Source organism: Lysinibacillus sp. NPDC097868, assembly GCF_044761135.1.
Lineage (GTDB): Bacteria > Bacillota > Bacilli > Bacillales_A > Planococcaceae > Lysinibacillus.
The window spans coordinates 1,277,755-1,334,258 of the sequence record NZ_JBIWBS010000001.1 but is presented as its reverse complement, the minus strand read 5'-3'; the positions used below and the strand labels follow the sequence as shown (position 1 = coordinate 1,334,258).

The following is a 56,504-nucleotide window of genomic DNA, read 5'->3' as shown; positions in this document are numbered from 1 at the left end:
GGTACAAAGTATGTCAATCGTAATGGGTATTGGACTTTTATTAATGTTAGGTTACTTAACTTCTTTATGCTTCACGGACTAATTCATATTTTTTTAAAAATCCGCGAACTTTATTAGGGCTCGCGGATTTTTCATTTTCTTATCGCCAATCTCCTTGCTTGTAATCCCAATTTTCAAAAAATTCATTCTCTACTATTACTTCCTCATAAATTGGCATTAACAATTGATGAACAAGTTTTTGAACTTTATCAAATGGTAACGTCTGTTGATTAACTAATTGTTGCCATCTCATGTTGTTAGTAGCGTCTAAATAAAGTTGTTTAGAGAACATTGATGGATATTTTTCTAGTGTTGTTTTATGTCGGTCAAATGTATCTGAAATAGCTTCTTGTAGAACACGACCTTCAAAATCCTGTGTACTTGCTAATAAATATACATCATAATATTCTTTCATTGCTTGTTCGAATGCTGGGTGTTGATATATTAAGTTAAATTTATGTGCAATCATAAGCTCTATTGGATAAGCTAATAACTCAATTGGTGAATAATCTAATATTGTCTGAACCGCTATCGTTTTTGGAGCCATTGCAATTCTATTAATAAGGTTAATCGTTATTTCTATGTATGTTGTTATGTGTCCTAATTGTGCAGGAATTCTAATATGAATTTGATCTTCATCACTAGTTGTAATTTCTAATTCATCGCTAACAAACTCAATACCATCCTCTGGTACATTTACTGAACAAACTTCTTTGAAAGCATGCTTGATGATGCTATCTTTGTTGGCCATTTTTTTGGCACACAATGTAATTCCTGTAGAAGATTTTTCATAATCATTTGTTAATGTACCGATTAAACGATCTCCATACAGCCAATACTGATCCTCGAAGGAAGAAGCCGCTAATCGAACTAATAATCTTTCCTGGGAATAGAGCGTTACAAATACCTCAAGGCTTTTCTGTTGTTGCTGAGCTACATCTGTTAATTGGTCCAATACAGGTATTGATACCTCATTTACTTGTTTCATATGCCACCCTCACTTCAATCATTTTTCAGAATTTTTCAATCAAAATAGCATATATTTGATTTTTTAAAAAACTCTGTACTTCATTATTACTTATTTTCCCACAATAGTAAACGGTAATATAATCCAGAGATTGTTTGTCGTTTTTTGTCGTTATTTAGGAAAATAAAACGAAAAATGCACCTAACTTTTCTAAAAAAGCAGGCGCCAAATGACAGATGTTTATTATTTTTGTTAATATTATCTAAAAAATTGGACAAGGGGTAGCTCCGCGTTTGCGAAGCTACCCCTTTAGTATTTAATAGGTAACATTTCTGTAAATTGTAAAGTCTCAACCCAATCATCTGGGGAATATTATTTCGAAACGTTTCGTTTCATCACCGCGGTAAAATTCCACTGTGTGCCCTCTAACTTAAGCAACGCAAACCCAACCTTCTTTTGCGTCCTTGCAGCCCCAAAGCATGCGCCAGTGTGAATAAGTATCCTAAAAAACAAAAAGCAGAATGCCAGATTACTGAATGTTGCTACCCAAAATAGCACGATTCTTATTATAGCATATAGTATTTAAAAAGTAAAACACTGTATCGCTTCTCAAACTTAGTCTACCCAACTTACATTTCAAAATAAATAGGATAATGATTTGCACAACGAGCATTAAAAGCCTTCTTGCATTGCGGACATGATGATGACTGCATATAGTCATGAATCGTCAATTCATGTTTACAATGTCCACAAAGTATTGCCCTTGTATGAAATTGTGCTTGCTGCCAGCGTTTTATGGCATGCTGGGCATGTTCCTCATGGCACTTATAGCACGGATAATAGCGCTCGCAACATGCAAACTTTATCGCGATAATATCTTTTTCTGTATGATAATGTATACATCTCGTTTCATCATCAATTACTGGACCGAAAATCTCCATTTTAAATTCCTCTCCATTTAATAATAATTAATACAAATACGAACAACACTGTTACAAGCATTGCTACCATATCTTTTATCTCATAATGTAATTCCATATAACTCGTACGATTTTTACCATCGCCATATCCTCTAGCATCTATGGCATCACTTAATTGATCTGCCCGTTGTATAGTTGTAAACAGCAGCGGTATAACAATTGGAATATACGCAAAAACACGCTTCATAAAAGGTAATGATTTAATGTCAAACCCTCTAGATTTTTGCGCTAATACAATTCGATTCAACTCCTCTAAAATAGTCGGAATGAATCGAATGGCAATAACAATCATTAATGAAAATTGTTCAATCGGAACACGGAGCTTCGATAACGGTTTTAGCAATCTTTCTAAACCTTTAGCTAAAATAAGTGGCTTCGTTGTAAGGGTTAATAATGAAGCTAATAAAACAAGGAGCAAAATACGCCAGACAAACCGTATGCCCGCTTCAATACCTTCAATTGTAAATGTAATGAATCCCATGGACAATATTACATGTCCTTTAGTAAAAAGCAGATGGTAAAGAAACGTAAAGGATAAGATAAAGAATAATGGCTTCATGCCTTTTAAAATCACAACAAAAGGAACTTTAGAAACAATTATTAGAGTAAACACAAATAAAGTGGCGACAACATAGCTCATCGCTGTATCTAATAATATGAAGCTTAACATCAGCATAAAAATACTGATAATTTTAATTCGAGGGTCTAATCGATGAAAAATGGACTGCTTGTCGACATACTGTCCAATGATAATAGAACTACGCATCGAGCTTCCCCCTAAACTGTAAATACGGCTTAACAGCGTTGAAGATGGTTTGCTCCTTACAGTTTGCTACTGCAATTTTCTCCCCAAGTAATTGTTCCACAACTTTTAATAGTTGAAGTTGTTCCGGCATTGTTTGTCCCGCTCTTGTTACTAGATGAGCCTGCTGTAAAAACAACTGATTGGTACTTAAGTGTGCTTGTATTTCTCCTTCTTGTAGAACAATGACTTCATCAGCGTACTCAGCAACATCTTGCATTTGATGGGTAACAAACAGAACGGTATGATTCGTTTCTAATTGCCATTTCTTCAAAAGGTCTAGTAACGTTGACTTACTAAGTGGGTCAAGTCCAGCCGTAGGTTCATCCAAAATAAGTAACTTTGGCTGCATTAATAATATAGAGGCAATCGCTATACGTCGCTTTTGTCCTCCACTCAATTGAAAAGGAGCAAGCGTCAAAATGGTTTCATCTAAACCTACTTGCGTAAGAATTGCTGAAATACTAGCTCGTATTTCTTTTTCAGATTGTCCCATTTGTTTTAATCCAAATGCTAGCTCTTTATAAACTGTCGTTTCAAAAAACTGGTGCTCTGGATATTGGAAGACATAGCCAATTTCATGTAATTTTTTTTTTTGCCCTTTTCTACTTAGCGTAATAAGGTTATTATGTAGTCTATATTCCCCTTTAAAATCTACTAATCCCTTAAGTAATTGAACAAAGGTTGACTTACCTGCTCCAGTTTTTCCAATGACCGCAATCCATTTACCATCTGATAAGGAACACGAAATATTTTTTAAAGCTTTTCGATTCTCATATTCAACTGTTACGTTTTTGAGCTCGTATCCCATAGTAAACGAATCGCTCCTTCCCAGTCCGCTGTTAATGACCATGCTTCATTTGCCAATTGATGAATTCTAACAGCAAAAGGCTCCACTAAGGAAAAATCTCTTACATTGATTGTTTTAAATAGAGTTTTCGGACGTCCATCGAAGCAAATTTGACCGTTATCAAGTAAAAGTACTCGATCTGTTTGCATTACTTCATCCATATGGTGTGTGATGTAGATAACCGTTAAACCCGATTGATGCAGTGATTGCATGAGGGCTAATACTTGTTCCCTCCCTATCGGATCTAACATCGACGTTGCCTCATCAAAAATAATGCATTGTGGACGCATTGCTAAAATTGCCGCAATCGCAACCCGTTGCTTTTGCCCACCGGATAATTCATGTGGCATGCAATCTAAATAGGTTCCCATGTCAACTGCTTTGCTAGCCCAGTGAACACGCTGATCCATTTCTTCCTTTGGTAAGCGAATATTTTCAAGCCCAAAAATGATTTCATCTCGAACGCTCGTTGTAATAAATTGATCTTCAGGATTTTGGAAAATAAATCCTATTCGTTGTCGAATTTCTTTTAAATCTAAAGCATTACTTGTCTCCAAATGATGAAAACGTACAATCCCGTTTTTCGGAAGCAATAAGCCATTCATTAATTTTGCAAGTGTTGATTTGCCACATCCATTTTTGCCGACAATTGATACAAATTCACCATCTTGAATGGTAAAATGAATATCTTTTAAAATCGGTGCATTCTTTTTATGATAAAAATCGACATGCTCAAATACTAGCATTTAACCACTTCCCTTTTGCTCAGCATACATCGCGAAAAAACGCTCTGGACTACTGGCAGAAATACTTTGCTGTGGGCTCGTCCATTTCGTAACCGTTGTACCATTTACCCCAAATATTTCTCCCGTTAGATCTGTATCTTGCTGTGCTAGTAATGTACCGATAAAGTGGGCAATATCCTCAGGAGTACCCACCTTCCAATAATCAGGAAACGGTTCATTGCGTTGGGCATATTTTTTCGATATAAAATCAATCACAGGCTTCGTCATATCCGTTAATGCAGCAGGCGAAATGGCATTTACACGAATATTAAATGGCTTCAACTCTTCCGCTAATGTCCAAGTCATCCCAAGAATGCCCGCTTTCGCCGCACTATAATTGAGTTGTCCTTTGGAGCCTAATAGTCCCGCAGTTGACGTCATCAATAAAATATCGCCTCCTCTTTCGAGTAAATGAGGCAGTACGCACGAAATACTGTAAAAAGCTCCATTTAAATGGACATTGATGACATCTTGCCATTGCTCCTTTGTCATTTGCATACATTTTTCATCTCGTAAATTGCCGGCATTATGAATGAAAACATCTATTTGGCCAAACTCTACCATCACAGCTTCAATCATCCTAGACACCGCTTCAACATCAGCAATATCTGCACAGTATCCAACTGCCCTATTTCCATCAGCACGGATTTGTTGGACGACTTCATTAATTAAATGCTGTTTCGTGCCATTTACAACGACACTGTATTGATTATTAGCCAGATGAATAGCCGTACTGCGACCAATCCCTCTTGTTGCCCCTGTAATAAGTGCGACCTTCTTCATTATCTCAACTCCTTCACATCAAAAAATCCTAAAGCGATTAAGTCGTTGTTGTTGGTCAATAAGGATACTTCTATCGTATTGTGCTTTTCAATAAATCGAAACGTAACTTCTTCATCTATTAGTAGTGGTTTCTGGAACCGCATATCATAGCGAACAACCCATTTTAACGGATGTTCTTTAATATACAAAGATTGAGCAAGCCCCATTAAATACATTCCGTGCACAATCGGGCGTTCGAAGCCCGCTTGCTTCGCTGCCTCAGCATGAATATGGATTGCTGCATCATCTTTCGATACTTGTGCATAATATTGGACCTGTTTTGCAGTAACTGTTTTTTTCATATGTCAGCACCTACGTGGATCAATACTGTTTTTAATTGCACAATTTCTGTCCCTTGTTCGAAACAGTTTAAAGTATAAGTATAAAAAGTCATTGGTCCTTGTTTTCCTTGTTTATGCTCTTTATGACTTAACGCTAATTCACAATGTAGTACCATTCCTTCTTGAATTGGCAAATGATAAAAAAATTGCTGCGACCCATGGAGAACTGGCTTTTGGTTAAGAATCGCTCGATCAAATAGTTGCCAAAATACAATTGGCATGGTCGCAGGGGCAATGAGCTTGCCATGAAGATATTGCAATGGTGATTCTATACTTTTAGCATAACGCTGTATCCACTCAGCAGTTACAGTTATTTTCTTAGTTAATCTCATCGAACTGCCTCCACAAGCGTTGCAAGCCCCATTCCACCACCAATCCCTAATGTTGCAAGCCCTCTTTTATAAGGTTGATATTTCATTTCGTAAAATAATCGCGTGATTAAAATAGCCCCTGATGCTCCATACGGATGACCAATGGCAATTGCGCCACCAGCTCGATTTACCTTATCCTCAGGAATTTGTAATGTTTGTATTGAAGCGAGTACCTGTGAAGCAAAGGCTTCATTAAATTCAACAATATCAATATCTTGTACGTTCAGTTGTTGCCTGTTCAATAGTTTTTGTACAGCTGGAACTGGACCGATCCCTAAATAATTTGGATCGACACCTGCAGCCTGTGTATCGACAATGCGAAGTATCGGCTGTAATTGTAATTGACGGCATTTTTCTAAAGACATGACTAATACCAGTGCTGCACCATCATTTAACGGGCATGCATTTCCTGCAGTGACAGTACCATTTTCTAAAAATACAGGTCTTAATGATTGAAGCTTGTCGAAACTTGTATTTTCTCTTGGACATTCATCTGTAGTTACCCATCCATCATTTATACGTAGAGGCACTATTTCATCGGCAAAACGATTCGATTTCCTTGCTTGAATCGCTTTTTGATGGCTTTTGTATGCATAATGATCTTGTGCTTGTCTTGAAATCAAAAATTTCATCGCTACATTTTCAGCTGCAATACCCATGTCAGGATCGCCATAACGCTGTGGGGTAAACGGCGCACGTGAATAAACTTGGGGCATAGCCATTAATGTACGCGGCTTTTTCATTTTCCAAGGCGCTCGACTTGTACTTTCTACCCCACCAGCTAAATAAACTTCTCCTGCTCCACTTTGAACAAATCTGGCAGCCATATTAATTGCTTCTAGCCCTGAGCCACATTGACGATCAATGGTAACCCCTGGAATTGAAAAAGGTAAATCTGCTTCTAAAGCAGCCAGTCTAGCCAAATTCCCTCCTGGCCCAACAACATTTCCTAAAATAACATCATCAATACAATCGCATGGCAATGCCGTTTCTTTTAATATTTCTCTTATTAATGGGGCTACAAGATGCTCTGGTTCTAATGTGGCAAGCTGACCACCCATTTTGCCAATCGCTGTTCGTTTTGCCATCACGATTACTGCGTCTCTCATGACAATTCCTCCATTAACCAATCTTTCATGGCTTTACGTGCTATTTTTCCGCTACTTGTAAAGATGAACTTCTGCACAGTCATTAATTGTTTCGGTAGCTTATAACTTGCTAAAAACTGAGCGCCAAATTGCTGAATTTCCCCTAGTGAAAGCGTTCGATCATCTTGCCATTTAATACAGGCAACAAGCCGTTCCCCCCAGTAATCATCTGGCACACCTACTATTATCATGTCATCAATTGCACCATGTCGTTTTAGCACCGTTTCCACTTCCTCTGGATACACATTTAAGCCACCCGTAATCAGCATGTTTTTGGCACGACCAATTAAATGCAATGCACCCGAGTCATCTTGCATCATATAGTCTCCTGTTTTTAACCAGCCTTCATGAAATACTGCATTGGTTTCTTCAGGTAATTGAAAATAACGAGTAAACATCATTTCACTACGAACATAGAGTAATCCAACTTCGCCATTTGCCACTTCACGTTGTGCGTTATCTCGAATGGAAATCTCTACACCACGAAAAGGTTTTCCAACTATATGTTCTTGCATCGTTTGGTGCACATCTAAATAACTAATATAACTCGCTTCAGACGAGCCATAAAATTCAAATAATTTTGTTGTGCCAAAGAGCTTTTTCGCACTTGCTTTCGATTGTTCTGACCATTTAGCTCCGGAAGAAATGATTGCTTGTGCATTCATTTCTTCCAAAGTTTCTAACCTAAGTAATTTTTCGATCATTGTTGGCACAAGAAATAAAATCATATTAGGCACTTCCCAGCAATACTTAACTACCTTTTTCTCCTCAAAAGCGGTCATAATATAAAACGTCCCACCAAAATATAAGCTTTGCATTAGCGCAAATAATGACAGTGACTGCACGAATGGACCTGGTGCTAGGAAATGTTCTAAAGTATTTAACTGGAATGCTTCTTTTGTCGCAATAAAACTTTTCAGCCAAGAATTGTGTGTTCGTTCGTAACCCTTTGGCATGCCAGTTGTACCTGAGGTAAAGCCGATAAATAACGGGTCTTTCGCTTTATTAACTGTAGCTTCTTCTGTTAAAGTAGAAAACCATTCATCGTAAGAAGCTAATTGCTTGTCCGAAAATACATACGTGTCCATTTGTTCGAAAATATGCAAACTTTCTACATGTATGCACTCAAGAAAAATCATCCTCGGCTGGGCTTGGTTCAGAACCAATTCAATTTCATGTAAACTCCACTTTGGATCAAGTAAAATCGGCACACAACCTGCATACATAATCCCTAAAAAAACTTCCACAAATTCAATTCGATTGCTAGATAATATCGCAATTTTTTCTTGCTCAAGTCCACTACATTGAATGCCCTTCGCAATTTTTTTCATAGCACTTACTAATTGTTCGTATGTATAAGACCGTTCCTCATGAATTAGCGCAATTCCCGTTGGCTGACGAACTGCATGTTCGATAATGGGTTCGATGATGTTCATTTCTTCACACACCTTTAAAAATATCTTATTCTACTTCACTATTTAGCTTTTGTTCTATTGGACTAACTGACCTTACTTGCAAGACAATAATTGCCGCGATAATTGCCTTTATACAATCACCTGGTAAAAACACTAACGCTCCTACTAAACCAGCCCAAATAGACGTTTGTGTAATCAATGCCATCACTGGTGCTCCAATTAAACTAACTAGTAATACACCAAATACAAAATTAATAATCAATAATTTCCAAGTTTTAATAGAAGACCATATTTTTTCAGTTACATAGCCAATTAGAAATGCTGCAATCGGCCAGCTAAGAATATATCCTGCTGATGGACCAACTAATACCGAAAAGCCACCTCGTCCACCAGATAATAAAGGTAAACCTAAAGCCACTAAAACAATAAACAGTACGAGACTAATTGCCCCAGTTTTCTTTCCTAAAAAACCTCCTGCTAACATTACACCTAGAGTTTGAGCTGTTATCGGTACAGGAATAAAGCCCACTGAAATTGGAGGAATCAATCCTAGTGCCGCTATTAATGCTGCAAAAAGTGCCGCATATACCATTTCTTTAGTTGTCATATAAAAAACCTCACCTTATGAAAAAATTTATGCAAAAAACCGGTTTCTTTGTATGTGAATTATAATAGCGCTAAAATCCATTTGTGTAAACTTATTTTTCGTATATAGTTAACTCAAATATTATTATAATATTTTCAAGTGATTGTTTTTCTATTGTAAAGTTGTGATTTTTGACAAAAAAAAGAACAGACATTAAGATCAGTCTGTTCCTGAAAGTATAACTTAAGTGGATTATGGACTTATTGCTTCAAAATAACGCCATAATGAAATTTTGAAGTTAAACGTGTCAATCTTGAAAAATGATATTTTTCAAACCATGAAGACCGAAAGTGAGCCTTTAAAACGACTCGCTTTTTTGCAACTCGTACCGCTTCTGTTACCCATTCATCGGTTAATGTTATATGTGCTCCAGCAGTTCGAAGTGCTTGAAAATTATTCGATTCCTCTATAATTTCATCGAACATCGGATCCATATAGACGACGTCAAATGCATTGTCGGGCTGTAATTTTAAATATGCTATAGCTTCTGCCTGCACAACTTCAATTTGTCGCATACATGCAGTTAAAGGAAGCTCCGATGTATCATATGTGTCCATTCCGTGTGCCACAATAAACGCCACATTAGGATCTGCCTCTAGCCCAACCACTCGCCCAGATTCCCCAACAATGAAAGCAGCTAACATCGCATCTGCACCTAAGCCTAGCGTGCAATCCAATACCTTATCATTTTTTTTCAACTGTACGGCCTCTAAAAATGGTTCAATTTCTCCGCGCGCCACTCGCTTTAAACGAAATGACGCTGAATTTGGATGAAAGAAAAACGGGTCTTCTGCGCCAATTGCATAATATTCATAACGATTTTTTCCTGCAACTATAACATTTGCCTGCATTTCCTCCGAAATTTTACGAATGGAACGCTTATTACGAGCCACAAACGGGACATGTAACGTGTCACACACAAAATCAGCGAGCACCATCGACAAGTCGTCTGGTCTGCCCGCTGTAGTCACAATCGTTTTTATTTCTCGCATGTTTGCTCTAAAACGCCTGTTAAATGCGCTGTAATTTGCTCCACTGGAAAACCTTCAATTTGTTCACGTGGAATAAAATAAGCCAATTCCCCATCTTTTAAAATAGCCATTGATGGTGAGCTTGCTGGCACATCCTCAAAGAAACCACGCATAGCAGCAGTAGCTTCAGGATCTTGCCCTGCAAATACTGTTACAAGATTATCAGGTTTTACCGTAGCTACCGCTTCACGTGCTGCTGGACGAGCCAACCCAGCCGCACATCCACATACTGAGTTGATAACAACTAAAGAAGTTCCCTTTGCCTCCGCCATAAATTCATTTACAGCATCAGCCGTTGTCAATTCACTAAATCCAGCCTCCACCAACTCTTCACGCATTGGCTTCACTACTTGTTTCATATATTCGTCGTAAGCATTCATGCTTTTACCCTCTTTCATATGTAATCACAAAGCCCATTATAGCAAGGTTTCTTACACTTGTATAATGTTTCGATTTCACCGATATTCACCTGCATTCAGATTTTTGGTTGCTTTTTTGTTGCTTTGGTTGCTTTTTTTAGGTGTGAAAATATGACTGTATCGAGTAATATTCATGCTTATGTATTTATATTTATTCAAATCAAAACATATTAGAAGTGTAGACGTTTAATAATAATATATATTTGATTTAGTAAAAAATAGTGGTATCTGTTTTAACCCTATACCTCCACTTTTCGTGTACACTGGGGAACAAAAAAATATAAAATTAAATAACACTGATCAGCTGCAAAATATAAAAAATCACTCATGATATTTGAATGAGTTACTTTTTTTTCGCCCTAAAATTAATTCTTCTAGTTGCTATTTCAATGGTTGCTGCGAGTACATCAAAATCTACCAACGATTTGCAATAGACGTCCCAGGAGGAATTTAATTTATGCTTTGAAACCGTATATTATCATGGTTTATATCTTGTGAATATTTGTGTAACGAAATTAAAAAGTGTAATTGTCTAAATTAACTTATCTATTAGACAACCTATAATGAAGTGGTCGTATTTGTTTAATACTTGCAGTCACTTAACTTTCTTCATTCAAACAAACTTCTATAAATTCATATAAATTTTTTGCTTCAATTGAACGATTGCCATAATCATGGTAAAAATATAGCACTTGTCCAAATATTCCAGCCTCAGTTGGATCGGTGTCAAGACAAAGATAATCTCCTCCTCCATTTTCAGCAATTGGAATCCACTTTTTATTCCAAAGAAATGGTTTAACCTCAGCACCATAATAAATATCCGGCATTTTGTCATCAGGATCAAATTCTTCCTGCAGAAACTCCCAATTTTTAATAATTTCCGAAATTGGAGAGAGTGTTAAATTTCTAACAAAAGGCTCTACTCCTAAATCCCAAACTTGTCCATTATAAACACTATAAAAACTTTTCATTTCTTCTGGGAGATAAACTCCTATAGTGCTTTCAATTAGTTGGAACTCTTCAACTGTTGCACTTGGTTGAAGGTTTAGTGCTTCTTTAAAATTAATCTCTTGATTTGAGCCTCTTTCAATTATACGTTCCCAAAGTAATTCAGCTTGTTTTATCATGCTCAAACTCCTTCTGTTAATCGATTTGAATTTCTATTTATCTCTCTACTTTAATAATACCTTATACCAACTTCAGTTGGCTAAATATTTCCATTTATTATTCTAACTAATTATTTAGCGTTGGTTCACCTTGTACTATTTATTGTGGATGGCTATTACGTTCGTTCAACCAAAATAAGATATCAAAAAACCCCACTCATTTTTGAGCAGGGCTAAAATTTATTACTTTATTTTACGTCTTTGCTGAATCGTAATATACAATCCGATTAACTGATCCGTAGTCGTCACGCCATTTTGTATATCTTTCAAATATGAAGCTTGAATTAACGTTATATATATTTTTTATACTTTCTAAATCCTTTTGAACTAACGTGCTTAATTCCTGAACATTAGTACTACATAATAGTTAATTATTCGCTATTTATGATTTAAACTTTCTATAAACTTTTCAGATTCCTTAGCTATTTGCTCATAGTCAATACTATGAACATAGTGCGATGAATCTAACTCAATTAATTTACCATTATTAATCATACTTATGAAGTTTTTTTGAATTCCATTCCATGTTTTATTATCAAAACCAGTTCCCTCACCATTCGATGTAAACAAAAGTATCGGAATGTTTGGTATTCCAACTTTTTTAACAGTTTGTGCATTTGGTTTTATATTATTTATTTCGTTAATCATATCTTTAGTTAACGTTCTTCGATAAAAAATTGCTTTATACAACTTTTTATCTTTATCTGATAAATTACCATATTTTATTGCGTCACTTTGCGATAAATTCGGAATCCATCTGGTTAAACCAGTGTTTGCAGCTAAAGCACCTAATTGAACGAGGAACATATTGATATCTAACTCTTCATATGTAGCTGGAACAGCCATATCTAATCCAATAATAGCTTTTATCTCATCAGGGTAGTCTTGCGCCCATTTCAAGGCTTCAATACCAGACATAGAATGTGGAAATAAAATATATGGTCCTTCAACACCAGATTTAATAAGAGCTTCTTTTGTTTCAGCTAGAATTGTATCAATGTCTCGATCAATATCTGTGATTTCGCTAAATCCATATCCTGCCTTTTCAACAACAACGATTTTATATTTACCACTTAGCAAGGAATACAGTGATTTAAAATCTAATGCAGGTGAGCTCGTGCCACCACCAGACATAAAAACAAGAGTATCTTCTCCTTTTCCTTCTGTATAAACGTGCATTTGATGACCATTAACTTCTACAAGTTGCCCAATCGGAACAAATAGTTCTTCTTCTTTGGACAACTGTATTTTATGATTTATAAAACTCACAGAAAGAATCAACACAAAAAACGAAATAATTACTACAAATATTATAAACATAATACGTTTAATCCTCATTTCATGTTCGACACCCATATTCTTAATTCTGTTAACAATTTTCCATTAACTTATTCTACATAAGATTATTTTACACAAGTCATATTTCTGACGAAATCCCATTATAAAGTATACTTTAAATACCTAAATATACCAACATAGTTTTATAATTGAAAAACTTGAGCCCCCAAAAATGAAGCTGCGCTTTACTGTTTATTTAGTTGTTCGTCGTTGATGTATTGTAATGCATAATCCAATTAAGCGATCCGTAGTCATCACACCACTTTGTAAATCCTTTAAGTGTGAAGCTTGAATAATACCATCCTTCACAGCCTGTGCTATGAAGTTTTCTGTTTCAGTTTCCATAGCGGGTGAACCCGGATTCCAATTTGTATTAACCACTGTAATCTCCTCCTTCTTGTCTTCCACAATTAATTGGACTTTCAATTTACTGTTGCTTGGTACGATTACTTGTCCTTCTAATTTGTATCCTCTTGGTATCTTCCGATTGCGTTTCACTTCAAAATGCGGACGATCGATTCTGCGTGTCCAATCACCACCCCACGTAATCCCTAACTTACGAGCGATAGCCCCGACTTTTGTTAATGTATCAACATCATATAAGGGTTTAGGGGGAGCTACGGCAATGTCCCAAGCTAATCGTGAAGTGTGATTGCTTGTGAGTGTCCACGTTACAATTTTCCCTGGTCTTGTTCTACCTTGTGCATATAGATAATTTTGGTGTGCTTGCGATCGGTAAGTTTCCGTGACAAGGATATTATCAATACCTGACTTATAGCACTGCTGAAACAGCAATCTGCTGGCTGTTTGCGCCACTGGTAGTAATTCGGCTAAATCTCTGCATGTTGAAGTTACACTAGTCATATTATCCACCAACCTTTTTGGACGCTTTCAATAAATCAAATGTGCCTGAAGCTGTTAGCCCTGCAACAAAACCTGCAATTAACATGACATATATGGGATACTCCGATAACGGCCAACAAACTAGACCAACAAAAATACCAATCACAACGGAAGTGATTGGCATGTATTGTGTATTAATTTTGAATGATTTTTTCAGTACCTCTGAAACTGCTAAAACGATTGCGACCATTATCGCTGCAAGTGTAAAAATGTTCGTTAAATCCATTATTCGTCTTCCTTTTCTGTGTTTTTATTTTTGAGCGTATGCTTTTCAATTCGATCCACACGACCTTCCAAAGCATTCAGCGACCGATTTATTCCATCTAGTGCAATTGCGGTTCTTTCTTGCGATTCATTAGATCGTTCTAAGTGATCCATTAATTTGTTTTCACGTTCTTCTGCTCGGTTCATCAACTTATCGTTTTTACTAATTAAATAACGAAACGCGCCAAGCGCAATCATTAAACATGCTATTGCCCATACGGCTTGGCTTGAAGCAATTTCATTTACTGCAGCTACATCCATACCAATACCACCACCTTTATTTAAATAATATAAAAACGCTGAAAAACTTTGTGATACATAACAGTAACTTGATACTGTTGCATAACTCGATTGTTTTTCAGCGCATACTATTATGCATTCATCAATCTAAATGATACTAGCTTTCATCAAGGTTCAAATACTTTCCAAACCATATCATCTTCTTCAACAGATCCATACGATAAAAGTTCTACTATTCTACCACTTGGATAACCTTCATAAAATGATAAAAAATTAGTAACTTCATCAGCAAGGAAATATTTTTCCCTAATAAACGCTAGAAAGAACTTCGTTGCCTCTGAATTAAACTGATTAGTGAATACTAATATTTTTTCAACATCATTGATAAAATGTTTTTCTGAAACATTCGATCCTTTATACTTCATTTCTACAATTGCTATTATTTCCTCTACACAATTACCTAAATAATCATTTTTTGCTTTATCTACATCTATTTTCACTACTACTAAATCAATTTTTTGATTCGTTTCAATATAATATTCTGTAAAAATCGCTAAGTTGTTGTCTTTTATGAATGTATCACCTAATCGATTTCGAATATGATGATACATTGCATTTTTCAATGTATCTTCTTTCAATAAAAAATGATGATTGTAATCACTTTTTATATCATAACGCCAAACATCCATAATTGTTTGGTGTACTTTTGTATATATAGACTTCACTAACTAATCCTCCTAATAACATATATAGTTATTATTTAATAATTAGTCAGGTTAGTCAGTAATAACTTTTTGATTATTTATTCCGCTACCGCAACCTGAAAAGCATGTTTAAAAATTAACATTCCGTCATTTAACTAAAGACTTTTGTAAGTTGTGTAGTAGTCGAGCTGACCAAATTGTTGGAATAAAGTTTTTAATCGTCATATCGATATTTCCTCCTTATCTGTAAACGGTTATAGTAAATTGTTTTTCACGATTTCATCCCAATTCGCATTGATTTCATCCGTTGTCATGTTCAGTACAGCTTCTTTCGTCAATGTTGTTGAGCCCCCTCCTTTTTGTGGTGGTGTGGCGTTCCACCATCTTTAAAGCGTTTATCCACTTCTGCCTGAACCGCTTCGTTAAATTCCGCTTCAAATACACCTAAATTAGCTGTTGTCTTTTCAGCATCTTCACCGACAAAGAACGCTACTAACTTACTTGGTAAACGCTTTTCAGTTGAAATAGATAACGCCTGATTAATTAACTTTTCACGTGCAGCTTCTTTTTGTGATTGCTCAAATTGCGCCTTTAACTCACGTAATTGTTTCGCTTCCTCCGTTTCAAGTATCGTTGTAGCCCCTTGTCCGTTTACGCCATTTCCTTGTGGTGGATGATTCTCTAAATGATTTCCTTCATCACCATCTGCAAACATTTGAATAGCTAAAGGTAAAAAGATTTTTAAATAAAATGGATTGTTTTTCATCATATCCTCTTTGCCCAATTTAGTTATTCGATGGAATCCCTAAACTGTTCGATAGTGTATTTTCCCGTTCTTTATAGCGTCTGCGAGAGGAAAGACAAAATAAAAAGCCACTCACAATGAATGGCTTCTGTAGATTTGTAATTATGAGAGCTAATCAAAAGAGTATGTTTAGAAAAAGATTATCCTAAAAATGTTCTAATAAATAGAAGGTGAAACCCTTTTTGACTATAGTGCCCTTTAACTGAAGAACAATTACTTTGAAAAGACGGTAATTGTACAGTTTTTCACCATATGTTTCCTTTTATTGGTATACTCACTTTCGAAAGCATTAGTGTCTGAATTAAAATAACTACACCCTTGTTGAATTTCCCTGTTTTTTTCTCTCTGAATGTATACATATTTTTCTTCTGGTTCATCTTTAAAAATAACATGGACTCTTGTTCTTTTTATTCCTGCATCTTTCTTCATTGAATAGAATGCTTTAACTTCTAACAATTCATCGGAACTATATCCTAGCTTAAGAAGGTGATTTTTTGTTGCATTTTCCATTAATAAGGAGCGAACAGGATTTCCATTAAATACATCATAAACGAGAAAAGGCGCTCCTATAATTACTCCGATTAATAATGAAAGAAATAAACGTTTAGTTACTTTCAGAATTACGCCCCCATTTTTCAACAGTCTGGCCCTTTTGTTGAACACAATTTAAACAACAATTCAAAATCAATTCAATTTTAATATAAATAACCAAAAAATAAAATATCCACCATACAAAAAACTAACGAGGTGATTTTTATCAAGCTTCATTTTGAAAACTTATTTTTGAAAAATTAATTAGATATGCTCATATAAACTACACCCACCTTTCACTGTTAAATTTCTTTTTCCACTCTCCATAGCTTAAGAATGGTACTGTTACACTTGCCGGCTTAACTTCTTTGTAGGATTTATTAAACGCCTGTTTATACGTTAACCCCATATCTTCCATGTATGCTTCAATACGGGCGGCAAGTTTCTTTTGGTACGTATCATCCATGTAGTCTTTACCGCGTCTGTATTCAGGTAATTTACCATTTACCAAGTAAATCGAATGACATCGACACTGAATATCCATGGATGCAACGCCCCATAGCCTTGGCGCTTTTGATTTCCACTTTCCATAGTGAAAATAGCCGTCTTTATCAGCCTTCTGTCCATCTAGCTTTCTATGTGATTTCCGTACTCTCGTATCAAGGGCGGACATCCAAACCTTTGTTAGCTGAACGGTTTTACTAGCCTGTTCTTCTACAGCTAAATCTGCTTGCGATCGTACTCGGCCACCTTCTGTACGAGCAACAAGGATGGCTTTCTTCTTGGTCCACCCCATAGCGTTCTCAATCCTGTTCGCCATTTCAGTATAGCTTTCGCCGGCTTGAAGACTTTGCGCTATCTCGATGTTTAACCGTCTGATTATGTCGTTCCTGTGAGCTTCAAATATCTTTGGTAGCGTCAGAAATTCCACTAGATTGTCGATTGCTGCTTGAATCACTTCAAAAGATGGTATTTGAAAGCCCATTTCTTCGCCTGTAGATTGTTCTAACAGGTAAGCCATCATTAAGTATCTCTCAATGTAAAGTCGTTCCTCTGACGCTCTTATTAGCTTAATAATCGCTTTGTAATCCGCATTAAGCTCTTGAGCAATTAGCTTCATTTCCTGAGTAAAACGATTGTATTTATTGACGTCCGTCCAAGTCGCTTCACCCTTCTGACCAAACTTACGATGCATCTGCAGCATTTGGTCGAGGATAGCTTTTAAACGCTTGTTAAAGATCACTTCAATGTCTTTTTCAGCCTTCTTCTCTAGTTCATCTAACACTTTATTAATCTCTTGCTGATTCATTGTTTATCAACTTCTTAAGGATCGTCATCCAAGTCCTCTAGGTCTTTTCCATACACCTTAGCGTCCTTCTCCATCTCTTTTAGCTCATATGAAATTAACTTTTCAAGTAATAGAGGCGTAACACCTTTTTCATCGATGTATTGAATATATTCGTTCACTCTACTACCTCCTTATCGATTTTTCCCTTTTAAAATTGCTTTTTGATAATGTGTGTAGATACCATAACGAATCATGTCTAGTACGTCATTCCGTAATCTAATTGGTTCACCAGTTGTACCATTCCATACATATTGATATATTTCATCTTTGAATCTTTTTACTTTATCTTCAACAATAAAAAGCCGCCCTATTTTAAACATTTTGGCGACTTCTTCAATCCCAGATATTACATTCTTTTTGGCATTGAATGCTCTTAAGCCTTCACGTCAAAAACGTTTTAAGTGCTCAGGTCGTGCCGAATCACAATAAAAATTAATATTACCATAGCGTTTGCTAATATCCTTCGCAACTTCTACCCAGTAGTCAATTTCTTCATATTGTTTAGCATGTTCTTCACATAAATAAACGTTCCTTTTTTCATCTTCTGCAAATACACCCATCGCCCCAAAGTGATCGTATCCCCAGTCTACCGCAGCAAAGTATTTAACGATGTTGAGTTTATTGAACTCTTCACTGGAAATATAATGACGATCTTCATTAAAGTCTTTGTAGACAATGCCCTCGGCTGCTACCCATAAACCATAAATGTCGCGATCAGTAAACATGCCTGAAGGTGTAGAAGCAATAATGGACTCTTCGTATTCAGGATCAAGAAAGATATTGTCAAACAAAGTAAAATGAAATGCTCTGATATTTAAACGGCCGTTATCTAACATCTGAACATCTTTATCAATGTAATCCGTTTTAATACTATGTGCTGGATTCTCAGTATTGGTATCAATTAATATACGAGCCCCTTGATATGAGCATCGTGAAATAACTTCTTTGACGAATAAATCATGAAGTGCTGTTCCTTCATAAGTAGAGCTCCTGTCAAGGTAAAACCGCGCACTTTTTTCCACGTATCAGAATTAGCTCCATCAAAACAATATATCTTGTTGCCAAAAACAGAAACTGCATTTGATTTATTAAGCTTTAACTCTTTACCTAGAATGACTTCCATATCATTTAATATGTTACGTCTAATACTTGCTTGCGTAGCTCCACCTATAATAAAAGACAATCCTTGCCCCTCATATTTAGCAATATGCATTAAAAAAAGCAGAATAAACACGAACGTTTTCCCTGCACGTTTTGCACCACTGGCGAGTAGTATTTTAGGATTTTCTAGAATAAATGAATCCATGACCTCTTTTTGACTTGGAGTAAGTTCAGTCATTATTCATAACCTGCTATCTTACGCAACATCTTAGCAATTTCACTTTCCTGTGTTGTAGTGTCTCCAGACTGGATTTTATCGATTTCAAGTTTCGTCTTATCAAGATTCAACTGCATTTGCTCTAACTTCAATCGTCGTTCATCATCCATATCTGCCATCTCCACAAACTGACGAATAGAAGAACGCAACTCCCCGATTGCCCTTGATTGAGCATTGAGTAGTTGCGCCTGACGCTCCCATGCAAATTGAAAGTTGTATTCCGTTTCGTGAGAAGGATTTTTACCCCCTTGCACCTTCTATCGTTTGGGCTCTTTTATGATTTCGTTTTTTGATTCAACATGCATAATACGTTGAGCTCGAATGATCGCAGCATACTGGATTTGTATTTGATCCCAGTTTAGGTCGGCTGGAGAACGTTCGTTCATTGCCTCCATGATTTCGAATGTTTCTTCTGGTAGGAACTTTTGAAAGAAGCCATGTTTTAGTGCATTTGTGTTTCGTTTCGGAGGTGAAGCGTTTGCATTGCCTTTATTTCCTTTTGCATTGTTGTTTCCTATTGGTGCACCGCGGTTTCTACTTTCTGTCTCTATCTCGTTGTCGGTTGCATCCTCACTAAAAATAGTTGCAACCTTAGCTGTTTTGGTTGCATCCCTCAACCATTTCTCACGACTCATACGGCTCTTTAATGTACCAAGTTTTATTTCATAGTAAGTTTGACTGAATTATGGAAAGTGGACGAAGTTCACATGATAACCACTCCTTATTCCGATTTTTAGGCCTTTATATTAATTAAGATACCTAATCTTTTTTAATATATGGGCCGGCCATGTATGTCTTGCCTCGAACCAATTTATGAGGCGCAGGTCGGTCGTGGGTCTATCTTTCCCTAATATTTAGTATTTCATAAATACCAAATGAGGAAACATTTACCGCACCGAACCTTCCCCCGAGTTTACAATACAAATTTTCAAACACAAACTATCGTACATGTTTTACATTGGTTCTTTTTGTTACATCTGTTCCATTTGTTCCATTTGTTCATTTTGTTCCACAATTGCGTTCATTTCTTAAAGATCATATATTGAAATAAACAGATTTAATCTTCAAAAATTCGCTTTCCCTGTAGAACGTTTACAACAAAAGAATATTTATTACATTGTAGGTGGTAGGTATATATTTAAGAAAGTTAGAACACTCAAATTCCCTATATCTACAATTAAATGAGATAAAATAACAAAACGTAAACTTTTGGTTTTTAGATATGTAATTGACCACACGATACCTGCTACTGATAAATAGATATACAAATGATAAGACTTATTTGCATAAGAAAATACTCCCCACAATAATGGATGGCTAATAACAAACAGTATAGTTGTATATAGTATCGCAAACCATTTAGGGAATTTAGTTAATAAGCCATCGAATAGGACACCTCGCCAATAGTATTCCTCAAACCAAGGATTAATTAGTGCAAATAGGAGCCAATAGAAAATCAACCAAATTGAATTAAACATATGATAATTCATTATAAGAATTGTTAATGGAAACATACCGAATAGCATTGTTATTGTTACCCAAAAAGGAGCCTTCTTTGACTTTTGAAACCAATCACCTAAATTTTTGTTGCCTTTAAAAGTCCAAATAGAAAGACCAAGCAAACTCCAATATACTATCGCTAGTGGAATCCAAGCCCATTCACCAATAAAATGGGTAAAAGTTGTTGCTGTTAAAAAGCCTAATAATATAATGAAAAAAGGTGAAGTGAACAAACACCAAAATTTCATATTTTGATTATGTACCCTCATATAATAATTACCTCTTTCTCTAAAAAATTATTTAAATATTTTAATGATCAATTCAGCTTCTGGAATTGGACATTCAGCCCACTGCAACTTATTAATGGCAAAACCTTGAATAAAAGCATAGTAACTGACGGCTAGTTTTAGTGGATTCTCTTGAATAATTTCATTGCACTGTTGTCCCTCTATAATTAGAGGTAATAAGCTACTAACTGGCGATTTGAATTCCTTTGAAGTTAAAAGTTGCTTCACTTCTTCAGGTATAGTGTCAGATGTACTAGCTTGTATCATAATTAAAAATAATAAGATTTGTTTCCCCTCCGATAAACTTTGGAGAATCTGATCTGTCATCCATTTAATTTTCCCTAATGGTGTGCCTTCTTGATGACGTGCCTTTTCTATAATCTGAACAGAACTTTTCGCAGCACGTTGGACTAAAAGCGTAAATATTTCTTCCTTTGATTTAAAATAATGGTACATTAGCCCGTGACTTAAGTTGGCTTCTTTAGCTATCTCACTGATTTTTGTTGCAACCATTCCTCTTCTTGAAAATACCTTTAATGCAGCATTTAATATTTCTTCACGTCTTTGCTCGCGTAGTTCTAAATTTTGAGTTTCGGTTCTTGGCATTATAACACCTCTTTTTGATTGATTAATCAGTCAATATAAAAATAATATAGAGTGCTCTAAACTGTCAAGTAACTTTTTCATTTAATGGTAAAATATAGAATGATAATTCCCTTTATCTAGCGGGGAATTCCTATATCGAAAGAAAGATATTTCCGTACTAATAATGGTATTACGGGATGAGTAAATATAGAATTGCTCCATTAAATTGCCCGATTGTTGAACGAATGTTATTAAATAGAAGTAGCTCATTGGCTACTTCATCATCTGACTCAAAATATTATTTCTTACTCTAAATATCGTCGTACTAGACAAACTCATGTGTTTACCAATAGCTCGCATACTATCCACTATCCCCATCTAGTAACATATGAAGCACTTCTATCTCCCTGGCGCCAATCACATATGGAATTCGCTTTTGTACCTCAATTACCTTACTTTCATACTCCTGAATTCGTTTGTTATTTATATACAATCGTCGTTGCACCTTAATAAATACAGGATCACTAGTACCTCCGCTTGCCTTAGGTAATATTGCCTCAATTCCGTACATTGCTATTTTTGCACCAATGTAACTATTACTATCGACATTTGCTACTGGCTGTCTAGCTTCCTCAATTGTCTTAACCATCCAATGATAATTCTTAATCCACTGCAGTAAATTCTCTTTCGTTACATTAATTTGCACTTGTTTGCCCATTAGGTTAGCCCCCTTAAGCTGTGGTATAATGCTAACGAGAAGGCTTAAATAGCATAATCCAATTCGAGCAATTTATTTTCCAAACAATGTATTATTTCAATGGATCGTGCTATAATTAATATGTCGAAACACTTTAGTGTCTAATGGGAGTGGCTTACCATTACTGATGATGACAGGCATATTGATTCCTACATTTGTACTTACTTGCATTTTAACTGAACTTAAAGGAGTGGATATTATGTCCAAAATCCCATTTCTCTTAAATTTATTAGGTTCTATCATCACTATCTTTGTCTTTCTAAACCAAGCCATTCCCTCTTATAGGTTTAACCTACTGATGAGCTTGTGAAATTCAAGCGAAAAGAAGGAAATATAAAATTGAATTTATTTTATAAAAATATCCTGCTATGGGGTATTTTTTTGATTTCACCACTTATTGCATGACATCTAGTATTTCAAATGTGAGTCAGTTAATTTGCCCTCCTAAATCATTTCAAAAAGTGACCCAATCATCTGGCATAGAAAGCATATAAGCCATAATGCCTTTAGCTTTCCAAGATAGACGGCTGTCATTTAATGCTGTACGATTCATCACTACATAGTTGTTGTTTTTAGCTACTCGGATAATGCCCATTTGCCCTCGCCTCTCCTCTTTTTGTTTTAAAATGTTAGTAGAAATGTGGTATTTCAGTTAGGATATAAAAATTAATTTCCCGGGTAAGCGCAAGAAATGACAAGTTTTACTGTCCATCGACTAATCATCCTCTAAACCTTCGTAGTTCAAGCAACTTAGCCCTCCTGAACGTATTGTAAAATGTCACCTACATCGCATTTCAAAACCTTACATATCGCTTTTAAATCGTTTATTTTGATGCTGTTCGAACGTCCATAATACAGATTTCTAAGTGTAATTATAGGAATACCTGTACATTGGTGAATGTCTCGTATTTTTAGGCTACGTTCGGCCAATAAAATGAAAAATCGAATTTTAATCATAACTACCTCCTAAAAAGGCTTGTTCCCGCTCACAGACTACGAAACTACCGCTTATTTCGATAATTCGATAGTCTGGATAGCGTTTCATATATTCCACTACTAGGCATCTCATTTCGTTTGGATCCTTCGCCTGCTCGAAGATCCAAGCAGGCAGAAGGACTTTGTGTGGTACATTATACATTTACCCTACCTGTTGTTGTTGCATCTTTTGGTGAGCTTGCTGTTGAGCAGCTGCAACTTGCATCAATCCAATACCTTCACGGATTGCTTCATCCGTCTTTTCGCTACTCACCAACCATTTGGTGTAAGGTAAATCCTCTCGCCATATTTGTCCAAGCGTCTTCCCTTGGTGCTTTCCAAATGTCACTATAATAGCGCCAGCCTCTTGTGCATTAGTAGGTAGGGGCATATTATTTCCCTTTGCTTGTTGAGATGCACTTCCTTGATGGTGATTCGAGTAATCATATGTGTTACCGCTAGCGCCATCTGTTATTTTTGATACCACCATTGATTTTACTGCCGGTTGTAATGGTAGTATGCGTAGCAATCTATAAAACGTTATTCGGAAAAATCTTGCCGACAAAGATATATAATTTCTTTATTGGCCCAATTGCCCTACTTGGTTTCTTTGTTTGGGCAATACCAATGAAAACAGGATTTTACGAATTCTTTAGAGCGATGTTTTAATCGCTCTTTTTTCGTTATATCCGCAAATTATTCAGTAAGCTAAATATTTAACAACGCATAAAATTTTGGATTTCGTAAATAACAAGAAAAATACTAAAAGGAATTGTTTAGATGCGAAAAATAATTATCATCTCGTTACTTTTAATGAGCCTTCTCCTCATAAATTCTGCTTTTGCTAAATCCGATACAGAATATTTCCCTCAAGATCAACCACCGAGTGTGATAGAGTTAGCCTTTTTACGCGAATTAGGTATACCAATTCTTGAAACAATGACCTCATACGGTGATAATCAATTATTCGAATTTGGAAGAATCGAAAAGATTGAAAGAAATAGGGAAAATGACTATTATGACGTTAGTTTAAGGGTTATTTCATTTGAAGGTGCGCACAATCCACCGCATAAATTAATTAACATCACTTTTCGTATACCACCAGGTTTACCTTCAGAAAAGTATAAAGTGATTTCAAATAAGGCCGTCATTTCATATAAGGCTAAACACATTACTCCTGAAGAAGTTGAAAAGTTATCTAAATTTACTAATTAACTCACAAATTTTGACTGAACATTTTCATAATGTGCTGCACCGATTTAAGATGTATATTTCCCCTTAATCTTCACAAATTATTATTGAGTGTATCGCACGCACTTGCTGTGGCGTTGGTTGACCGTCACAGCCTCCCTCTTTTTTTATATAATGAACTACCGCCTAACCCTATCGCTATTTATTCCTTAGCATAAAAGTGTATCGTGATTTTTTTATAGATAAATCACTCCTGTTATGCCTTGGATATCTTGCATTGCCCAATGACTCCTTGTATCTTGGGAATTTAGCAACCCATTCCTGGATCACTTGTAATTTAAAGTGATCCCTTTTTATTTTGATGTAAAAAATTCAATGCATGAAGCGCCTAACCAGACCTTTATTCACTGCATAGAATACAGTGTCCTGTAATTTGCTTAAGATATATCACTCTGGCCAATCTTTAGAATTGGCACTTCACATGGCTCTTAGTTTTCATTTTTTGATCACTTTCTTAATTGAGGTGATCCTTTTTTTATTTTTAATGTATAAAATTAAATACAACGTGGTAAAGATAGATGTGTCACTATCACACACTTTTCTTGGGCTATAACGACCTCGCCGTTATAGCCTTTTTTATTTCCTTTTTCAAAGGCTATGAACTATACAAACATAGTAATCCAATCATATAAATAGTAGTGTTAAGCTAGTTTCTTAGTTTGACACCTCTTGATTTGTTGGTTTGGGTCACTCTGGTCCAGTGACCCTCATATAAGATTCTTTTTGGATCACTTACTAGTGTTGTTGGTAAAGATCAGTAACTTCCTGAGTATTACATAATAATTCCTAGTGATAATAAAACCTCTTCTGAACAGACTAATTTGAGGAGGTGAAATCCATGTCAAAAAATCGAAACCAGAACCAAACTACTGACCAAATTAGACAAAAAATCCAGCAAGCTGAAGCGAACAAAAATCAAGCTTCTGGTCTTTTTTCAAATCAAAATTTTATGAATTCAACGAACAACGTAGAATTCGGAACTGAGACTGATGCAAACCAAGTAAGACAACAAGTTCAAAATGCGGAAGCAGAGTACCTCCAAGGAGCATCTGGCCCTAAAGCAAATTATGGTTTTGGAAATAACGTCAATTAATTATTTATCCGGCAGATTTTTTTGCCGGTTTTTGATTTTAATCCCCAAATTTACCACTCAATCGTCACTTCTTCCCTCGGGCTTACGAACAAACAACTCCGTCACTTGGCTATCGTCATGCCAACAACCTTACTAAGTCCGTCTTTAATGCCCTTTGCTAAGTTGTCGATGTCTGGCTTAGTTCTTGGTCTTAACGCACACTTATTTTTAAAAGGATATGAAACCTACACCCATTTTTTCAGCTACTTCTGTATCGTTAGTAACTTTAATTCTAGAAATTTTATTTGCAGGTATAAATATAGATTCTGCTTCCAATTCAATGTTTATCATTCCTAATTCATCTACTTCATAAAAGGTGCCGAAAACTTCTTTGTAAGAATCAGCTTCAATTTCTGGTGTAGAAACTATATCTCCGTTATCTAAATAAAAATAACTTCTTGCTCTCAAAATCACACCAAACTCAGCCCTATCGGTTACTAGTACATGTCAGTGCTCCTCGTTATCTAATGTTCCTGATAAACCTGGTCACCCGCAAACCAGTCCATTATTATTTGTATGGCTGTTTGAGGAAGTTTTCAAAACAAAAGAAAAGCCACATCTTGTTAGACGTGACTTTTAATTGGGTTTACATTAGATTTTTTTAGTTTTATGAAATTTGCTACTGATACCTTTTTCAATGGATTCATATTTAGTAATTCCATTTCCTATTAGCTTCAATTTTGGAACTGTGAAATAAATTATTATTGCAGAAGTAATTCCAATAATAGCACCCACAATAACATCTAAAGGATAATGAACTCCTACCCAAATACGCGAAACTCCGACTAAGATTGCAAGCAAAATCCAGAGTATCCATTTACCTTTTTTAAACAACCAAAAGGACATACAGAATGAAAAAAATAATATGGTATGATCGCTTGGAAAAGAATTATTTATTGCTTTTTCTATCAACTGATTTGTATTCGAAAGGACAGCAAATGGTTGGTGATTAAAATGCAATAATCCAGCAAATTTCCCTATAATTTCAGCCAATACGAAAGCCATACTTGCGCAGATGAGCATTATTTTATTTTCTTTATCTTTGGTAAACCAGAACAAAATAACAAAAGTAGCTAAGAAAACAACTGTGTATTCAGCAATAATAATCATTGGTAAATTGAAGAATTGAAATTCTTTCCCGAGACTATTAAGCATTCTGAATAAGTCATTATTTATTGCCGATATATTCAAGACACTCTCTCCTTTATAGCTTTATAGAGCTATGTTAAACAAAAATATATCTTTAAACCATTGAAAAAGGTGACAATTAATAATGGTATCTAACATTATTGTCACCTTGACTTGTGACTCTTTAAGATTAAAAAAAGACTACCAATTTAGTAGCCTCAATTGCTTGGTTTCTGACATTCACATACAAGCGAACGGTTTTATTTTGTAGATGTTATTTTATTTGCCTTTTCATTTAAAAATATGTTCCTGCCATGTATGTCTTGGCTCGAACAAGTTTATGAAGCGCTGGTTGGTCGTCGGTCTGTCTATTTCTAATATTTAGGATTTTATAAATACTAAGCGAAGAAACCTTTAACGCACCGAACCTACCTCCGAGTTTACAATACAAATTTTCAATCACAAACTATTGTACATGTTTTACATTTGTTCTTTTTGTTACATCTGTTCCTTTTGTTCCACTATCGAGCCACATTGTTGAACAACATTTTTATATTAAATAAATTTATTCTTCAAAAAATATAGTTCGAAGTATACTTTTGGCTTTTTTTAAGTTTTTTCCATCTAATAGTTGCAGCGTCGATGCTAATTCAGTCATATCTGAAGTGGAACGAGATACATCATCAAGAGGTGTTGCTTGTCGAGAACATTTTTCGTCCTTGATCTCTAAAGAAAGCCAAGATGTCTGCATGGCGTCTGTTAAGATAGTTAGTGTCGTCTGTAATGCTTCTTCATCGTATTGCTGTAAAAATTGATGAACACTTGTGTCAATTTCTTGATGAAGTGCATGATGGAATAAGCAAACCTCTCGACCTAAAGCTGTAATACGAAAATAAAGTTCCTTTTTGTTGCTAGGCAAACTCTCAATGATACAATTGCTCCTTCATCATGCAAGTCGTATTCAACGAGCATTCCTTTACCCAAATTCCTATGAGATACTTTGACGAAAAAAGAAAATGGTCTATTAACCATTTTCTTTTTTTGTAAAACAAAAACAATACTTACTAGACAATTGCAAAACAAGTTATATTTTCAAACCATAAATTAACAAAGTAGGTCAAGATTACTTTAGGAAGGAGGATTGAAAATGAGCATTAACAGAAAGGCTACACACAATATGCGGAAAAAGTGCTATTCTTGTGATGATAATGAGAGCCATCATGAGAAAGATACTAATCGCTGTAAAGGTTGTGTTTGTAATCAATTAAAACGTTTACAAACTCAGACTGAAGTTGATCTTTTCTTATTTGGTGGTCAAGTAATAGAAGATGTTATTTTTATTACCTTTGATCAAAATAATTGTTGTGCATTCTTTAATGATCCAGAAACAGAACCTGGTTCAACAATTGCCGTAGATTGCCAAGATATTCAAGCTATTCGATTTGAAGCAGACTAATCTAAGTTATAATTGTTTCCTTCCTTAAATTGTTCAGTAACCTTATTTTCATATGAATTATTTTTAATATTTCACCCATACTAACCATGCTTTAGCCAAAAATAAGAAAAGGATGTGTAAGTATGGGTATTCTTGGTGGAAATCCAAAAGATGAACCATTGCATTATGGTGAAGTATTTAGTGTTTGGACAGGTTTAATGACGGACTACGGCATGATTGCTGGCTATCAAACGTTCTATAATCACGCAGGTGATGAAGATCTTAAAAAAATTATTGAAGATATAATTGAGCTTTGCAGAGATGAAGTAAAACAATTAGAAAAAATACTTAAAACAAATGGTATTGGTTTACCTCCTGCACCACCTGAACGACCTGTAGCAAGATTGGAAGATATTCCTGCAGGCGCAAAGTTTAATGATCCAGAAATAAGCGCTGCACTGTCAGTAGACTTAGCTGCTGGATTAGTAGCATGCAGTCAGGCAATGGGCACATCAACTAGAGAAGATATTGCTTTAATGTATGGTCAATTCCATGCAGCAAAAGCTCTAATCGGTGCTAAACTACTACGTCTTAATAAAAATAAAGGTTGGTTAGTTCCACCACCATTACACGTAGATTATCCAGAAAAATAATATTTATTTACCTGACAAACCGACTCCCCAGTTTAAAACTGGGGTTATTATTTTTCCATAAGCAGATCGAATTCATAATATTTACTCCCTTAATATAAATTATTAAAGGATAGCATAATACTTTTTTCTTTATATTTTTGTATGAATGGGCGTCTACTGGTAAAAAAACAAGAAAAAAAGATCAAGAGCGCAAATGAGCAATCTACCCATTTTTTCGGTTAGCTTTTCAAAAAATTATATAAAAGGTACTAAAAATCCTATTTTAATTTTTAAATATACTTTTTTTAGAAATCTCCACTACAACACTTTTTTATTTCTCTTAGAAGAATATTTATAATTATAATCAACAAAACTTACAAAAATAAAAATTTATAAGCAGCAAAACTTATAGATAGTAGAAATACAAATATTCCAGTGCATATAGATTTAATAAAGTATCTTTTATCATCACTTTTATAATCGAAACTTTTATTAATTATGACTAACCCTAAAAGTGCATATAAAAACCTCCCTCTATTAATCAGGATTTAGATTTAAGTCCACAAAAAATCAGTCGTTGGTTTGTTAATATTAGACGTTTGCCATGTGGTGCTATTACTGACTTTTAAATAAGGTGTATAAAACACTTATAAATAATTTTCATAAAAAAAACCACGAAACATTAATTTAATAACAATCGTGGCTTATTAGTATATTTCCAAACTTTCATTTGGTAGTTGTTGACAGATACGTTATAAATCCCTTTTGCATTAAATCCTCCATAAGTTAAAAAGGAACAACCGCGTCCGAATGTTGAATATCCTAGCTATTGTTTTTGGAAAGTCTATAGACGGAGAAAAACAGAAATATTAATCCTAAAAACAATAGAATTCCACCTGCAATCATATTTGATATTATATATTTGGACTGAATGGAATGGAACTCAGCCGTATCCATACCAACCATAGAATCTAAATATGCATTAGCTGCACCTGCTCCCAGATCAACACTAAACCTTAATACAAAAAAACCTACTAATGTAATAACTATAGTAAATATTAAAAAGCCATATTTCTTCATAAATTGCATCATATCCCCCCTGTTCACTATTTAACAAACTGGCCAGCTTATTAAAGAAGGAGCACAATTTCTTCTCTAGAATTGCACCTATACGGATTAAATAAAACTAATACTTTTTTACTTTATTTATTTCCAAGTACTGTTCATCATTTACTTGCTCAAACTATTTCTGGTTTGCTTTAGTTACTTACAGTTGCTAAATGAAAAGCTCTCCAACTAACCTACTCCGTTAGTTTAAGTAGAAAAATATTATACTTATTATAGAAGTAAAGGACCCGTTATTTCAGATAGCGGAAAGGTATTTATTAAAAGTTATTAAAAATTAAATTGAAGAAACCCAAACATATTCGGTAATATAAAAATCAAAAATAGCCCTGTAAACGAGAAGGTTATAAATCTTTTTCTATCTATACCAAGTCTTAATTCCCAGAGTCCCAGACACACTAAATACAAACCTAACAACATACTAATCATTGGTAATATTACTAAATAAATATTCACTTCATTTCTCCTTTTAATGATTCCGTTTTATATGTATCTCTTTCAACTGTCACAGTCCCTTTGCTTTAATATGCTAGGCATGAATAGAAGTTCCAATTTAAGTAAATCATCCATCAGTAATTAACAAATAATCTTAAACTACATTGCTCCGTTAGTTTAAGAACTGTTCTTCACAATCTCAAGCCAATTTACTTTTTGTATTTTATTCAATATTGGGTTCAGTTGTAATGTAAAAAAACAATTCATAACCATGTTCAAATATTATTCTCGAACCTTTCGACAATAAAGGTAACTTAAGATGACTTTATAATTTCCTCTCTCTTAAAAAATGGCAGCCGATCAAACGGAAATGTCAAGGTGTGCCGTAGCGATTTTCATCTGTTCGATTAGACGATAGCGCAATTCTTCCTCAATAGGAGCGTTGTGGCTTTTCAAGAAACGGACTATAAAGAACCCATCCGGGGCAAGCATGCTCAAAACCAGTTCATGCTGTAAGCCGGTGCTCCCCTTGAATTTTGATTCAATAATAGAGTAATTCTCCTCCTTCATCAGGATATCACTATATTCCAGGGTATTTCCCTCTATATACGCATTTGTATGCTCTTCTATCGAGGCAGCCTCCATCTTTTGAAAGTAATCAAAGGTAAGCTTTTCCGATGTGCAATAGGTAAAGCGCTCCGCTTCAGGATAGTAGCCGATGAACTCACTATCGGTATATGTAAGATAGGTAGCTGGCTTAAAATGCTCAAGATAGATAATATCAATAAAGCGCTTCATATTGTCCAAGTACACGGCTCCGGGTGGTACAACCGCCTTTTCATCCGGTAGAATTTTTCCTTCAAGATCCAAAAAAAGCTCACTATATCTTGCATACTTCATAATCCATATTGTTTTACTTTCTACCTTAAGTTGGACATAGTAGCTGGATATATTGTTCGGGTTTGTCCCGTTTTCATCCTCTTTATTTATACATGTAAACATATGTTTCCGCGTATATGTAAAACTTGCCACCTCCTCATTCATCTCCAATACTTCGAGGTTGAGAATTTCAGATGTAATATTGTAAATTTGAAAGTTCATCATGAGAGAAAAGTGATTTAAAAAGGAGATATCACGGTTGTCTGGATGAAATATTTTCGACAATTGTTCGATTTCCTTATTCGTATATGTTGTTTCCAATTTCCGTAAGAGTTCCTTGATTGTCTTTTCATTTATTTTCGGTTTTCTTTTAAAAAACATATATATACCTCCAGTGAATATCCCAACTATATTAAATTAAAAATCAAATGTAACCTATTTTTCCTATTATATAAAATATTGGTTTAATTTTCATAAGATTTTTAACCTATGTTTTCCCTGAAAAAAGTTTAGTATACATAAGTTTAAATACTATACATTCAGATTCTTTCTTCATTGCATATTGCTTACCCACCAAAATCAATTCAATTTTTAGATAAATACCTAAAAATAAAATCATCTCTAAGAAAAAATAACGAGGTGATTTTTATCAAGCTTTATTTCGAAAACTTAGTTATGCTCAAACAAACTTTACTCTCCTTTCACCACTAAACTACTTTCTCCAACCCTCAAAGCTCATGAATGGTACTGTCACAATTGGTGGCTTCACTTCTTTGTAAGCTTTGGTAAACGCCTGTTTACACGTTTATATTTAGGTAATTTACCGTTTACCAAGTAAATCGATGACACCAGCACTGAATATTCATGAATGCAATGCCCAAAAGTCTAGGAGCTTTTGATTTCCACTTACCATAATGGTAAAGCCGTCTTTATCAGCTTTCAGCCATCTCACTTGCGATGAGAGTTACGAAGCCTAGTATCAAGAGAAGACATCCATACTTTTGTTAGCCGAACAGTTTTACTAGCCTGTTCTTCTACAGGTAAATCGGCTTGTGATTGTACTCGGCCACCTTCTGTTAAAGGGTAGACCACCGAAACTCACTTTTCAGAGCAAAATAAAAACACCCCGCAGGATGTTAAATACTTTTATTGCGCTTTAGTTGTTTTTCAATACCAGCCCGATCAATTTGAATCCAGTATTCTGCTATTTTTTCATTATCAATTCTATATATTGCACTAGCTATTTCAATAACAGGGAGATTTGTCGGCTGATATCCGTCGACCTCTCCAACATGCGTACCAACTTGTTTCCAGCGTACATATACTTTATTTTCTTGTACCATGAATTCTTGGATTTCTAACGAAAAATCGTCATATGCTTCTACCATTTCTTTCACATGGTCTGCATAATCGTTTGGCGTTCTTAAAACCGTTAATTCTTCTTCAGAAATAACTTGATGTGCCCATACTTGTTCTGCCATTAATTCAGTTGCGTAACCAGGATTTTTCCCTGACCGTACTTCCTCAAAAAATTTCTTAACAATTTGTTCTGGTGTCATATTAGTCCTCCGTTATTATACATGATGGCAAGGATTTTAAATTCTCTACTTACTTAATAATAATGTAAGAGTCCACGAATTGGAATCTTCTTCTACAAATTCCACTCTCAAAACCACACCAAATTCTACCTTTCATAAAGCGTTTTGGCTGTTAGATGCAGTTTTCAAAGCGAATTGAAAAGCACCTCAAATAGAGACGCTTTTTAATTAAGGGGGTAACTCAGTAGCTTTTTCAAATCGTAATACAACACCTTCATTTTTTACTTTTTCAAGTTCTTCAATATATTCTTCTTTACGTTCAATGAGTCTGGAATCTAGTGAGTCTTGATAGGTTGGAAAAAGATTATAATCTACTGGTTTACCCATAAAATCACCTCAATTTCTCAAATTTTTACTCATTATAGAATATATTTATATTTTTTTACAATTACTTTAGATACATTTGATTAAATCGACTGACAAGACAACTAAACTTTAGTATTATAAAAATTCACTAACAGTACTTTATTACCTATTATTTATGTGAAATTCAAATAAATAAAAAGCCCCATCTAATGGATGAAGGCTTTTTTATAAAGGTAAAAATATCGTAGCTCACGTCTAGCAACCAAGGTAGAGTTTATACACCATGTTAAATATTGTAATCGAATTGTTTTCGTGCATTTTCGTGTACGTTTACGTGACTTTTGGGTGTATGTCTAAACTTTCATTTGGGAACGTTATGAAGTTTATTTATGTATATGTTATAAATCCTAGCCCCATTTGTTTAAGTACATTTTTTCACAATCTTATAAAGCAACTGTACTTTTAAGGTTGTTTGTATCCTTTAAGAACTTCTCCGTTGGTATTTCTCAATTTTTATTGTTATATTTTCTTCGCTCATTGCTACATTTTCTGTTTCAACAACATTCTTAATAGAATCTTTAACTATTTGTTGAATCATCGTATCATCAACTTTTGCATCCAACGGGATACCTACTGATACATCAATAATTCCACTAGCAGGATTACCGCCTAACATTATTGTTATTGAATTTCTATCAAGTTCCGTTTGTTCTGTAATAGATACTATTATTTTATCTCCTAATTTTGATAATAAATTTGATTCTTCAGATGATAAACTCCCATCATTTTCCTCGTTTTTCGAAGCATCTATTACTGTTACTTCCGGCTCTTCATTACACCCAACTAACAAAATTGAACTAAATAAAATTCCTGAAATTATAGCTACTTTTTTAAACACCTCTTAATTCCCCTTTCAAAAATAAATTACATGTACTACATCATCAATTCTCCACTCCTAAGAGAAACGAAATTAATTGGTAGAAGTTTCCTTAATGAATTGAAATATTTTTAAATTAAACTGCGTCATAAGTTGAAGTATAAGCTTCCTAAAGTAGTTTTGGGACTTTTCTTTGCCTACCGTTGTAAATCCTCATCAATCTGACTAGACCCCTTTAGTTTAAGTAAAATTCCCCACCTGATAAACATAAATACCTCCATAGGGAACGATTACTGAGTAAGTTTCACTCTCTTGTTGTCAGCAATATGATATAGTCAACGGCTTTACACTCACAGACAAGCTGTAGTATGCTTCGAATAATTTCATATACCAACAATGTTTTAGGATTAAAAAGCCAATTTAGAATGGTACTAAAAGATATGAGGCATACTAAAAAGGAGGTATAGGCATGACAGAAAAAGAATACTTAGAATTCAAAAGCATCATTGCAATGGGTGAAGAACTTAATTTTTATTATAATAACGATGAATATTGGATAAGCCATAATCCTGGCAAATCTTATCTATCAAGAACCAGAGATCAATATTCTCAAGAATTCAATGGATATGAAGAGCTCTTTGAAAAAGCAACAATAGAAGGCATAAAATTTTCTGAAATATATCTAAAGTTAATATGGTAAAAATATAATTTTTACAATCAAACAAGCCACTCAAAGTGAGTGGCTTGTTTAGATATTTAAAAAATTCAATAAATTAACGATATCAATCTTTATACGTTTGATTTTTTTTGTTGCTCTACAATTGTTGGTTTAAAGTAGAAGCTTTGCAGTTTTAGCCATACGCATTCAACACAACTAAAGCGTCTCATCCAATTTCTGAATCTGTGAGTGAAAAACTAAATATACATTGCCTAAAATGTCGATTTTGCCGCCCTTTACACGTACAGCGCAATCTTTGTTCGACGCATAAATATCCATTTCTTCCGAAAAGGAAGACAGCTCGTCTTGAATCAATGCGATATTATTCTCAAGATCAAAGTGAGACAGGACGGAAAAGTCGTCAAGGCCGATTCCATCGTAAAATGAGCTTATTTCAACTTTATAGCCAAAGTTTTTCGAGCATAACCATTTAGCAGACATGTTGATTGCACCAGCGCTTGCTCCCATCACAACGGCTCTGCTTTCTTTAATCAAATCTGACAATTCATATTCCATCAGAAACCCATTTTGTTTAAGAGTATCTCCACCCAACAAGAAAATGACTGAAGCATTTTGAATTATGGTTTGTGCATCGTTCTTCTGTACACGATAATTAATTAAATGATATTCATCAAACAAAATGCCTGCCTGGTCAAGCCATGAGCGTTCAGCAGCACCATCTTGTTCATAAAAAAAGGGATTCGAGCTAATCATAGCTAGGGATCTTCTATCAGTTATATCCCACTGTAACACTCTGCTCTATTTGTCGGGAAAAAAATTGTTAAACCAGCCTAAATAATAGTGAGTTTTCATATATACTCCTAGGTATAATCACCATTTCTCATTATATTTATGATTTTTAAAATGAATATACTCTGTATTTTTCATTCTCTTCCAACTACTAATAGCATTCAAAATAACTATAAAGATTACAAATAAAACAGAACCCACCATGAAATGACCAAGGAAAAAAGTAACAAATGCCGCAACCAATAGTGATATTATTAAAACTATGAATAAGATTTGTAATTTCCCCTTCTTCTTTTCATTCATATACTCAACCTCCAAGCAAATGATTTTTCGTGTCTTTTAACATACTAATAAGGTTTATTTTAGCTCAATTTAAAGTATTACACAAAAAAACCTGACATAAATACTCAACAAATATGATCACCTCTAAGAAAACTATTTTACGCTAAATTGTTTTCTCCAATCTCATGAATGGCACTGTTACGCTTGGTGGCTTTCCCTGTTTGATTGCTTTATGGAAATCTTGTTTATAAGTAAGTCCTTAGTCAGACATGTAAGCATTAATACAAGCAGTAAGTTTCTTTTGATACGTATCATCCCATCCATGTAATCTCTACCTTGTCAAAACTTTGGTAACTTTTCATGCACCATGTAAATTGGATGGCAACGGCACTGAATAGCCATTGAAGCAATTTCCAAAAGCATTGGAGCTTTTCATTTCCAAAGAAACAAGCGCCTCTGCCATGGTGCCGCCTACACATGTGTCTGTTTTCATTGGACAGCTTCCTTTTTGCATAATAAAACCCTCCACAGATGAGTGTAAAAGGCTTAAAATCTATTGTATTTTAATTACTTTTACTTATTTTGAAACGATTAAGCATTTAAGTCTGTTATTGAAGGGATAATAATTTCCTTAACACATGAAACTGGTGATAAATTAATCACACATTGCACAATAGATACAATATCTTGTACAGGTATACGTGTACCTTCATATAAATCAATTGCCTTTTCTGCGCCTTCTTCATATGGTACTTCTGCAGCCAGCTCCCCTGGATTAATACAGGTGACAGGGACTTTATCCCCTCTCAAATGTTCACGTAGAGCATTTGTAATGCCTCGTAAGCCGAATTTAGATGCAGCAAATGAAACTTGTGAACTGTTTGTGTGATCTAAGCCTGCAGTTGAACCAATTAAAATGATTTTTCCATTTTTAGCTTGTCTTAAGTTCGGTAGAAGCGCCTGAATATATGTAATGGTCGAAGTTAGATTTATATTGATCAAGTTGGAAATATCTTCAATTTCATCCTTGTCAAATGTATAGTCATCCTCGAAACCACGCTTTTCCCATACGCCAACATTATAAATTAATACATCTATTGCAATGTCTTTTAAGGTTTCCTTTAAAGCAGATATTTGTTGTTGACTTGATAAATCTATTGAGAGCCATTTGCGATTTACACCATCATTAATATCCAAACTTTCTGGTCGTGTTCTTGACACCATCCATACCGTATCTCCCTCTATGGGTAGACCTTTTACAAAGGCGTCGCCAAGCCCTTGACTTGCTCCAAAAATTATAAAGTCTTTACACATCCAATCATCCTCTCCGTTAGCTTTCTTCTTAATTATTTAAGATAGAAAACATCATAGCAATTACATCTATTATATTTACACCACTATTCTTTCACTTCATTCTTTTGACTGAAATTCAAAACTTAGCTTGAGTTTATTTTCCATTTCTTGTTCTAGTTTGCTATACACCCCTTGGGGTGCAGATGTTGTAAAAATGGCTCTGTTTGATTACCAGCGAAGTTAGTCACAATTAGCATGCTTTATTACCGACTCATGAATTTCATAAGTACGCATCCCTTCAACCAAAATAAAAAGCATCCTCAAAAGAGGATGCTATAATAAAATTTGATATTTTTTAACATAATGAAACGATTATTGTAGCTTTAAAATAAAGGTCGGTAGTGACCCCTATAACGTAGCGTGAGAATTCATCTCTTTTTATTAAGTAAGGGTAAGCTTATAAAAAGCATAACAATCCCAAGTATTAAAAAATATAGTGGCATTGCTAAGACTGTTCCATTATGGAAAATACTCATACCATAGATTATAGCGCTGACCAGTAAATAATAACCTAAGCTAAATATCGCACCGGCAGAACCAATGACGTCATGAAAGTCAACGAGCGCTAAGCTTAAACAGTTTGGTAAAGCGGTACCTGTACCAAATAAAATAATGAACACACTAACAATCATAGTTGGCATTTGTATTGCAATCGGTAAAAAATGCACCGATGTAGCGAGCAATGTACCGATAAGCATAATGACTAACCCTCGTACGATAATCTTCTCAGGTTTTATGTGGCTAACAAGTCGTTTAGATAGCATCGCACCGGCAATAGAAGCGAGCGCAACGATAATACCTAAAAAACCATACACCGCACTTGTTAGTGTAAAGTATTGCGTAAAAATAAATGGTGCTTCAGTATAATAGCTAAATAATACACCGTTAATACCACCAATTAATACGCCGTAGCGCCATAGACGCGCATTTGTAATCATGCGCTTCACTATTGGTAGTATAGGCTTCATTTCGATTGGTGTTAGCGCTGTTTCCGGTAAGCGTATATACGCATAGCAAAATACAATAATGCTCATAGCAACTAACACTAAAAATACGACTTTAAAGCCAAAATAAAAGTCGGTAAAACCACCGATTAATGGGCCAAGGGCAGGTGTGAAGGCAAGGGCAGCTGAAATTTGAGCAAACATTTTATGACGCGCAACACCAGAAAAACTTTCGCGTAAAATCGTTTGTGTCACGACAGAGCCAACACTTGCACCAAACGCTTGAATAAAGCGTGCGACTAATAAAACTGCCATTTCATTTGCTACTAAACAAAGTACGTTACCAACAAAATATAAAAACAGCCCATAAAGCATTGCCTTCCGACGACCGATTTTATCGGATAGACGTCCAAAGAAAAATACACCTAAGGCAAAAGCGATAAAGTACACACTCATCGTAAGCTGTGCATCACTCATAGAAGTTTCAAACACTTCAGCAATAGAAGGTAATGATGGGCTAAAAATAGTTTCGCTAATTTGTGGGAAGCCTACTAATACAATCAATAGTAATAAGCTAGGTGTTTTGTTTCCGATGTTTTTCTTCAAAATAATCCTCTCCTAGATAATTATAGGTTTGAAAGAAAAACATCGTAGCTTGGGAAATGGCGGCTTCACGAGTTTGATTTTTTCTAAATCACTCATGAATTCACTTCCTTCTAAATTAATTATACGTAAAATTATACCATCCAATGGGATAAAACGATGTACCTTTTTTATATGTGGTTAATCTTTTTTCTCAGTCGCATGACCATCAATAGGTTTTAACATAATAAAAGGTATTAATATCATAAATAACCAAATGATAATCCGATTTTCCCTTCAATCCTCTACTGGATATGTATACCTTATCATCGTTTCACATTTATAATCCGAGCATTCGAAATAATAGGTTTTTTCAGAGTCAGAACTTACGACTTTCACTTTTTATCTAAAAGGAAAACCATCTTTTTTTGTATATTCTCCAACCTCAATAGATACAATGTTTTCATTTTTTATATTAAGTGATTGGAAAGCCTTCGATGCACCAGTTAATAAAATCTCTTTCTTCTGGAAATCATCATGTTTATGATTATTAAAATAGCCAGCCACACCTATTGAACAAATGAAGAGAATCGTAATAGCTAGAATAGATATAAAATTTGTTAATTTTTTATTGTCCGATTTTACACCTATTACAAATAAACTAATCATAGTTGAAGTACAAATATAAATGACAGTAAATATCATAGTGGTCTTTTTAAATAGAGAAATTTGATAAATAAACAATATAAATAAATACACAAAAAATAAGAAAATCCAGATGGGTATTAGATATTTTATATATAATTTCATATTGGCGCACCTCAAATATTTTATTTACCCAATCCGATTTTAACATAAATATCCAACTAAAAATTACCTGTAAACAAAAAAACTAACTAGGTGATGTGATTCTCACCCATCACTAATAAATTGTTTTCTCCAATCCTCGTAGTTCAAGGATGGCACAGTTACACATGGAGGCTTTACCAGTTTGTACACTTAGTTAAAGACTTTCTTATTAGATTTACCATAAATCTGTCATGTCGTGTATAGTCCTTTTTAGAAAAGCTTCTAATTCGAGCTGTAGCATTTTCAAACGCTGCGGCATTTTTGTGTTACAATTAAATTAACAAAATTTAGGAGGTTCATTAATGCTTGGTGTCACTTATGTAGTCTTCACCTTCGCAATAGCAGCGACTGTCATTGCCGTACTTAATGACATGAAGATCAAGAAATTAGAAAAACGTATCGAAGCACTTGAAAGAAATAAGTGATTTTAATATATAGTTGAATTATAGTGAAATGTTTATTCTCTCTATTTTTGTTTAATCCTCATATTGTTCAGTAACACACTAAACGCAAACAAAGACTTACTGTTATTTTTATTGTATTAACAAGACCATTAACATTCGTCAGTATAGACCTTACTTAAATTGATTGATAATTAATCGCGGTGAAATAAGTTTTGTCTATCTACTGCTGACGAATCGCCGTATGCGATGATAAAGCCGTGATAGAAAGACAGTAAAAGTTGAGAATAGCGATATAATTGCACCTATAGTAGCTGTTACCCCTATTCATGATCTTCACTTTATATTTGATATTGGCAAACAAGCTTATATTGGTGGTGTTCCAGTTCAAACGGAGCCGATGTTGCGGCTCAGATTACAACGTTTTATCTTCGGCTATTTACGATACTAATAACCACCAAATACTAGTAAATATGAGTCTGGTTCACATTTATGATGCTGTAATATTAAAAAATACCATTACTGACCAAGCAGGAAATAACCTTTTTGCTACAAGTGCAAAATGGATACCTCATTCTCCATTAGCAAAACGATGGGTGAAGCAATAAACAAATGTTTATTGTATTATGCTATGAATTTGAACCTCACCATTTAGGTGAGGTTGCTTTTAACACAATCCCCCTCCGCACTACTCAATATCCTTCAATTACTCACCTAGCACATCCGCAAATTACCAAACTGCTCAAGCTCTTTTCCCATGCTCCTTAGTTCTCTATAAACCTTGCATCCTCCGCATTTCTTACTAAGGTCATCTTCTCGTTTCGTACACCCTATGCATTTGAGAAAAGCTATTTGATCCTGATAATTGATTAATCTAGCTATACGTTGTGTAATTTCCTTGCGTACTACTTTCAGTTCTAGTCACCTCAATTGTCACCGATGTCATGAGATAAATTTTATCAGCATGTAGCTTTTTTGGCTCTGTACTCAACTAAGCCGGATTGTTGTTGCAACGCTACGAGCTTTATAAAGTCTTTGAAATCTCAACTCTTTGGAGCATCGTATGTTTTAACATTCTTTCCATCCCTTTTAAAGTAAGGTCGTTCTTGTGGTTGAACGGCACTTGATATTTCAATTTTAGAACGCTCCTGTTTGCCGTCCTACACAATTTCAAAAGGATTTTGATAAAGCCAAAGAATTTCACATTTATATTGTGCCGCTTCAAGAAGCCTTCATTCCTTTAGCATAGTCCTCCCTTGGGTTATTAAATGCTATTCAAATTTGTGGTCTTTAAGTTAGGAAATAAAAAAATATTTCCCGGGTAAGCGCAAGAAACGACAAGTTTTACTTTTCAGTAACCGCATCTATTATTTACTTTAACTCTTCGTCTGACTTTTACGTTTTTTCTTTATAGGTTTACCTAATCGGTTCGTTTTTTTATTAACAACTGCTTCATTGCTTCCATTTCCCGATAATCACCTTGACCAATAAGGAATAAATTAAATCTTTTCCTTCATTAAGGACAAGCAAGGATGATTGATCACTTGTTTTTAAAACCTATAATTTGTAATAAAGTACTATAATTTGCAAAAATATATGTTACAATTGCCTTTACAAGATGGGATATGACAGGAATAAGAATTAGAAATCATAGGGGAAAAAATTGAATATTTTGTGTACCCTATTTTGAGAATTACGGAAAGGATATTTAGATTGTTTTAGGCATGTGTCGGAGTGGCTTGTCTTAGGAGAGGAGATAAAAAAATGATTGAATTTCGAAAAATAACCGGGAATAACATAGATGAAGTAATAGCACTTGAAGTTGGTGAAAACCAGAAAGACTTTATAGAAACTACTAACCTCAGAAGCTTTGCAGACGCTCATATGTTGAACGCAGACGGGATACCAGCGACTCCCATTGCCATTTATGCTGATGGTGTAGCGGTCGGATTTTTGATGTATATTTATGATACGTTGGATCATGAATCATTTGAAAATGAAGTTTTTTACGGGAAGAAGTGCTATTTTATTTGGCATATTATGATTGAAAAGAGTTATCAAGGAAAAGGACATGGTAAAGTTGCATTTGAAAAAATGTTGAAGGATATCGAAACCATGCCATATGGGGAAGCAGAATATGTAGCCCTCTTTTATAGAACAAGTAATGTCATAGCTAAAACATTATATGCCTCCTTTGGTTTCTTAGATACAGGAATCATTCAGGAGAATTCGATGATGGCGATTAAAATTCTAGATGAGAAAATAGTAGAATCAATAGTAGAATAGGATCTCGGAAAGAAATGTAAGCTTTCAACGTCTTAACCCATAATATCTTCTATGTGCGAACACTTATTTTTTACACCGGCATCGATGAGCGTTATTGAACTAAAGCCCCCATTAGTCACAGTAAAATACTACACTAGCTTTAGTTTTTATTATCAACTTATCATTTTTTTTGATTTTCTGCGTTTTAACTACATAACCTGTTAATCCTAGTGAAGCACTATAGCTGTTCTAACCCCACTGCTTTGTTTCCATATCGAAACAATGTTCTAAGTTCTTCTTTAACTAACCTGCTTCGTTAGTTTAATTAAGAAAAAGAGCTGCGTATGCTATTCAAGAATCTTTATGTAACACTACCTTCCTTAAACTATTATTTTTCTATTATAAAAAAGAAACCTATTCCATTTTCTTGTGGTACAAATCCTCTATAACGGACATTTTTTCCTCCATTGTTTGTTCCTCTGCTGTAATTACAGCGATAAAATATCCTAGGCCTTTTCAAATTATCTTTTCACACAGTTTTTTTCTTCATATCAAGCTCCTGTTAGCTGTATCAAACACATAATAATGATGTTAAAGGAGATAATAAATAAAGATTTAACAGGAAAGGATGTATCAATGTGGATTTCTTTCATGGTCAAGAATCTCTTACAGCAATACAATGGATTCTAAGGGCGATTGTTACTTTTTTCTTTTTACTTTTTGCAACAAAAATTATGGGGCAACGTTCAATTGCTCAGTTGGGGTTACTAGATTTTGTTATGGCAATAACTCTTGGAAATATCATTGCTCATCCCTTGTCTGATGAAGGATTAGGATTAAAGGGTTCCATGATTACCATGTCGGTTTTAATTATTTTATATTTACTCGGGGTATTATTGAGTATGAAATGGATTTCGTTTCGACATTTTATGGACCCACCTCCGATTCCACTAATTCAAAACGGGAAAATTGTTTCCGCAAACTTACGAAAGGCCAGGATTACTATTGATTTTCTTTTATCAGAGTTAAGAAAAGAAAAGATAGAAGATATTCAAAAAATTGCTCTTGCATTATGGGAACCAGACGGATCTATTTCAAGTTTTATCTATCCACAACACCAAACTCCAACGAGAACAGATTTAAAGGTAGTACCTGAACCTTTTTCGATCCCTTCTGTCCTCATTCAAGAAGGGAAAATTGATTACCATGAGTTAAAAAAATCTAAGTTTTCTGAAGATTGGTTAATAAATAACCTTACATCAATATATAACGTAGACATTAAAGATGTTATATTAGCGACAATTGACCAAAACGATAACTTGCAAGTTTTTCTGTACAAATAAAGGATTTACTTTGTTTATGAAGTGAATCCTAAAAAGGAAATACTTGAATAACCTGTTAGCTTAAATGCTATTTCAATATCTAAAGGTTTTTATATTAGAACCAATTCCCCCTCTTATCCCACTTTTCCCACTTTTCCGTAACCCTACAGCCCTCCTTTACATACATGTTGTTCTGACTGTATTCAACTGGCTATTTCACCTTCCATTCTACATCCATCGCTTTAACTTGATTATCACTAGATGTCAAAATACGCATAGGCGTCCCATACGTTTCGTCAACCTCCGCTCGTCATGCCATGCTCCCCATGTGATTTCAGGTAGGCACAGTGGTCGCAATATTACTTGTCCATGACTATAGGTCATTTTTGGCTTTGAAATTTTTATAATTATAAATTAAAACGATTACCTTACGAACCCTGCTCGAATACTGATGCAGATGTTGTAAAAAAATCTCTTTCCGATTATCCGTAACGACTTTCATCTTAATTACATATACATACATTTTCACAAAAGTAAAAGCATCCTCAGAAGAGAACATTTTGTTAAGTATTAAGCTCTTCACTGAACAATATAGCCGTTAGCATGAAACTTCAAAAAATCAACAAGCCTGATGGCATACCTTTAGGAAGTGTGATTTTTCCTGGACTAACCCATGAAGAATTAAACTTAAAGGATTAAATTTTACTCCGCAGTCTGTACTTATTGATATGGAACTTAATTTAGATTCCCAGGCAATATTAGAAGAAAAGCTAATTTCCAATACATTGTCTAGGTTTACTGAACATAATAATTACACTAAGTATCTACTTGCTTCTTATTTTAGTTCACTCATCAATGCAGCAATTTCTGACTACGGAGTGTTGTTTCGCTTAAGGTTTCACATCTAAACAGAACGAACATCCACCACAAAGTAACAAAGAGTTACATCTTCATTATAATTAACATGCTTACTTGATTTCCTCAGCCAACTCCAAAATAATTCCCTCTGGACCACGAACGTAGCATAGTTTATAACTTTCTTCATACTGCTGTATCTCACTAAAGATTTCCGTACCATTCTTTTTCAATTTGGTAACAACAGTTTCAATATCTTCAACAGTAAATGCAATATGGCGGATACCCAGTGTATTTGCAAGGGGATGCTGCATGTCAGTTTCATCTGACGGCGAATAAAATTTGATTAGTTCTATCCATGTCTGACCGTCTGATGTTCCCATTCCAACACACGCTACTTTAGCGTCATTAAGCCCTACTGCATATCCCATTAACTCTCCTTCCATATCCCATTCCGCTTTCACTTCAAGCCCAAAATCGACAAAAAACTCTTTAGCGGCAGAGAGATTGTTTACGATTACACCTACATGATCTATTCTTTTGATTTTCAAATTTCATACCTCCTATTTTCCCTGTAATTATCCAATATAATGTATACAAATGATAGTATTAACAAGGGGTTTATTAATAAACAAAATTATACTATTTCATTTTATTGATGATTTTGCGGTTTTTATGATGTTATTAGTTACATAAATTACAAATAGAGGTGCTCTTCGGGACAATTTTCTTATTTTCATCCATTTGGGATTAATTCAAAAATAATAATGCGTCTTTGCATGAAAACTTTCTCTTCTCCTTATCGCTAACTTTTTTTTATTCATTAGGAGGGATTTCATTGACTGATAAAAATAGAACATTACTTAGCTCAGTTAGTAGTTTGGCATTATTTACTTTAGGAGCATATAGAATCTTTACAAACAACTTAGAAGCTATGTCAATACTGTAGCGTATATTTTTTAATTGGTGATTTAATACCTTTTATTTCTAGAATAGCAAAATTGCCTAAAATCAATCGAACTTAGCGTTGTATATTGCAACGCTTTTTTATGTTATTGCATAATTTTTTCAAATATTCATCACGCATAACTATCAATTTTATTTTCTATTGACTAGATATGTATTACTTTTAATTTACCTATACGAACCATATAATTAAATAACTAAAAGGAGGCTAAAAAATGAGACATAATCCTTTACATCAATGGCAAAGAGAACATAATAAACGGGTAAAAGTATTCCATAAAAATCACGTTTTAGCTTTAGAAAATGGTGACAATGGAAATGGACTACTAGCTAAGTGGGAAAGATTTATCTACAACAAAGGGAAGGCTTTTTTAAAGGCTGTCAAATAATTTTTTAGGTGCTGTTCTTATTTAGGGCAGCTCTTTCCTTGTCTTACAATTCTTTCTTTCCACTATCCTCTTTCTTATGCCCTCCGCAAGTTACACTTGTAATGAGAGGGACGTTTTTGCTTTTTAAATAAAAAGACACCCCTACTATAAGGAATGTCAAAAGTACATAAGAAATTATCTATACATATCTAACTGATTTAATAAATATCTTTCTACTTCATTTATGGAAAATACCACTTCTTTATGAAGTTTATCTTCTATACTATCTTCAGTAATAAATACTAAATATTTATTTACATCTACAAAAAATTTCTCGAATTCTTGTAAAAATACTTCGATTTTTTGATCGCCAGGCGTTACGGATAAATAGATCGTTTTAAATAAATTAAAGTCACTATACGCATTACTTAAAAAATAGATGGCTAGCGTTTTATCGTTATTTACATTTGATTTTACAAAAGATAGGTTTTGTTTTAACTTATTCAATGCATTTATAAGATTTGTAGTTTGCTTAAACATATTCGCTGTATTACTAAACATCTAATATCCCCTCCAACTTAATAATAAAAAGAAATCTATAAAATTGGAATATTTTTATCGAATTTTTCCTCTCAAAGCTAACACAATTGTTCCTAAAGTGCACAAAGAGACTTCCCAACAATTTTCGAAGGACCTAAAATAAAATTTCCTATTATTAATTCTGTAGTACGAAGTTATATTTTTTATTTATCTTGTTTGCAATTGTTTCTAAGAACAATTCAACCGTCATATTTTCAACTTCTCTTGTATACCATGCGAGCTTTGCGCCATATTTCTTTTTATTATAATTTACTTCTAATGGCCAGAAATTTTTAGTAGCATAAGTATAATCAAACTTAACAAAAAGTTCCTTCCCATCTGGACATTCCATAACAACATTATACATAGGATTTTTTCTTTCTTTTTCAAACTTAACTTTTCTAATTTTGGTTAACAATAGTATCCCTCCATTTATGTACTAATTCGACATAAAAAATGGATCTCCTCTAAAATCAGACAAGTATAATACACTAAGCCTCCTTTTTGAAATAAAGTCCATATTATTTTAGACAATTTATACATATATGTATGTTATTATAAAATTAGTTGTTTTTAGGCGATTAAGGGAGAAATGATAATGATTTATAAAAAAGGAATAAGAGTTACATTACGTACAGCTACAATTGCGGATTTAGAAGAAATTTATTATTGGAAATATGTTGATGAAACACAAGCCGCTAAGAAATGGAATGGACCGTATATTCCAGAAAAACAAATGACTAAAACGGAATTTTTAAAGGAATGGGCCAATGATGAAGAGTTATTTGAAGGTGTCCCAAGTACATTAGTCATGGCAGTAAATGACGAATTTATAGGTGTCGTTGGAGCTTATTGGGTTGACAAAAATACGAATTGGCTTGAAACAGGGATTGTTACATATAATTCAGATTACTGGAATGGTGGTTACGGATCTGAGGCTTATAGCTTATGGATTGACTACCTTTTTGAAAACACTACTCTTCATCGCATAGGTATGTCTACTTGGTCCGGCAATGAAAGAATGATGCGAGTTACTGATAAATTGGGGATGCAATTAGAGGCAAAAATTAGAGACGCACGAATGGTTGACGGGAAATACTATGATGCAATTAAAATGGGCATTTTACGTAGCGAGTGGGAATTACAAAAAATTAGTCATCCTTCAGTCTAAAAGATTAAACGTTATATTTCACACTTAAAACCAGCTCGGTATTATTTACCTTGCTGGTTTTTGTAAGCTTAAATTACCTTGTAGTGGTATGAAAGAAAGTTTCTCAGAAATCTTTAAAGCTTTTTTCTACATTTTTTATTTTTCGAAAGGCAATTAACTATAAAATCCATCTTAACACTGCATATAAATAATAGTGTTAAGTTAACTTCCTCCTGATTTGTTTCTTAGGGTCGCCCCTATCCCAGGGTGACCCTTGTATAGATTACATTCCTAAAGTCAGTAGGTATATTGAATATTAATTGATAATAGTATCCATAACCGCATATATAAGTTTTTAGATGTTGCTTTACAATGCATTTAAATAAAGTGTTGTAAAATAGTTCCTTTACCGTTATACGTTTGTACTTCTGCAAATGCTCCGTTTATTAATGTCATTTGTGGCGGCAAATGACCACAATCGATGTCATATATAATCGGCATTTCTAGCTCCTTAGAAAACTCCTTATACACATCGTCGATAGTATAATTCTCAACAGAGGTTTCAGCATTACTTCTACCAAACATTATTCCTGAACAATTATTAAACCATCCAGCTAATTTCATTTGTATAAGTGTCCTACGCAAATCGGTTGTAGATAACTCACAGTTTTCAAAAAACCATATAACAGATTCACCTTTAATAAAAGTTTCTGTAAATTTTTGTATTTCACCAAATTTTGTTCCAATTAAATGTCTAATCGAATCAATACATCCTCCCAGTAAACGCCCATGTATTTTAACACGTTTATCTAAAGTAGTTTTCCAGTTTGTTTTCTCTGTAAAAAGAAAAACATAAGGTGTAGGCTTATCGAAATGCCACTCCTTTTGATATTGGTCTGAAGAATGTTGTAGGATTGATTCACCTTTTTTTAGAGATAATACCGACTGCCACATTGCTGTCGTGTCATCAGAAAACTCGCCTCTTAAATCTATTAGATTCGTTCCATGTGCGGTAGCTATACCTGTTTTTAATGTAATAGCCAATAATAAAAGACTGATATCGGAGTAACCTAATACCCACTTGGTTGGAATATTTTCAAAGTCAATATATTCGAGTGTCTCAATAAGTAACTCCCCTCCCCAAGGAGGAATAATAATATGGATTTCATCATGAATGATCATGTTATTAAACTCTTCCGCACGCTTTCTTGCTGAAGCAGATTTTGCTTTATCTTGAGTCCATGCGGTTTCTCCACAAAAGACTTTATATCCTTCCTTTTCCATACGAATGCATGCTGTTTTCAGTAAATCATGCAGTTCACTTGGTACGCCTGATGAAGGTGCTGTAACACCAATTGTTGTCCCAACTTTTAAAAATGGATATTTTATCATACACATCCCCCTTTATAGTTTTAGTTAATTTTGTCATAAATTAACCAATTGCATTTAATCTTCGTACAGTAACATCAACTTGCAACTTGCTATGTAATTACGTATAAAAGAAAGTAAATTTTTTATTTACGATAAGCTCGCCTCTCAGCATATTCTATACATAAATAGCACACTTTGATTTTTTGGCTTCTCTCATTCTTATAATTTCGTAAATCGGAAGCTTTCCGCTTACAAAAATAACAATCTTTCTTAGGAACTTTTGGCGTAGTATTTATAAAACTTTCCTTAATTTTTGCAAATATTGATTTCACAATACAGCCCCCTTTCAACTAGAACTTTCGACAAAAGGGAATGATTTCCTTCCACTATTTTTGACAATAACAAAACTTTTACTGCTAGCTTGCATTTGCTACATAATGTTCTTTTATCAACTTTATAAATATAAAAAAAGAGTATGTGAATAATATGTACTCTTTTCCTTATTTTCGAGGTCATATAGGAGAAATCCACAGTTTTAAGATTCCTTTATTTTATTACTCTTGGTATCATTAAACTATACAACTTTGAAGGGACTGAACTATGCGCAGATGGCAATATTTTTATCTAACTGATTAAAAATATTGGAGGTACACGTATTGATAAAAGAACTAAACACCCAAAGACTACATTTAAGAAGAATGGACATTTCAGACTCACATAGCTTATTTAAAATTTGGTCTGATCCAGATGTAACGAAATTTATGAACATCGCTAATTTTACACATGAAGCACAAGCAAAAGAAATGATTGAACTTCTTGAGGAATTGGCTCAGGCAAATGAAGCAATTCGGTTCAGCATGATTGAAAGAAAATCCAACGAAATAATAGGAACGTGTGGATTCAATTTTATTGATTTTGAAGATAGCAAAGCAGAAATCGGTTATGATATCGCGAAAGCCTATTGGGGCATGGGATATGCGCCAGAAGGTATAAAGGCACTACTGAATTACGCTTTTGAAACTTTAAAATTAAATAAAATTGAAGCAAAAGTAGAGCCTGCAAATGTAAATTCTATTAGGGTCTTACAAAAACTTAATTTCACGTTCGAAGGCCAACTTAGACAATACGAAAATTCTAATGAGAGTTTTATAGATATAAATATTTATTCAATTCTAAAAGCGGAATAATATTAAACTTTGCCTATATCAATAATTTTGATATAGGCATTCTTTTGTTTGAGACTTTATAGTTTTTGCTTTTCTTTATTATGATTCTCTTTATTTATGAAATAGTAGATGAAACTAGTAAGAAGAGCAAAGTTTAATTTAAATAAGCGACAAAAAACTTAGCACAAAACCCCATTGCTACCTGGGGTTTTGTTCATATAGTATTTACTGATTTTCTTCTTGTTTTTCATTCTTCTCATTCGCGTTCTTAAATTGTTCTTTTGTAAGATCATTATCTTCCCGAACATCTAAATCATCTGGACTTAAATCATTTCCAAATTCTTCTCTTTCTACATCCTTTTTATTTCTCTTATCTTTCGTCATCATCATCACCTCCAGTTAATACACTTTCCTTTTTTAAGAATTCTATACTTTCAACTCTTTTTTTCACTAAAAATAATTTCCTATACCTTTCGCTTTGAAGAAATCTATGTAAAATAGCGCTGCTCCAAAAGAAAGCGACCTATGCCTGTTACAACCCATACATTTACTGCTCTCTTAGTTTATAGAAAAAATCCTCCTAAAAACAACTTATTATGTTATAATTTTCCTTAATATAAAGTGGAGGTGCTAGTCCAATGGTAAATAAATAATATGAGAAAATCTTAAATTATTTTATTCCTTTAGAATACACATGATTTTCTCTACCATCGAAAGAATATCGAAAGAAGAGGAGAAATGACATGTTAAATAAAATAAGTGACACGATTTATTATTTATCCAATCAAAATGAAAAAGAACGACCAACATTAGGATTGGTGTGCGGTGACCATTCTAGTCTAATTATAGATTGTGGCAATTCGACTCAACATGCTAAAGATTTTTTATTAGAAATTGATAAGTTAAATGTACCACCTGTAAAATATTTAGTTATTACACATGCACATTGGGATCATTTCTTAGGCATGAATGAATTTAATGATGCAGCTATTATCGTTAATAAACAAACAAACGAATTGTTGGAAAAGTGGAGAAATTATTCCTTTGACGATCATTCTTTGCAAAATTATGTAAATAGCAATCAAATCAATGCTTTATGCATGGAAATAATACAAGCTGAAATACCTAGCAGAGAAAACTTTAAGTTGATGTCTCCAGATGTAATCTTTGAAAATACATTAACTCTTGATTTAGGTAATAAGGTTTGCATTATTGATGAAATCAATAGTACCCATACTGATGACTCGACAATTATTTATATTCCTGATGAAAAAGTTATTTTTTTAGGTGATGCTGCCTATGGTACAACGACAAATTCTCGATATCATTTCAAACAATCAATGTTACTACCTATGATAAATGATATTCAAAAATATGATGCTGAAATGTTCCTGCTCGGTCATGAATCAATTTGTGATACTGATGAGATGAATATATATTGGGAAGAGCTAACGACAGCAAATCGAGCTGTTAAATCCACTTCACTAGAAAATGCTATAAAATGCTTTAAGGTTGAAAACAATAGAGAGCCAAATGAAAATGAACTATTTTTCATAAAAGCTTTTATAAATGATCAAATAATTCAATCACAATAATTTATTAAATATAACTATTCAACTATACAAAATCAGCCACTTCATTTAAATGAGGTGGCTTTTATAATTGCAATCAAATCAGTTTTCTCGTCTGAGTTTTTATTTTATTTGCTCTCCAGTATCACGCAGCTTTCTGTCCTTTACCTCGTTAAATAATAAAAAACGCCTTTTGCAGTGCAGCAATAGGCGTTTTATAAAGGTTTGTCTCAGAAATTAGAATCTGTGCAAATAAATATTGTTTGCCAATTTTCTAACATGTAAATTGTTACCACTAATTTTCATTCTATTAAAGTAGTCTGGATTCTCCTTAGAAATTATGACTCGGCCTAGCTCATCCTCATAGGTATTCCATCCAAACAGTAAAAACGTTATATTAACATGTATTAAATTAGACTTAACATATAAATAGCCAATTAACATAAACAATATTCCGTTTGTAACCAATGTACTTTTTTCATGTATGTCGATTGCCAATAAAGGCACTATATATGTCACTAAATAACTTAAAATTTCTTCATTTTTTCTCGATACACGCTCACCTATAATAGTGCTGTTTAATTCACATTTCTTTATATACAAAATAGGTAAAAATGAAAGGATAAATAATAAGATTAAAATAATATACACTGTAAGCGTTACTTTATCTTGAATAATTGAATTCATGTTAAAACCATCATAGGGGTATATTGAAAGAGCTACAATTAGATACAATGGAGAGTAGGACGATATGAATAAAAACAATTTAAAAAGATTTGTCAATTTTCCCCCACCCTTTCTTAAATTACCTTAGATCATCTCTTCCTCTTTCACCTGTTAATACAGTTTTATAATAAGCATCATTAAGTAACTTGACTATATCATTCAATTGTTTTTTATCAGTATATTTTATTTTCGTTTTTTCTTCGTTTAATTCTATATTTAAGTCAAATTCCATAATAATTTCTTCTACTTTATCAAAATTATCAACAAACCTAGTCATTCTTTCAGGCCTTGTCATTAATCTTGAAACTCTCTTTACAATATTGCCATCCTCAATACTATCATTTTTAAACTGTTCAAATCCTTCTAACTTATTCGTTTCTTTAAAGACTGTTAATACAGAATTAGTATTTTGAACATACTTTGTTTTTAAATCAAAAATTCTTTGCATCGCTACATTATTAATGACAAGCACTTCGTCTTCAAAAATAAGTAAATCAAACCCAGGCTCAATCCCTATAAATGAATCTGAGACTTTTCTAAATGTAGAGTCCGCTAATGTTCCCCAAAGACCTTTCGTAAACTTCTTTAGTTGAGAAATACGATTTAAAAAATAAGCAAATTTTCCCGCTTCTATTTCAATTTTTATACAGTATAAATCTTTTTGAGTATCTTCATTCAGCAATTCACCTGGTTCTTGTAAGCTTTTAAATAAATTATCATATGTAATCCCTATATAAGAAGACTCACAGTATTCAACGACACCATTTGGTCGACCATTTTCATTAAATTCAACTTGCTCTTTTCCCACTAATTTATCAATAGTTGGTTGGATAACCTTTACAATATCTAATTGCAAAGACCGACTTAAAGATGGTTTAAATGAAAAATAATCTAAAGCATCATGAGTTTTAATCTTTTCAATTAAAAACAAACTTACTTCAGATGTACCACTTAATAAGTGTTCTGAAATTTTGCTGTTAATAAACTCGATATCCAATAATAATCCCCCTAACTATATGAAATCATTAATAAAATCATACAATATTTGGTTATTATAGTAAAACAGAATACATAAAGAAATATTTATTTGCTATAACTCATCCCTTACAGATAGTATCGGTATAAATGACATTCAACCACGAACAATCCTTAGTTATTTGGAATAGAGTCGCGATTTTGTATTGCAGATTTACATAGGAAAAGGCTCTGAAGTGTTACATAGAGTATAATTTTCAGAGCACATTATTTCAAAATGAATCTAATCTTTATATCCTTATTAGGTGTTTAATAAGATAGTTACGGAAACACCATTTGAAAAAGCACCACCAGTGGTAGTTACTTGTACTGATAAAAGTGTACATCCACTTATCGCAAAATTTGCAGCCTGTGTTGCACAACAACTTGGTGTTGTAGACGAGCTTGGACCTGTAACTGTAGCTCTAACTCCTGTAGCTACTGGAGCAGTAAATCCACAGTTTGTACTTGTAAATACTTGAGCTGAAGCTGTTTGTCCAGCGCTTAAAGTGTGATCTCTTATATTTAAGGTAATACTTGTAATTGTAGCATTTTGTGGAATTACAATTGAACTCCTTACAAACGAAGCCGATGAAGTACCTGTTCCAAGAAAATCATTATTTCCAACTGACTGATCAGTAGAAAAAAAGACTTCCATAAACCTTGGTGCGGTTGGTCCAGTTGCTCCCGTAATACCTTGGATTCCCTGTTGGCCGGTTGCTCCGGTTACGCCTTGGATTCCTTGGGGACCCGTTGCTCCGGTTATACCTTGGATTCCTTGGGGACCCGTTGCTCCGGTTATACCTTGGACTCCCTGGGGACCCGTTGCTCCGGTTATACCTTGGATTCCTTGTACACCCGTTGCTCCTGTTAACCCTTGGATTCCTTGCGGGCCTGTTGTTCCAGTTAAACCCTGAATTTCTTGTACACCCGTTGCTCCTGTTATCCCTTGGATTCCTTGCGGGCCCGTTGCTCCTGTTACCCCTTGGATTCCTTGAGGACCCATTGCTCCTTGTATGCCTTGGATTCCTTGAGGACCCATTGCTCCTTGTATGCCTTGGATTCCCTGAGGACCCATTGCTCCCGATGTTCCCTGTGGACCTGTTGCTCCAGTGGGACCAGTCACTCCTGTGAAATTTTTAGCACTATAAGGGTAATTATAACAACCATCCTCATTACATTTAAATCTATATTGATTAACGCCTTTTGAATCAAAAATGGAATATTCACTATAGCTACTATCGTTAGTTATTCTTCTTAGATAATAACTACACGACATTAGATCACCTCCTGTCTCATTTTAATGTATTCTTTAAAGATTTAGTAAAATAGACAATATACCTAGGTGAAGTTAGTGAAATAAAGCCACTTAAGTAATCTCCCTTTTCCAAGTCTCATTTTTAATTTAAAAGAAATTTTTTATTATTTTCATGCTAAAGTTACATACATAGCTATTTCATTTTGTCATAAGCAAATTGCTTAAAAATTGATAGCAATTTTCTTTTTCTTTAAAGCATTCATGCAAATTTATATTTTCAATTTCATAAAACTTAGCTGTTTTTCGAATGGTATATTTACCGATAAGGATTTCTTCATTTTCACCAAGCCGATTCAGTGCCTCATATATAGGGTCAATCGAAACGCCAATAATATCATAAATATTCACATTTTCCATCTTCATCCCCCTTATTTCTAAGCTAAAGATTGTATACGTGATACTAATCGCTAAGAAAGTTACCATGAAAACTATTTACTAAATTTTATTTTGACAATTCTTTTTGGAAAGTTCAACCTACAATTTACCCAATATTTACTAGATCCTCACTGACAAATGCTTCTCAAATTAAATTTGGAGTTGCATAATAATGCCAAAAAACCATTGCAATTTCACTTAGCAATATTTGTCATCCCTTTGTGTTAATAAAGTCAATTCAGTTTAAGCAATAAAAGTTATGTACAAAAATACCTCACTAAAATAGTGAGGTTACGTAGTTCATTTTTTTAGAATCTATATTCAATACTTAATTTCATTATATTACCGTACCTTGGCAACCCAATAAGAAAATTTTACTGCTTGATAATTGACGACCATCCTGATGAAAATCTACTTTAGCAACTCCAAACGCTTGTTTAAACGATCCCAAGTTTTTGCAATGCCTTGCAACATGCCTATTTTATGACAGACTTAAGGGCATCAGTTGAAACATACTCAACGCGGAAAGTCCTTCAAATATGCATTTAAATTGTGGAATCTTTCTTCCATTACACACTGGAATGACTGAACCCAGGAATTACTGAGTTGCCAATAAGGGCTAAATTTTATTACTTCATAAATCCATTTGTCCATTTGGTATAATAATCCAAAATGGTATGCTAATAAAATCACAAAAGTATTAGAAGTTATGAAAAAGTATGAACCAAGAATAGGTGGTGAATGCACCGTTTCTCCTTTTATTGTTGAGGTAGACGATTTACCAATAGGATATATGCAACACTATCCAATCCAAGTACATGAGCAAAAAGATTTCGGTTATCTCGAAAATCAAGTGATTTATGGAATAGACCAATTTATCGGTAATCCTAACCTGTTTAATAAAGGCTATGGGACAAAAATGGTTAGTAAATTTATTGACTTTATTATAAAAACGACTGACGTCGAAAAAATAATTTTAGACCCTGCAATTTCGAATGAAAGAGCAATTCGATGTTATGAAAAATGTGGATTTTCAAAGGTAAAAAAAATTAATAATGAAAATAATTATTTAATGGAAATGACAATCAAAAAAATCTAATTTTTCTAAGCACCTTTCTATTTAGGATAAATTCCCTCCACCTTCTCTTGAACGCCCTAACAATTTAAAAATTAATCAATTTTAGAAACATCAGTAAAAATACAGACTTTCCACATAAAAAATATTTTGTATTGGACAACATACAAGGAATAGTTTAGTTTACATACTCTAATCATATACGATTAGAAGGAGGTTCAGTGTGGATAAAGAACCTAACAATTTTAAAAAGTTCAAGTTTAAAACAAATCCTAGTTGTCATTGTCACTGTTGCGGTTTTTGTTGTAA

At 34.1% G+C, this 56,504-nt stretch carries 70 protein-coding genes and 2 pseudogenes (1 of these 72 running past the window's edge); 14 read left to right on the top strand and 58 right to left on the bottom strand.

Going from position 1 to position 56,504, the window contains the following annotated elements:
• Positions 1–139: 139 nt before the first annotated feature.
• From ACIQXJ_RS06530 to ACIQXJ_RS06375, 32 genes and pseudogenes are all read right to left on the bottom strand, one after another.
• Positions 140–1,027 carry a nucleotidyl transferase AbiEii/AbiGii toxin family protein gene (locus ACIQXJ_RS06530; RefSeq protein WP_403051120.1) on the bottom strand — a complete coding sequence of 296 codons (888 nt, stop codon included), beginning with the start codon at positions 1,025–1,027 and terminating at the stop codon, positions 140–142.
• Between the two features lie 608 nt (positions 1,028–1,635).
• Positions 1,636–1,947, bottom strand: coding sequence for a CHY zinc finger protein (locus ACIQXJ_RS06525; protein ID WP_403051117.1), 312 nt, complete (start codon positions 1,945–1,947; stop codon positions 1,636–1,638).
• A 1-nt stretch (position 1,948) separates the two neighbouring features.
• Entirely contained in the window at positions 1,949–2,752 is an 804-nt protein-coding gene (locus ACIQXJ_RS06520; protein ID WP_403051114.1) for an energy-coupling factor transporter transmembrane component T family protein, read from the bottom strand.
• The gene (locus tag ACIQXJ_RS06515; protein ID WP_403051111.1) at positions 2,745–3,599 is read right to left on the bottom strand and encodes an ATP-binding cassette domain-containing protein; all 855 of its coding nucleotides are present in this window, start codon (positions 3,597–3,599) and stop codon (positions 2,745–2,747) included. Before ACIQXJ_RS06515 ends, ACIQXJ_RS06520 begins: the two co-directional genes overlap by 8 nt.
• Positions 3,575–4,384 (bottom strand): ATP-binding cassette domain-containing protein, encoded by an 810-nt coding sequence (locus tag ACIQXJ_RS06510; protein WP_403051108.1) that lies wholly within the window; start codon positions 4,382–4,384, stop codon positions 3,575–3,577. The genes ACIQXJ_RS06515 and ACIQXJ_RS06510 overlap by 25 nt, the downstream gene beginning before the upstream one ends.
• Positions 4,385–5,206: an SDR family NAD(P)-dependent oxidoreductase gene (locus ACIQXJ_RS06505; protein WP_403051105.1), complete on the bottom strand. Its 822-nt coding sequence runs from the start codon at positions 5,204–5,206 to the stop codon at positions 4,385–4,387. It abuts the gene before it with no gap.
• Positions 5,206–5,547, bottom strand: a complete 342-nt coding sequence (locus ACIQXJ_RS06500) for a MaoC family dehydratase (protein WP_403051102.1) — start codon at positions 5,545–5,547, stop codon at positions 5,206–5,208. The genes ACIQXJ_RS06505 and ACIQXJ_RS06500 overlap by 1 nt, the downstream gene beginning before the upstream one ends.
• Entirely contained in the window at positions 5,544–5,918 is a 375-nt protein-coding gene (locus ACIQXJ_RS06495; RefSeq protein WP_403051099.1) for an FAS1-like dehydratase domain-containing protein, read from the bottom strand. Before ACIQXJ_RS06495 ends, ACIQXJ_RS06500 begins: the two co-directional genes overlap by 4 nt.
• The gene (locus ACIQXJ_RS06490) at positions 5,915–7,066 is read right to left on the bottom strand and encodes a thiolase family protein (RefSeq protein ID WP_403051096.1); all 1,152 of its coding nucleotides are present in this window, start codon (positions 7,064–7,066) and stop codon (positions 5,915–5,917) included. Before ACIQXJ_RS06490 ends, ACIQXJ_RS06495 begins: the two co-directional genes overlap by 4 nt.
• The gene (locus ACIQXJ_RS06485) at positions 7,063–8,541 is read right to left on the bottom strand and encodes an AMP-binding protein (RefSeq protein ID WP_403051093.1); all 1,479 of its coding nucleotides are present in this window, start codon (positions 8,539–8,541) and stop codon (positions 7,063–7,065) included. Before ACIQXJ_RS06485 ends, ACIQXJ_RS06490 begins: the two co-directional genes overlap by 4 nt.
• A 25-nt stretch (positions 8,542–8,566) precedes the next feature.
• Positions 8,567–9,127: a biotin transporter BioY gene (locus tag ACIQXJ_RS06480; protein ID WP_403051090.1), complete on the bottom strand. Its 561-nt coding sequence runs from the start codon at positions 9,125–9,127 to the stop codon at positions 8,567–8,569.
• Between the two features lie 239 nt (positions 9,128–9,366).
• The gene (locus tag ACIQXJ_RS06475) at positions 9,367–10,158 is read right to left on the bottom strand and encodes a class I SAM-dependent methyltransferase (RefSeq protein WP_403051087.1); all 792 of its coding nucleotides are present in this window, start codon (positions 10,156–10,158) and stop codon (positions 9,367–9,369) included.
• Entirely contained in the window at positions 10,146–10,577 is a 432-nt protein-coding gene (locus tag ACIQXJ_RS06470) for a BrxA/BrxB family bacilliredoxin (protein WP_401011989.1), read from the bottom strand. Before ACIQXJ_RS06470 ends, ACIQXJ_RS06475 begins: the two co-directional genes overlap by 13 nt.
• Before the next feature lie 638 nt (positions 10,578–11,215).
• On the bottom strand, positions 11,216–11,743 hold the full coding sequence (locus ACIQXJ_RS06465; protein ID WP_403051084.1) for an SMI1/KNR4 family protein: 528 nt from the start codon (positions 11,741–11,743) through the stop codon (positions 11,216–11,218).
• Between the two features lie 417 nt (positions 11,744–12,160).
• Positions 12,161–13,120 carry an alpha/beta fold hydrolase gene (locus ACIQXJ_RS06460; protein ID WP_403051081.1) on the bottom strand — a complete coding sequence of 320 codons (960 nt, stop codon included), beginning with the start codon at positions 13,118–13,120 and terminating at the stop codon, positions 12,161–12,163.
• Positions 13,121–13,312: 192 nt separating this feature from the next.
• Positions 13,313–13,984, bottom strand: coding sequence for a M15 family metallopeptidase (locus ACIQXJ_RS06455; protein ID WP_403051078.1), 672 nt, complete (start codon positions 13,982–13,984; stop codon positions 13,313–13,315).
• 1 nt (position 13,985) lies between these two features.
• The gene (locus ACIQXJ_RS06450; RefSeq protein ID WP_403051075.1) at positions 13,986–14,249 is read right to left on the bottom strand and encodes a hypothetical protein; all 264 of its coding nucleotides are present in this window, start codon (positions 14,247–14,249) and stop codon (positions 13,986–13,988) included.
• Positions 14,249–14,548, bottom strand: a complete 300-nt coding sequence (locus ACIQXJ_RS06445; protein ID WP_403051072.1) for a hypothetical protein — start codon at positions 14,546–14,548, stop codon at positions 14,249–14,251. Before ACIQXJ_RS06445 ends, ACIQXJ_RS06450 begins: the two co-directional genes overlap by 1 nt.
• Before the next feature lie 146 nt (positions 14,549–14,694).
• Complete coding sequence (locus ACIQXJ_RS06440; RefSeq protein ID WP_403051069.1) at positions 14,695–15,252, bottom strand: hypothetical protein; 558 nt, start codon at positions 15,250–15,252, stop codon at positions 14,695–14,697.
• 313 nt (positions 15,253–15,565) lie between these two features.
• The gene (locus tag ACIQXJ_RS06435; protein ID WP_403051066.1) at positions 15,566–16,000 is read right to left on the bottom strand and encodes a DUF4355 domain-containing protein; all 435 of its coding nucleotides are present in this window, start codon (positions 15,998–16,000) and stop codon (positions 15,566–15,568) included.
• Positions 16,001–16,249: 249 nt separating this feature from the next.
• Entirely contained in the window at positions 16,250–16,675 is a 426-nt protein-coding gene (locus ACIQXJ_RS06430) for a DUF3139 domain-containing protein (RefSeq protein WP_403051063.1), read from the bottom strand.
• A gap of 175 nt (positions 16,676–16,850) precedes the next feature.
• Positions 16,851–17,876 (bottom strand): phage head morphogenesis protein, encoded by a 1,026-nt coding sequence (locus ACIQXJ_RS06425; protein WP_403051060.1) that lies wholly within the window; start codon positions 17,874–17,876, stop codon positions 16,851–16,853.
• Between the two features lie 14 nt (positions 17,877–17,890).
• Positions 17,891–18,034 carry a hypothetical protein gene (locus ACIQXJ_RS06420; protein ID WP_403051057.1) on the bottom strand — a complete coding sequence of 48 codons (144 nt, stop codon included), beginning with the start codon at positions 18,032–18,034 and terminating at the stop codon, positions 17,891–17,893.
• A gap of 12 nt (positions 18,035–18,046) precedes the next feature.
• A pseudogene (locus ACIQXJ_RS06415) lies at positions 18,047–19,254 on the bottom strand (PBSX family phage terminase large subunit).
• Complete coding sequence (locus ACIQXJ_RS06410) at positions 19,254–19,547, bottom strand: hypothetical protein (RefSeq protein WP_403051054.1); 294 nt, start codon at positions 19,545–19,547, stop codon at positions 19,254–19,256. Before ACIQXJ_RS06410 ends, ACIQXJ_RS06415 begins: the two are co-directional and overlap by 1 nt.
• A 3-nt stretch (positions 19,548–19,550) precedes the next feature.
• Positions 19,551–19,928, bottom strand: coding sequence for a hypothetical protein (locus ACIQXJ_RS06405; protein WP_403051051.1), 378 nt, complete (start codon positions 19,926–19,928; stop codon positions 19,551–19,553).
• 477 nt (positions 19,929–20,405) lie between these two features.
• Positions 20,406–21,062, bottom strand: coding sequence for a CPBP family intramembrane glutamic endopeptidase (locus ACIQXJ_RS06400; RefSeq protein WP_403051048.1), 657 nt, complete (start codon positions 21,060–21,062; stop codon positions 20,406–20,408).
• Positions 21,063–21,089: 27 nt separating this feature from the next.
• Positions 21,090–21,686, bottom strand: a complete 597-nt coding sequence (locus ACIQXJ_RS06395) for a TetR/AcrR family transcriptional regulator (protein ID WP_403051045.1) — start codon at positions 21,684–21,686, stop codon at positions 21,090–21,092.
• Positions 21,687–22,026: 340 nt separating this feature from the next.
• Positions 22,027–22,383: a hypothetical protein gene (locus ACIQXJ_RS06390; RefSeq protein ID WP_403051042.1), complete on the bottom strand. Its 357-nt coding sequence runs from the start codon at positions 22,381–22,383 to the stop codon at positions 22,027–22,029.
• A gap of 496 nt (positions 22,384–22,879) precedes the next feature.
• Positions 22,880–23,017: pseudogene (locus tag ACIQXJ_RS06385) on the bottom strand (DNA-binding protein); the annotation flags it as partial.
• A 155-nt stretch (positions 23,018–23,172) separates the two neighbouring features.
• A complete protein-coding gene (locus ACIQXJ_RS06380; protein WP_403051039.1) occupies positions 23,173–23,379 on the bottom strand; it encodes a helix-turn-helix domain-containing protein in 207 nt (68 codons plus the stop codon).
• A gap of 181 nt (positions 23,380–23,560) precedes the next feature.
• Positions 23,561–23,887, bottom strand: coding sequence for a hypothetical protein (locus ACIQXJ_RS06375; protein ID WP_403051036.1), 327 nt, complete (start codon positions 23,885–23,887; stop codon positions 23,561–23,563).
• Positions 23,888–24,177: 290 nt separating this feature from the next.
• On the opposite strand from ACIQXJ_RS06375, the gene ACIQXJ_RS06370 reads away from it, so the two are divergent.
• The gene (locus ACIQXJ_RS06370) at positions 24,178–24,612 is read left to right on the top strand and encodes a hypothetical protein (protein WP_403051033.1); all 435 of its coding nucleotides are present in this window, start codon (positions 24,178–24,180) and stop codon (positions 24,610–24,612) included.
• Positions 24,613–25,486: 874 nt separating this feature from the next.
• A complete protein-coding gene (locus tag ACIQXJ_RS06365) occupies positions 25,487–25,741 on the top strand; it encodes a hypothetical protein (protein WP_403051030.1) in 255 nt (84 codons plus the stop codon).
• 101 nt (positions 25,742–25,842) lie between these two features.
• Here the strand turns inward: ACIQXJ_RS06365 and ACIQXJ_RS24100 are convergent, their stop codons facing one another.
• From ACIQXJ_RS24100 to ACIQXJ_RS06345, 4 genes are all read right to left on the bottom strand, one after another.
• Positions 25,843–25,911 carry a hypothetical protein gene (locus ACIQXJ_RS24100; RefSeq protein WP_483869686.1) on the bottom strand — a complete coding sequence of 23 codons (69 nt, stop codon included), beginning with the start codon at positions 25,909–25,911 and terminating at the stop codon, positions 25,843–25,845.
• A gap of 37 nt (positions 25,912–25,948) precedes the next feature.
• Entirely contained in the window at positions 25,949–26,194 is a 246-nt protein-coding gene (locus ACIQXJ_RS06355; RefSeq protein WP_403051027.1) for a hypothetical protein, read from the bottom strand.
• Between the two features lie 177 nt (positions 26,195–26,371).
• Positions 26,372–26,971 carry an undecaprenyl-diphosphatase gene (locus ACIQXJ_RS06350; protein WP_403051024.1) on the bottom strand — a complete coding sequence of 200 codons (600 nt, stop codon included), beginning with the start codon at positions 26,969–26,971 and terminating at the stop codon, positions 26,372–26,374.
• A 502-nt stretch (positions 26,972–27,473) separates the two neighbouring features.
• A complete protein-coding gene (locus ACIQXJ_RS06345) occupies positions 27,474–27,827 on the bottom strand; it encodes a hypothetical protein (protein ID WP_403051021.1) in 354 nt (117 codons plus the stop codon).
• A 228-nt stretch (positions 27,828–28,055) separates the two neighbouring features.
• Between ACIQXJ_RS06345 and ACIQXJ_RS06340 the strand changes: the two genes are divergently transcribed.
• Together ACIQXJ_RS06340 and ACIQXJ_RS06335 are read left to right on the top strand one after the other, a co-directional pair.
• Positions 28,056–28,364 (top strand): hydrolase, encoded by a 309-nt coding sequence (locus ACIQXJ_RS06340; RefSeq protein ID WP_403051018.1) that lies wholly within the window; start codon positions 28,056–28,058, stop codon positions 28,362–28,364.
• 122 nt (positions 28,365–28,486) lie between these two features.
• Positions 28,487–28,996, top strand: coding sequence for a DUF3231 family protein (locus ACIQXJ_RS06335; RefSeq protein ID WP_403051015.1), 510 nt, complete (start codon positions 28,487–28,489; stop codon positions 28,994–28,996).
• 801 nt (positions 28,997–29,797) lie between these two features.
• On the opposite strand, the gene ACIQXJ_RS06330 is transcribed toward ACIQXJ_RS06335, so the two are convergent.
• The 6 genes from ACIQXJ_RS06330 to ACIQXJ_RS06305 all read right to left on the bottom strand — a co-directional run bounded on the left by ACIQXJ_RS06330 (position 29,798) and on the right by ACIQXJ_RS06305 (position 34,216).
• Positions 29,798–30,064, bottom strand: a complete 267-nt coding sequence (locus ACIQXJ_RS06330; protein ID WP_403051012.1) for a hypothetical protein — start codon at positions 30,062–30,064, stop codon at positions 29,798–29,800.
• Between the two features lie 831 nt (positions 30,065–30,895).
• Positions 30,896–31,795 carry a hypothetical protein gene (locus tag ACIQXJ_RS06325; protein ID WP_403051009.1) on the bottom strand — a complete coding sequence of 300 codons (900 nt, stop codon included), beginning with the start codon at positions 31,793–31,795 and terminating at the stop codon, positions 30,896–30,898.
• 567 nt (positions 31,796–32,362) lie between these two features.
• The gene (locus ACIQXJ_RS06320; protein WP_403051006.1) at positions 32,363–32,506 is read right to left on the bottom strand and encodes a structural protein; all 144 of its coding nucleotides are present in this window, start codon (positions 32,504–32,506) and stop codon (positions 32,363–32,365) included.
• Between the two features lie 44 nt (positions 32,507–32,550).
• A complete protein-coding gene (locus ACIQXJ_RS06315; RefSeq protein ID WP_403051003.1) occupies positions 32,551–32,973 on the bottom strand; it encodes an ester cyclase in 423 nt (140 codons plus the stop codon).
• Positions 32,974–33,180: 207 nt separating this feature from the next.
• The gene (locus ACIQXJ_RS06310; RefSeq protein WP_403051001.1) at positions 33,181–33,339 is read right to left on the bottom strand and encodes a hypothetical protein; all 159 of its coding nucleotides are present in this window, start codon (positions 33,337–33,339) and stop codon (positions 33,181–33,183) included.
• A gap of 460 nt (positions 33,340–33,799) precedes the next feature.
• Positions 33,800–34,216 carry a topoisomerase gene (locus ACIQXJ_RS06305; protein WP_403050998.1) on the bottom strand — a complete coding sequence of 139 codons (417 nt, stop codon included), beginning with the start codon at positions 34,214–34,216 and terminating at the stop codon, positions 33,800–33,802.
• A 448-nt stretch (positions 34,217–34,664) separates the two neighbouring features.
• On the opposite strand from ACIQXJ_RS06305, the gene ACIQXJ_RS06300 reads away from it, so the two are divergent.
• The gene (locus ACIQXJ_RS06300; RefSeq protein WP_403050995.1) at positions 34,665–34,895 is read left to right on the top strand and encodes a hypothetical protein; all 231 of its coding nucleotides are present in this window, start codon (positions 34,665–34,667) and stop codon (positions 34,893–34,895) included.
• Positions 34,896–35,069: 174 nt separating this feature from the next.
• Here ACIQXJ_RS06300 and ACIQXJ_RS06295 read toward each other — a convergent pair whose 3' ends face one another.
• From ACIQXJ_RS06295 to ACIQXJ_RS06270, 6 genes are all read right to left on the bottom strand, one after another.
• Positions 35,070–35,666, bottom strand: coding sequence for a Type 1 glutamine amidotransferase-like domain-containing protein (locus ACIQXJ_RS06295; RefSeq protein ID WP_403050992.1), 597 nt, complete (start codon positions 35,664–35,666; stop codon positions 35,070–35,072).
• A gap of 78 nt (positions 35,667–35,744) precedes the next feature.
• Entirely contained in the window at positions 35,745–35,966 is a 222-nt protein-coding gene (locus ACIQXJ_RS06290) for a hypothetical protein (protein WP_403050989.1), read from the bottom strand.
• A 337-nt stretch (positions 35,967–36,303) separates the two neighbouring features.
• Positions 36,304–36,459 carry a hypothetical protein gene (locus ACIQXJ_RS06285; RefSeq protein ID WP_403050986.1) on the bottom strand — a complete coding sequence of 52 codons (156 nt, stop codon included), beginning with the start codon at positions 36,457–36,459 and terminating at the stop codon, positions 36,304–36,306.
• 77 nt (positions 36,460–36,536) lie between these two features.
• Positions 36,537–37,259, bottom strand: coding sequence for an SDR family NAD(P)-dependent oxidoreductase (locus ACIQXJ_RS06280; protein ID WP_403050984.1), 723 nt, complete (start codon positions 37,257–37,259; stop codon positions 36,537–36,539).
• 407 nt (positions 37,260–37,666) lie between these two features.
• Positions 37,667–38,848 (bottom strand): multidrug effflux MFS transporter, encoded by a 1,182-nt coding sequence (locus tag ACIQXJ_RS06275; protein WP_403050981.1) that lies wholly within the window; start codon positions 38,846–38,848, stop codon positions 37,667–37,669.
• Between the two features lie 378 nt (positions 38,849–39,226).
• The gene (locus ACIQXJ_RS06270; RefSeq protein WP_403050979.1) at positions 39,227–39,634 is read right to left on the bottom strand and encodes a hypothetical protein; all 408 of its coding nucleotides are present in this window, start codon (positions 39,632–39,634) and stop codon (positions 39,227–39,229) included.
• A gap of 341 nt (positions 39,635–39,975) precedes the next feature.
• On the opposite strand from ACIQXJ_RS06270, the gene ACIQXJ_RS06265 reads away from it, so the two are divergent.
• The 3 genes from ACIQXJ_RS06265 to ACIQXJ_RS06255 all read left to right on the top strand — a co-directional run bounded on the left by ACIQXJ_RS06265 (position 39,976) and on the right by ACIQXJ_RS06255 (position 43,682).
• Positions 39,976–40,098, top strand: coding sequence for a hypothetical protein (locus tag ACIQXJ_RS06265; protein WP_403050976.1), 123 nt, complete (start codon positions 39,976–39,978; stop codon positions 40,096–40,098).
• 1,740 nt (positions 40,099–41,838) lie between these two features.
• Positions 41,839–42,360 (top strand): GNAT family N-acetyltransferase, encoded by a 522-nt coding sequence (locus tag ACIQXJ_RS06260; protein WP_403050973.1) that lies wholly within the window; start codon positions 41,839–41,841, stop codon positions 42,358–42,360.
• Positions 42,361–42,977: 617 nt separating this feature from the next.
• Positions 42,978–43,682, top strand: a complete 705-nt coding sequence (locus ACIQXJ_RS06255) for a DUF421 domain-containing protein (RefSeq protein ID WP_403050970.1) — start codon at positions 42,978–42,980, stop codon at positions 43,680–43,682.
• Between the two features lie 947 nt (positions 43,683–44,629).
• On the opposite strand, the gene ACIQXJ_RS06250 is transcribed toward ACIQXJ_RS06255, so the two are convergent.
• A complete protein-coding gene (locus tag ACIQXJ_RS06250; RefSeq protein ID WP_403050967.1) occupies positions 44,630–45,067 on the bottom strand; it encodes a VOC family protein in 438 nt (145 codons plus the stop codon).
• 630 nt (positions 45,068–45,697) lie between these two features.
• Between ACIQXJ_RS06250 and ACIQXJ_RS06245 the strand changes: the two genes are divergently transcribed.
• Positions 45,698–45,871, top strand: coding sequence for a hypothetical protein (locus tag ACIQXJ_RS06245; protein WP_403050964.1), 174 nt, complete (start codon positions 45,698–45,700; stop codon positions 45,869–45,871).
• 174 nt (positions 45,872–46,045) lie between these two features.
• On the opposite strand, the gene ACIQXJ_RS06240 is transcribed toward ACIQXJ_RS06245, so the two are convergent.
• Positions 46,046–46,411 (bottom strand): hypothetical protein, encoded by a 366-nt coding sequence (locus tag ACIQXJ_RS06240; RefSeq protein WP_403050961.1) that lies wholly within the window; start codon positions 46,409–46,411, stop codon positions 46,046–46,048.
• A gap of 154 nt (positions 46,412–46,565) precedes the next feature.
• Positions 46,566–46,847, bottom strand: a complete 282-nt coding sequence (locus ACIQXJ_RS06235; protein ID WP_403050959.1) for a hypothetical protein — start codon at positions 46,845–46,847, stop codon at positions 46,566–46,568.
• A gap of 180 nt (positions 46,848–47,027) precedes the next feature.
• On the opposite strand from ACIQXJ_RS06235, the gene ACIQXJ_RS06230 reads away from it, so the two are divergent.
• Positions 47,028–47,600, top strand: coding sequence for a GNAT family N-acetyltransferase (locus ACIQXJ_RS06230; protein ID WP_403050956.1), 573 nt, complete (start codon positions 47,028–47,030; stop codon positions 47,598–47,600).
• A gap of 357 nt (positions 47,601–47,957) precedes the next feature.
• On the opposite strand, the gene ACIQXJ_RS06225 is transcribed toward ACIQXJ_RS06230, so the two are convergent.
• Together ACIQXJ_RS06225 and ACIQXJ_RS06220 are read right to left on the bottom strand one after the other, a co-directional pair.
• A complete protein-coding gene (locus ACIQXJ_RS06225) occupies positions 47,958–48,971 on the bottom strand; it encodes a S66 family peptidase (RefSeq protein WP_403050953.1) in 1,014 nt (337 codons plus the stop codon).
• Positions 48,972–49,093: 122 nt separating this feature from the next.
• A complete protein-coding gene (locus tag ACIQXJ_RS06220) occupies positions 49,094–49,282 on the bottom strand; it encodes a hypothetical protein (RefSeq protein WP_403050950.1) in 189 nt (62 codons plus the stop codon).
• Between the two features lie 324 nt (positions 49,283–49,606).
• Between ACIQXJ_RS06220 and ACIQXJ_RS06215 the strand changes: the two genes are divergently transcribed.
• Positions 49,607–50,137 carry a GNAT family N-acetyltransferase gene (locus tag ACIQXJ_RS06215; RefSeq protein ID WP_403050947.1) on the top strand — a complete coding sequence of 177 codons (531 nt, stop codon included), beginning with the start codon at positions 49,607–49,609 and terminating at the stop codon, positions 50,135–50,137.
• A gap of 204 nt (positions 50,138–50,341) precedes the next feature.
• Here ACIQXJ_RS06215 and ACIQXJ_RS06210 read toward each other — a convergent pair whose 3' ends face one another.
• Positions 50,342–50,500: a hypothetical protein gene (locus ACIQXJ_RS06210; RefSeq protein ID WP_340824201.1), complete on the bottom strand. Its 159-nt coding sequence runs from the start codon at positions 50,498–50,500 to the stop codon at positions 50,342–50,344.
• 359 nt (positions 50,501–50,859) lie between these two features.
• Between ACIQXJ_RS06210 and ACIQXJ_RS06205 the strand changes: the two genes are divergently transcribed.
• Positions 50,860–51,711 carry an MBL fold metallo-hydrolase gene (locus tag ACIQXJ_RS06205; protein ID WP_403050944.1) on the top strand — a complete coding sequence of 284 codons (852 nt, stop codon included), beginning with the start codon at positions 50,860–50,862 and terminating at the stop codon, positions 51,709–51,711.
• Positions 51,712–51,924: 213 nt separating this feature from the next.
• Here ACIQXJ_RS06205 and ACIQXJ_RS06200 read toward each other — a convergent pair whose 3' ends face one another.
• From ACIQXJ_RS06200 to ACIQXJ_RS06185, 4 genes are all read right to left on the bottom strand, one after another.
• Positions 51,925–52,374, bottom strand: coding sequence for a hypothetical protein (locus tag ACIQXJ_RS06200; RefSeq protein ID WP_403050941.1), 450 nt, complete (start codon positions 52,372–52,374; stop codon positions 51,925–51,927).
• A 118-nt stretch (positions 52,375–52,492) separates the two neighbouring features.
• Entirely contained in the window at positions 52,493–53,410 is a 918-nt protein-coding gene (locus tag ACIQXJ_RS06195; RefSeq protein ID WP_403050938.1) for a DUF4868 domain-containing protein, read from the bottom strand.
• 279 nt (positions 53,411–53,689) lie between these two features.
• On the bottom strand, positions 53,690–54,706 hold the full coding sequence (locus tag ACIQXJ_RS06190; RefSeq protein ID WP_403050935.1) for a collagen-like domain-containing protein: 1,017 nt from the start codon (positions 54,704–54,706) through the stop codon (positions 53,690–53,692).
• Positions 54,707–54,883: 177 nt separating this feature from the next.
• The gene (locus ACIQXJ_RS06185) at positions 54,884–55,102 is read right to left on the bottom strand and encodes a hypothetical protein (RefSeq protein WP_403050932.1); all 219 of its coding nucleotides are present in this window, start codon (positions 55,100–55,102) and stop codon (positions 54,884–54,886) included.
• Between the two features lie 664 nt (positions 55,103–55,766).
• Here ACIQXJ_RS06185 and ACIQXJ_RS06180 point away from each other — a divergent pair.
• Both ACIQXJ_RS06180 and ACIQXJ_RS06175 read left to right on the top strand, forming a co-directional pair.
• Positions 55,767–56,219: a GNAT family N-acetyltransferase gene (locus ACIQXJ_RS06180; RefSeq protein WP_403050929.1), complete on the top strand. Its 453-nt coding sequence runs from the start codon at positions 55,767–55,769 to the stop codon at positions 56,217–56,219.
• A gap of 199 nt (positions 56,220–56,418) precedes the next feature.
• Positions 56,419–56,504: the 5' portion of a beta-propeller fold lactonase family protein gene (locus ACIQXJ_RS06175; RefSeq protein ID WP_403050926.1), read on the top strand. Its footprint extends 955 nt past the window's final position; only the first 86 of its 1,041 coding nucleotides appear in the window; the start codon lies at positions 56,419–56,421; its stop codon lies off the right edge, out of view.

Coding starts and splice junctions, on each gene's coding strand:
- ACIQXJ_RS06495 (WP_403051099.1), bottom strand. CDS start 5,918: ATGAGATTAACTAAGAAAATAACTGTAACTGCTGAGTGGATACAGCGT.
- ACIQXJ_RS06290 (WP_403050989.1), bottom strand. CDS start 35,966: ATGAATGAAAAGAAGAAGGGGAAATTACAAATCTTATTCATAGTTTTA.
- ACIQXJ_RS06210 (WP_340824201.1), bottom strand. CDS start 50,500: ATGACGAAAGATAAGAGAAATAAAAAGGATGTAGAAAGAGAAGAATTT.
- ACIQXJ_RS06200 (WP_403050941.1), bottom strand. CDS start 52,374: ATGAATTCAATTATTCAAGATAAAGTAACGCTTACAGTGTATATTATT.
- ACIQXJ_RS06315 (WP_403051003.1), bottom strand. CDS start 32,973: ATGACACCAGAACAAATTGTTAAGAAATTTTTTGAGGAAGTACGGTCA.
- ACIQXJ_RS06470 (WP_401011989.1), bottom strand. CDS start 10,577: ATGAATGCTTACGACGAATATATGAAACAAGTAGTGAAGCCAATGCGT.
- ACIQXJ_RS06380 (WP_403051039.1), bottom strand. CDS start 23,379: ATGATTAAAATTCGATTTTTCATTTTATTGGCCGAACGTAGCCTAAAA.
- ACIQXJ_RS06530 (WP_403051120.1), bottom strand. CDS start 1,027: ATGAAACAAGTAAATGAGGTATCAATACCTGTATTGGACCAATTAACA.
- ACIQXJ_RS06230 (WP_403050956.1), top strand. CDS start 47,028: ATGATTTATAAAAAAGGAATAAGAGTTACATTACGTACAGCTACAATT.
- ACIQXJ_RS06365 (WP_403051030.1), top strand. CDS start 25,487: ATGTCAAAAAATCGAAACCAGAACCAAACTACTGACCAAATTAGACAA.
- ACIQXJ_RS06270 (WP_403050979.1), bottom strand. CDS start 39,634: ATGAAATTATATATAAAATATCTAATACCCATCTGGATTTTCTTATTT.
- ACIQXJ_RS06370 (WP_403051033.1), top strand. CDS start 24,178: ATGCGAAAAATAATTATCATCTCGTTACTTTTAATGAGCCTTCTCCTC.
- ACIQXJ_RS06340 (WP_403051018.1), top strand. CDS start 28,056: ATGAGCATTAACAGAAAGGCTACACACAATATGCGGAAAAAGTGCTAT.
- ACIQXJ_RS06425 (WP_403051060.1), bottom strand. CDS start 17,876: ATGAATCAGCAAGAGATTAATAAAGTGTTAGATGAACTAGAGAAGAAG.
- ACIQXJ_RS06500 (WP_403051102.1), bottom strand. CDS start 5,547: ATGAAAAAAACAGTTACTGCAAAACAGGTCCAATATTATGCACAAGTA.
- ACIQXJ_RS06245 (WP_403050964.1), top strand. CDS start 45,698: ATGAGACATAATCCTTTACATCAATGGCAAAGAGAACATAATAAACGG.
- ACIQXJ_RS06455 (WP_403051078.1), bottom strand. CDS start 13,984: ATGACTAGTGTAACTTCAACATGCAGAGATTTAGCCGAATTACTACCA.
- ACIQXJ_RS06205 (WP_403050944.1), top strand. CDS start 50,860: ATGTTAAATAAAATAAGTGACACGATTTATTATTTATCCAATCAAAAT.
- ACIQXJ_RS06450 (WP_403051075.1), bottom strand. CDS start 14,249: ATGGATTTAACGAACATTTTTACACTTGCAGCGATAATGGTCGCAATC.
- ACIQXJ_RS06460 (WP_403051081.1), bottom strand. CDS start 13,120: ATGAGGATTAAACGTATTATGTTTATAATATTTGTAGTAATTATTTCG.
- ACIQXJ_RS06225 (WP_403050953.1), bottom strand. CDS start 48,971: ATGATAAAATATCCATTTTTAAAAGTTGGGACAACAATTGGTGTTACA.
- ACIQXJ_RS06465 (WP_403051084.1), bottom strand. CDS start 11,743: ATGATAAAACAAGCTGAATTACTTTGGGAACGTATAATTGAAAGAGGC.
- ACIQXJ_RS06435 (WP_403051066.1), bottom strand. CDS start 16,000: ATGATGAAAAACAATCCATTTTATTTAAAAATCTTTTTACCTTTAGCT.
- ACIQXJ_RS06265 (WP_403050976.1), top strand. CDS start 39,976: ATGCTTGGTGTCACTTATGTAGTCTTCACCTTCGCAATAGCAGCGACT.
- ACIQXJ_RS06525 (WP_403051117.1), bottom strand. CDS start 1,947: ATGGAGATTTTCGGTCCAGTAATTGATGATGAAACGAGATGTATACAT.
- ACIQXJ_RS06185 (WP_403050932.1), bottom strand. CDS start 55,102: ATGGAAAATGTGAATATTTATGATATTATTGGCGTTTCGATTGACCCT.
- ACIQXJ_RS06445 (WP_403051072.1), bottom strand. CDS start 14,548: ATGGATGTAGCTGCAGTAAATGAAATTGCTTCAAGCCAAGCCGTATGG.
- ACIQXJ_RS06515 (WP_403051111.1), bottom strand. CDS start 3,599: ATGGGATACGAGCTCAAAAACGTAACAGTTGAATATGAGAATCGAAAA.
- ACIQXJ_RS06300 (WP_403050995.1), top strand. CDS start 34,665: ATGACAGAAAAAGAATACTTAGAATTCAAAAGCATCATTGCAATGGGT.
- ACIQXJ_RS06475 (WP_403051087.1), bottom strand. CDS start 10,158: ATGCGAGAAATAAAAACGATTGTGACTACAGCGGGCAGACCAGACGAC.
- ACIQXJ_RS06520 (WP_403051114.1), bottom strand. CDS start 2,752: ATGCGTAGTTCTATTATCATTGGACAGTATGTCGACAAGCAGTCCATT.
- ACIQXJ_RS06510 (WP_403051108.1), bottom strand. CDS start 4,384: ATGCTAGTATTTGAGCATGTCGATTTTTATCATAAAAAGAATGCACCG.
- ACIQXJ_RS06190 (WP_403050935.1), bottom strand. CDS start 54,706: ATGTCGTGTAGTTATTATCTAAGAAGAATAACTAACGATAGTAGCTAT.
- ACIQXJ_RS06325 (WP_403051009.1), bottom strand. CDS start 31,795: ATGTTTTTTAAAAGAAAACCGAAAATAAATGAAAAGACAATCAAGGAA.
- ACIQXJ_RS06260 (WP_403050973.1), top strand. CDS start 41,839: ATGATTGAATTTCGAAAAATAACCGGGAATAACATAGATGAAGTAATA.
- ACIQXJ_RS06285 (WP_403050986.1), bottom strand. CDS start 36,459: ATGCAAAAAGGAAGCTGTCCAATGAAAACAGACACATGTGTAGGCGGC.
- ACIQXJ_RS06400 (WP_403051048.1), bottom strand. CDS start 21,062: ATGAGGGTACATAATCAAAATATGAAATTTTGGTGTTTGTTCACTTCA.
- ACIQXJ_RS06395 (WP_403051045.1), bottom strand. CDS start 21,686: ATGCCAAGAACCGAAACTCAAAATTTAGAACTACGCGAGCAAAGACGT.
- ACIQXJ_RS06480 (WP_403051090.1), bottom strand. CDS start 9,127: ATGACAACTAAAGAAATGGTATATGCGGCACTTTTTGCAGCATTAATA.
- ACIQXJ_RS06310 (WP_403051001.1), bottom strand. CDS start 33,339: ATGGGTAAACCAGTAGATTATAATCTTTTTCCAACCTATCAAGACTCA.
- ACIQXJ_RS06490 (WP_403051096.1), bottom strand. CDS start 7,066: ATGAGAGACGCAGTAATCGTGATGGCAAAACGAACAGCGATTGGCAAA.
- ACIQXJ_RS06405 (WP_403051051.1), bottom strand. CDS start 19,928: ATGAGTCGTGAGAAATGGTTGAGGGATGCAACCAAAACAGCTAAGGTT.
- ACIQXJ_RS06240 (WP_403050961.1), bottom strand. CDS start 46,411: ATGTTTAGTAATACAGCGAATATGTTTAAGCAAACTACAAATCTTATA.
- ACIQXJ_RS06330 (WP_403051012.1), bottom strand. CDS start 30,064: ATGCAATTTATGAAGAAATATGGCTTTTTAATATTTACTATAGTTATT.
- ACIQXJ_RS06485 (WP_403051093.1), bottom strand. CDS start 8,541: ATGAACATCATCGAACCCATTATCGAACATGCAGTTCGTCAGCCAACG.
- ACIQXJ_RS06505 (WP_403051105.1), bottom strand. CDS start 5,206: ATGAAGAAGGTCGCACTTATTACAGGGGCAACAAGAGGGATTGGTCGC.
- ACIQXJ_RS06335 (WP_403051015.1), top strand. CDS start 28,487: ATGGGTATTCTTGGTGGAAATCCAAAAGATGAACCATTGCATTATGGT.
- ACIQXJ_RS06280 (WP_403050984.1), bottom strand. CDS start 37,259: ATGTGTAAAGACTTTATAATTTTTGGAGCAAGTCAAGGGCTTGGCGAC.
- ACIQXJ_RS06375 (WP_403051036.1), bottom strand. CDS start 23,887: ATGGTGGTATCAAAAATAACAGATGGCGCTAGCGGTAACACATATGAT.
- ACIQXJ_RS06390 (WP_403051042.1), bottom strand. CDS start 22,383: ATGGGCAAACAAGTGCAAATTAATGTAACGAAAGAGAATTTACTGCAG.